At 67.9% G+C, this 56,856-nt stretch carries 52 protein-coding genes (2 of these 52 only partly in view); 30 read left to right on the top strand and 22 right to left on the bottom strand.

Features of this window, described 5'->3' with window-relative positions:
- Positions 1-1,567, bottom strand: partial view of a S8 family serine peptidase gene (locus ACT009_RS08285; RefSeq protein WP_445193860.1) — the 5' portion only. Its footprint begins 812 nt before the window's first position; only the first 1,567 of its 2,379 coding nucleotides appear in the window; the start codon lies at positions 1,565-1,567; its stop codon lies beyond the left edge, outside the window.
- Between the two features lie 141 nt (positions 1,568-1,708).
- On the opposite strand from ACT009_RS08285, the gene ACT009_RS08280 reads away from it, so the two are divergent.
- The 5 genes from ACT009_RS08280 (at position 1,709) to ACT009_RS08260 (ending at position 6,995) form a co-directional block, all read left to right on the top strand.
- On the top strand, positions 1,709-2,374 hold the full coding sequence (locus ACT009_RS08280; RefSeq protein WP_445193859.1) for a pyrimidine 5'-nucleotidase: 666 nt from the start codon (positions 1,709-1,711) through the stop codon (positions 2,372-2,374).
- Positions 2,371-3,189: a 2,3,4,5-tetrahydropyridine-2,6-dicarboxylate N-succinyltransferase gene (gene dapD / locus ACT009_RS08275; RefSeq protein ID WP_445193858.1), complete on the top strand. Its 819-nt coding sequence runs from the start codon at positions 2,371-2,373 to the stop codon at positions 3,187-3,189. Before ACT009_RS08280 ends, dapD begins: the two co-directional genes overlap by 4 nt.
- A gap of 60 nt (positions 3,190-3,249) precedes the next feature.
- Positions 3,250-4,218, top strand: coding sequence for a class II fructose-bisphosphatase (glpX, locus tag ACT009_RS08270; protein ID WP_445193857.1), 969 nt, complete (start codon positions 3,250-3,252; stop codon positions 4,216-4,218).
- On the top strand, positions 4,218-4,979 hold the full coding sequence (locus ACT009_RS08265; RefSeq protein ID WP_445193856.1) for a CPBP family intramembrane glutamic endopeptidase: 762 nt from the start codon (positions 4,218-4,220) through the stop codon (positions 4,977-4,979). The genes glpX and ACT009_RS08265 overlap by 1 nt, the downstream gene beginning before the upstream one ends.
- Before the next feature lie 141 nt (positions 4,980-5,120).
- Positions 5,121-6,995, top strand: coding sequence for a CocE/NonD family hydrolase (locus ACT009_RS08260; RefSeq protein WP_445193855.1), 1,875 nt, complete (start codon positions 5,121-5,123; stop codon positions 6,993-6,995).
- A gap of 142 nt (positions 6,996-7,137) precedes the next feature.
- On the opposite strand, the gene ACT009_RS08255 is transcribed toward ACT009_RS08260, so the two are convergent.
- The 5 genes from ACT009_RS08255 to ACT009_RS08235 form a co-directional block, all read right to left on the bottom strand.
- Entirely contained in the window at positions 7,138-7,899 is a 762-nt protein-coding gene (locus ACT009_RS08255; RefSeq protein ID WP_445193854.1) for an ABC transporter permease, read from the bottom strand.
- Between the two features lie 34 nt (positions 7,900-7,933).
- Positions 7,934-8,860 (bottom strand): ABC transporter ATP-binding protein, encoded by a 927-nt coding sequence (locus ACT009_RS08250; protein WP_445193853.1) that lies wholly within the window; start codon positions 8,858-8,860, stop codon positions 7,934-7,936.
- A 55-nt stretch (positions 8,861-8,915) separates the two neighbouring features.
- Entirely contained in the window at positions 8,916-9,626 is a 711-nt protein-coding gene (locus tag ACT009_RS08245; RefSeq protein ID WP_445193852.1) for a DsbA family protein, read from the bottom strand.
- A complete protein-coding gene (locus ACT009_RS08240; protein ID WP_445193851.1) occupies positions 9,623-10,975 on the bottom strand; it encodes a M48 family metalloprotease in 1,353 nt (450 codons plus the stop codon). The genes ACT009_RS08245 and ACT009_RS08240 overlap by 4 nt, the downstream gene beginning before the upstream one ends.
- A gap of 185 nt (positions 10,976-11,160) precedes the next feature.
- Entirely contained in the window at positions 11,161-13,908 is a 2,748-nt protein-coding gene (locus ACT009_RS08235; RefSeq protein WP_445194046.1) for an Rne/Rng family ribonuclease, read from the bottom strand.
- A 466-nt stretch (positions 13,909-14,374) separates the two neighbouring features.
- Here ACT009_RS08235 and ACT009_RS08230 point away from each other — a divergent pair, with 466 nt between their 5' ends.
- The 4 genes from ACT009_RS08230 to ACT009_RS08215 all read left to right on the top strand — a co-directional run bounded on the left by ACT009_RS08230 (position 14,375) and on the right by ACT009_RS08215 (position 19,820).
- On the top strand, positions 14,375-15,286 hold the full coding sequence (locus ACT009_RS08230; protein ID WP_445193850.1) for an N-acetylmuramoyl-L-alanine amidase family protein: 912 nt from the start codon (positions 14,375-14,377) through the stop codon (positions 15,284-15,286).
- A gap of 85 nt (positions 15,287-15,371) precedes the next feature.
- On the top strand, positions 15,372-17,888 hold the full coding sequence (locus ACT009_RS08225) for a penicillin-binding protein 1A (RefSeq protein WP_445194045.1): 2,517 nt from the start codon (positions 15,372-15,374) through the stop codon (positions 17,886-17,888).
- 46 nt (positions 17,889-17,934) lie between these two features.
- A complete protein-coding gene (prfB, locus tag ACT009_RS08220) occupies positions 17,935-19,062 on the top strand; it encodes a peptide chain release factor 2 (protein WP_445193849.1) in 1,128 nt (375 codons plus the stop codon).
- A 20-nt stretch (positions 19,063-19,082) separates the two neighbouring features.
- Positions 19,083-19,820 carry a class I SAM-dependent methyltransferase gene (locus ACT009_RS08215; protein ID WP_445194044.1) on the top strand — a complete coding sequence of 246 codons (738 nt, stop codon included), beginning with the start codon at positions 19,083-19,085 and terminating at the stop codon, positions 19,818-19,820.
- A 152-nt stretch (positions 19,821-19,972) separates the two neighbouring features.
- On the opposite strand, the gene ACT009_RS08210 is transcribed toward ACT009_RS08215, so the two are convergent.
- Positions 19,973-20,338 carry a JAB domain-containing protein gene (locus ACT009_RS08210; protein ID WP_445193848.1) on the bottom strand — a complete coding sequence of 122 codons (366 nt, stop codon included), beginning with the start codon at positions 20,336-20,338 and terminating at the stop codon, positions 19,973-19,975.
- Between the two features lie 151 nt (positions 20,339-20,489).
- Between ACT009_RS08210 and thyA the strand changes: the two genes are divergently transcribed.
- From thyA to ACT009_RS08180, 6 genes are all read left to right on the top strand, one after another.
- The gene (gene thyA, locus ACT009_RS08205; RefSeq protein ID WP_445193847.1) at positions 20,490-21,428 is read left to right on the top strand and encodes a thymidylate synthase; all 939 of its coding nucleotides are present in this window, start codon (positions 20,490-20,492) and stop codon (positions 21,426-21,428) included.
- A gap of 3 nt (positions 21,429-21,431) precedes the next feature.
- Entirely contained in the window at positions 21,432-21,896 is a 465-nt protein-coding gene (locus ACT009_RS08200) for a dihydrofolate reductase (protein WP_445193846.1), read from the top strand.
- A 212-nt stretch (positions 21,897-22,108) separates the two neighbouring features.
- Positions 22,109-23,044, top strand: a complete 936-nt coding sequence (locus ACT009_RS08195; RefSeq protein WP_445193845.1) for a bifunctional riboflavin kinase/FAD synthetase — start codon at positions 22,109-22,111, stop codon at positions 23,042-23,044.
- Positions 23,041-26,016 carry an isoleucine--tRNA ligase gene (ileS, locus tag ACT009_RS08190; RefSeq protein WP_445193844.1) on the top strand — a complete coding sequence of 992 codons (2,976 nt, stop codon included), beginning with the start codon at positions 23,041-23,043 and terminating at the stop codon, positions 26,014-26,016. Before ACT009_RS08195 ends, ileS begins: the two co-directional genes overlap by 4 nt.
- Complete coding sequence (gene lspA / locus ACT009_RS08185; protein WP_445193843.1) at positions 26,009-26,518, top strand: signal peptidase II; 510 nt, start codon at positions 26,009-26,011, stop codon at positions 26,516-26,518. Before ileS ends, lspA begins: the two co-directional genes overlap by 8 nt.
- The gene (locus ACT009_RS08180; protein ID WP_445193842.1) at positions 26,511-26,927 is read left to right on the top strand and encodes a DUF3035 domain-containing protein; all 417 of its coding nucleotides are present in this window, start codon (positions 26,511-26,513) and stop codon (positions 26,925-26,927) included. The genes lspA and ACT009_RS08180 overlap by 8 nt, the downstream gene beginning before the upstream one ends.
- Positions 26,928-27,042: 115 nt before the next feature.
- Here the strand turns inward: ACT009_RS08180 and metC are convergent, their stop codons facing one another.
- Genes metC through ACT009_RS08165 form a run of 3 tightly spaced genes read right to left on the bottom strand, consistent with a single transcriptional unit; the run spans position 27,043 to position 30,665 of the window.
- Positions 27,043-28,242 (bottom strand): cystathionine beta-lyase, encoded by a 1,200-nt coding sequence (metC, locus tag ACT009_RS08175; protein WP_445193841.1) that lies wholly within the window; start codon positions 28,240-28,242, stop codon positions 27,043-27,045.
- Positions 28,239-29,078, bottom strand: coding sequence for a 3-mercaptopyruvate sulfurtransferase (gene sseA, locus ACT009_RS08170; protein WP_445193840.1), 840 nt, complete (start codon positions 29,076-29,078; stop codon positions 28,239-28,241). The genes metC and sseA overlap by 4 nt, the downstream gene beginning before the upstream one ends.
- Before the next feature lie 24 nt (positions 29,079-29,102).
- Entirely contained in the window at positions 29,103-30,665 is a 1,563-nt protein-coding gene (locus ACT009_RS08165; RefSeq protein WP_445193839.1) for a cryptochrome/photolyase family protein, read from the bottom strand.
- Between the two features lie 19 nt (positions 30,666-30,684).
- Between ACT009_RS08165 and queF the strand changes: the two genes are divergently transcribed.
- The 3 genes from queF to ACT009_RS08150 all read left to right on the top strand — a co-directional run bounded on the left by queF (position 30,685) and on the right by ACT009_RS08150 (position 34,862).
- Positions 30,685-31,131, top strand: coding sequence for a preQ(1) synthase (gene queF / locus ACT009_RS08160; protein ID WP_445193838.1), 447 nt, complete (start codon positions 30,685-30,687; stop codon positions 31,129-31,131).
- A 130-nt stretch (positions 31,132-31,261) separates the two neighbouring features.
- Positions 31,262-33,529 carry a glycosyltransferase gene (locus ACT009_RS08155; RefSeq protein WP_445193837.1) on the top strand — a complete coding sequence of 756 codons (2,268 nt, stop codon included), beginning with the start codon at positions 31,262-31,264 and terminating at the stop codon, positions 33,527-33,529.
- Between the two features lie 52 nt (positions 33,530-33,581).
- The gene (locus ACT009_RS08150; protein WP_445193836.1) at positions 33,582-34,862 is read left to right on the top strand and encodes a glycoside hydrolase family 130 protein; all 1,281 of its coding nucleotides are present in this window, start codon (positions 33,582-33,584) and stop codon (positions 34,860-34,862) included.
- Between the two features lie 184 nt (positions 34,863-35,046).
- Here ACT009_RS08150 and ACT009_RS08145 read toward each other — a convergent pair whose 3' ends face one another.
- Positions 35,047-37,002: an OPT family oligopeptide transporter gene (locus ACT009_RS08145; RefSeq protein WP_445193835.1), complete on the bottom strand. Its 1,956-nt coding sequence runs from the start codon at positions 37,000-37,002 to the stop codon at positions 35,047-35,049.
- 127 nt (positions 37,003-37,129) lie between these two features.
- Between ACT009_RS08145 and ACT009_RS08140 the strand changes: the two genes are divergently transcribed.
- On the top strand, positions 37,130-38,419 hold the full coding sequence (locus tag ACT009_RS08140; protein WP_445193834.1) for a homoserine dehydrogenase: 1,290 nt from the start codon (positions 37,130-37,132) through the stop codon (positions 38,417-38,419).
- Between the two features lie 358 nt (positions 38,420-38,777).
- Here ACT009_RS08140 and ACT009_RS08135 read toward each other — a convergent pair whose 3' ends face one another.
- From ACT009_RS08135 to ACT009_RS08125, 3 genes are all read right to left on the bottom strand, one after another.
- Positions 38,778-39,173 carry a hypothetical protein gene (locus ACT009_RS08135; protein ID WP_445193833.1) on the bottom strand — a complete coding sequence of 132 codons (396 nt, stop codon included), beginning with the start codon at positions 39,171-39,173 and terminating at the stop codon, positions 38,778-38,780.
- 66 nt (positions 39,174-39,239) lie between these two features.
- Entirely contained in the window at positions 39,240-39,680 is a 441-nt protein-coding gene (locus ACT009_RS08130; protein ID WP_445193832.1) for a CoA-binding protein, read from the bottom strand.
- A gap of 3 nt (positions 39,681-39,683) precedes the next feature.
- On the bottom strand, positions 39,684-40,640 hold the full coding sequence (locus ACT009_RS08125; RefSeq protein WP_445193831.1) for an Mrp/NBP35 family ATP-binding protein: 957 nt from the start codon (positions 40,638-40,640) through the stop codon (positions 39,684-39,686).
- Between the two features lie 71 nt (positions 40,641-40,711).
- Between ACT009_RS08125 and hflK the strand changes: the two genes are divergently transcribed.
- The 6 genes from hflK (at position 40,712) to ACT009_RS08095 (ending at position 48,796) form a co-directional block, all read left to right on the top strand.
- Complete coding sequence (gene hflK, locus ACT009_RS08120; protein WP_445193830.1) at positions 40,712-41,812, top strand: FtsH protease activity modulator HflK; 1,101 nt, start codon at positions 40,712-40,714, stop codon at positions 41,810-41,812.
- Positions 41,809-42,675: a protease modulator HflC gene (gene hflC, locus ACT009_RS08115; RefSeq protein WP_445193829.1), complete on the top strand. Its 867-nt coding sequence runs from the start codon at positions 41,809-41,811 to the stop codon at positions 42,673-42,675. The genes hflK and hflC overlap by 4 nt, the downstream gene beginning before the upstream one ends.
- Positions 42,676-42,811: 136 nt before the next feature.
- A complete protein-coding gene (locus tag ACT009_RS08110) occupies positions 42,812-44,374 on the top strand; it encodes a Do family serine endopeptidase (RefSeq protein WP_445193828.1) in 1,563 nt (520 codons plus the stop codon).
- 113 nt (positions 44,375-44,487) lie between these two features.
- A complete protein-coding gene (locus tag ACT009_RS08105; RefSeq protein ID WP_445193827.1) occupies positions 44,488-46,128 on the top strand; it encodes a helicase HerA-like domain-containing protein in 1,641 nt (546 codons plus the stop codon).
- 13 nt (positions 46,129-46,141) lie between these two features.
- On the top strand, positions 46,142-47,374 hold the full coding sequence (locus tag ACT009_RS08100) for a M20 metallopeptidase family protein (protein WP_445193826.1): 1,233 nt from the start codon (positions 46,142-46,144) through the stop codon (positions 47,372-47,374).
- 240 nt (positions 47,375-47,614) lie between these two features.
- Positions 47,615-48,796: a PQQ-dependent sugar dehydrogenase gene (locus ACT009_RS08095; protein WP_445193825.1), complete on the top strand. Its 1,182-nt coding sequence runs from the start codon at positions 47,615-47,617 to the stop codon at positions 48,794-48,796.
- Between the two features lie 7 nt (positions 48,797-48,803).
- Here the strand turns inward: ACT009_RS08095 and ACT009_RS08090 are convergent, their stop codons facing one another.
- A complete protein-coding gene (locus tag ACT009_RS08090; protein WP_445193824.1) occupies positions 48,804-49,766 on the bottom strand; it encodes an isopenicillin N synthase family dioxygenase in 963 nt (320 codons plus the stop codon).
- Positions 49,767-49,921: 155 nt separating this feature from the next.
- On the opposite strand from ACT009_RS08090, the gene ACT009_RS08085 reads away from it, so the two are divergent.
- From ACT009_RS08085 to ACT009_RS08070, 4 genes are all read left to right on the top strand, one after another.
- Positions 49,922-50,257, top strand: coding sequence for a DNA primase (locus ACT009_RS08085; protein ID WP_445193823.1), 336 nt, complete (start codon positions 49,922-49,924; stop codon positions 50,255-50,257).
- A gap of 288 nt (positions 50,258-50,545) precedes the next feature.
- Positions 50,546-50,971 (top strand): ExbD/TolR family protein, encoded by a 426-nt coding sequence (locus ACT009_RS08080; RefSeq protein ID WP_445193822.1) that lies wholly within the window; start codon positions 50,546-50,548, stop codon positions 50,969-50,971.
- Between the two features lie 80 nt (positions 50,972-51,051).
- A complete protein-coding gene (locus ACT009_RS08075; RefSeq protein ID WP_445193821.1) occupies positions 51,052-51,312 on the top strand; it encodes a hypothetical protein in 261 nt (86 codons plus the stop codon).
- A gap of 171 nt (positions 51,313-51,483) precedes the next feature.
- Positions 51,484-52,161, top strand: a complete 678-nt coding sequence (locus ACT009_RS08070) for an outer membrane protein (RefSeq protein ID WP_445193820.1) — start codon at positions 51,484-51,486, stop codon at positions 52,159-52,161.
- Between the two features lie 237 nt (positions 52,162-52,398).
- Here ACT009_RS08070 and ACT009_RS08065 read toward each other — a convergent pair whose 3' ends face one another.
- The 5 genes from ACT009_RS08065 to ACT009_RS08045 form a co-directional block, all read right to left on the bottom strand.
- On the bottom strand, positions 52,399-52,977 hold the full coding sequence (locus tag ACT009_RS08065; RefSeq protein WP_445193819.1) for a hypothetical protein: 579 nt from the start codon (positions 52,975-52,977) through the stop codon (positions 52,399-52,401).
- Between the two features lie 188 nt (positions 52,978-53,165).
- Entirely contained in the window at positions 53,166-53,816 is a 651-nt protein-coding gene (locus ACT009_RS08060) for a DarT1-associated NADAR antitoxin family protein (protein WP_445193818.1), read from the bottom strand.
- A 1-nt stretch (position 53,817) separates the two neighbouring features.
- Positions 53,818-54,336 (bottom strand): DarT ssDNA thymidine ADP-ribosyltransferase family protein, encoded by a 519-nt coding sequence (locus ACT009_RS08055; protein ID WP_445193817.1) that lies wholly within the window; start codon positions 54,334-54,336, stop codon positions 53,818-53,820.
- Positions 54,337-54,433: 97 nt separating this feature from the next.
- Positions 54,434-55,492 (bottom strand): ribonucleotide-diphosphate reductase subunit beta, encoded by a 1,059-nt coding sequence (locus tag ACT009_RS08050; RefSeq protein ID WP_445193816.1) that lies wholly within the window; start codon positions 55,490-55,492, stop codon positions 54,434-54,436.
- 60 nt (positions 55,493-55,552) lie between these two features.
- Entirely contained in the window at positions 55,553-55,753 is a 201-nt protein-coding gene (locus ACT009_RS08045; RefSeq protein ID WP_445193815.1) for a hypothetical protein, read from the bottom strand.
- Between the two features lie 59 nt (positions 55,754-55,812).
- On the opposite strand from ACT009_RS08045, the gene ACT009_RS08040 reads away from it, so the two are divergent.
- Entirely contained in the window at positions 55,813-56,070 is a 258-nt protein-coding gene (locus ACT009_RS08040) for a DUF2171 domain-containing protein (RefSeq protein WP_445193814.1), read from the top strand.
- 70 nt (positions 56,071-56,140) lie between these two features.
- Here the strand turns inward: ACT009_RS08040 and ACT009_RS08035 are convergent, their stop codons facing one another.
- Both ACT009_RS08035 and ACT009_RS08030 read right to left on the bottom strand, forming a co-directional pair.
- A complete protein-coding gene (locus ACT009_RS08035; protein ID WP_445193813.1) occupies positions 56,141-56,563 on the bottom strand; it encodes an endonuclease domain-containing protein in 423 nt (140 codons plus the stop codon).
- A 146-nt stretch (positions 56,564-56,709) separates the two neighbouring features.
- Positions 56,710-56,856: the 3' portion of a ribonucleoside-diphosphate reductase subunit alpha gene (locus ACT009_RS08030; RefSeq protein WP_445193812.1), read on the bottom strand. The gene runs 1,767 nt beyond the window's last position; 147 of the gene's 1,914 nt are visible here — the last part of the coding sequence; its start codon lies beyond the right edge, outside the window; its stop codon occupies positions 56,710-56,712.

Genomic DNA, 56,856 nt, shown 5'->3' with positions numbered 1-56,856 from the left:
TTCCTTGAGAAAAGGCGAAGCCGACGGCGGTGTCGCGGGCGATCCGCTGCATCACCGTGCCCGCGATCGCGCGGCCGGCATCGGCGTCGGCGCGGGCGAGGGTGGAGCGCGACAGGACCACATCGCCGTTGGCGCGCGGGGTGATCGTCATCGACACCGTCATGCCGGCATTGGCGACCGCGACGCTGCGCTGCCGCGACAGCAGCACGCCGCCGAGCGTGCGGCTCTGCACGCCGGGGCGGATGGTGGTGCCGAGATCGACCGCGAAGGCGCGGTTGTAGCTGTCGAGGATCACCATGCCGAGCGTGCCGCGCCCCGAATCGCCCATCGGTGCGGACAGCGTGGCGTTGCTGGTCAGCGACACCGGCATCGTCGATCCGGCGACGCTCGTCGTGCCGACCGGCTGGAATGCGGCGGTGAGATCGAGCACGCCCTGGCCGTAGATCGGGTCTACCCCCGGTGCGCCGGCGTCGCGCGCGGTGCGATAGAGCAGGTCGACGATCTGCGCGCCAGTAAGGTTCGGGAAGGCCTGGGCGAGCAGCGCGACCGCCGCGGTGATCTGCGGTGTCGCGAACGACGTGCCCGACCAGAGATAGGGCGTGTTGGTCTCGTCGGGCGCACGGACGCGCTCGCCGACCGCGGTCAGGAAATGCGCGGCGCTGTCGCCGGCGCGGTCGCTGAAGCTGGAGATCGCGTCGGCGCCGGCGGTGCGGCTGTCGTTGGTGCCGACCGAACCGGCGACGATGACGAGGTTGCGCGCGATCCCCGGCTGGTTGGCGAAGGCGGCGGAGGCGGAAGGATTGGCGGTGCCGTCGTTACCCGCAGCGACGACGATGACCATCCCGGCGGCGGTGGCGCGGTTTACCGCGGCGAGCAGCGCGGACGAGGCGCCGTCGTCGCCGCCCAGCGAGATGTTGACCACCCGAGCGCCGCTAGTGCGGGCGATATCGATCCCCTTGGCGATGTTGTCGTCGTTGAACGAACAGCCGCTGGCGTCGGTGGAGGTCCCTGCCGCGCAGGTGCCGGGGGTGTCGCCGCGCAGCACGATCAGCGTCGAATCATAGGCGACGCCGTGGGTGCCCGATCCGTTGCGGCGGCCGCCGATCGTGAACGCGACCGCAGTGCCGTGGCCACCTTCGTCGTCGATCGAAGCGTTACCGGCGACGCTTTGCGAGGCGGACGAGATGCGGCTGCCGAATTCGGGGCTGTCGACATCGATCCCGGTGTCGATGATGCCGATGCTGATCCCGGCGCCGGTCGCGCCGCGCTGATAGGCGGCGAGCGCGTTCATCGACACCGCGCCGACGGTGGCGCGATATTCCGGCGTGTCGACGGTACCGGTGCTGGGGGTCGGCGCCGGAGTCGGGGCCGGTGCCGGCGTCGGAGTCGGGCTGACCGGCGGGGTCTGGGTCGGGACGGGCGTGGGGACCGGCGTCGGGGTCGGGGTCGTCGCGATCGGCGGCGTGGGGGTGCTGCCGACGCCACCGCCGCCGCCGCCGCACGCAGCGACCAGCGTGACGCCGATCAGGGCGGTCGTGCGCAGCAACCAGAGTCTCGACGTCGTCATGTTCCCGCGGCCTCGATCGGAAGGACGAACCACTTGCGGCATCTTCACTTTACGTGAGGCTAACGCGCCCCACACGTCTCGCAGCCGCAACGCGTCCCCAAGACGTTGCGGGATCGAGGTACGGACCGTAGGACCCGCGCGATGCACCCGCGCCTTGCCCATGTCCGCACCTGGATCTTCGATCTGGATAATACGCTATACCCCGCGAGTGCGAACCTATTCGCGCAGATCGACGTCAAGATGACCGTCTTCATCGGCGATTTCCTCGGCGTCGATGCAGCGGAGGCACACCGCATCCAGAAACAGTATTTCCTCGGCCACGGTACGACGCTGGCCGGGTTGATGGCCGAGCATGACGTCGATCCGCAGCGATTCCTCAATTACGTTCACGACGTCGAGATGGACGTGCTGCAGCAGGACGCGCCGCTGGTCGCCGCGATCGCGCGGCTGCCGGGCCGCAAGCTGGTCTTCACCAACGGCGACACCCCCTATGCGCTGAAGGTGCTCGACCGGATCGGGCTCGGCGGCAGCTTCGAGGCGGTCCACGACATCCACGCGATGGGGCTGGTGCCGAAGCCGCATCCCTCCGCCTATGCGGGGCTGTGCGCAGCATTCGATATCGATCCGGCGACTTCGGTGTTCGTCGAGGACATGGCCCGCAACCTGGCGCCCGCGAAGGCGATCGGGATGACCACGGTGTGGGTCGACAACGGATCCGAACAGGCGAGCGACGCCGACCGCAGCTATATCGATTTCACCGTCCACGCGCTCGCGCCGTGGCTCGAGACCATCTTGGAGGCAGCATGACCCAGCATTTGCAGGCGACGATCGACGCGGCGTGGGAAGATCGCGCGGGCGTTGGGTTCGAAACCGCGGGCGCGACGCGCGACGCGGTCGACCAGGCACTGGCACTGCTCGACGCGGGCGAGGCGCGGGTCGCGGAGCCCGATGGTGCGGGGGGCTGGCGGATCAACCAGTGGCTGAAGAAGGCGGTGCTGCTGTCGTTCCGGCTGAACGACAACCGGCTGATCGACAACGGGCCCGGGGCGGGGCACTGGTTCGACAAGGTGCCGTCCAAATTCTCGGGCTGGTCGGAGGCCGAGTTCCGAGCCGCGGGCTTCCGCGCGGTGCCGGGCAGCGTCGTGCGCCGCGGCGCCTATGTGGCGCCGGGCGCGATCCTGATGCCGAGCTTCGTCAACATCGGTGCGCATGTCGGCGCGGGCACGATGGTCGATACCTGGGCGACGGTCGGCAGTTGCGCGCAGATCGGCAAGAACGTCCATCTGTCGGGCGGCGCGGGGATCGGCGGGGTGCTCGAACCGCTGCAGGCCGATCCGGTGATCATCGGCGACGGCGCCTTCATCGGGGCGCGGTCCGAAGTCGCGGAGGGCGTGCGCGTCGGCGAGGGCGCGGTGCTGTCGATGGGGGTGTATCTCGGCGCGTCGACCAAGATCATCGACCGCGCGACCGGCGAGGTCTTCAAGGGCGAGGTGCCGCCCTATGCGGTGGTGGTGCCGGGATCCAGCGGCGGCAACCTGGGGCTCTATTGCGCGGTGATCGTCAAGCGGGTCGATGCGCAGACGCGCTCCAAGACCAGCATCAACGAGCTGCTGCGCGACTGATCGTCTCGACAGCGTCATCGCCGCTGCCTACCGCCGTACCGACATCAAGAGGGAATGATCATGACCGCCACCGCCAGCCAGGTACTCGACCGCGTTCTCGTGCTGGAGATGGTCCGCGTTACCGAGGCCGCGGCGATCGCGGCGTCGACGCTGGTCGGGCGCGGCGACGAGAAGGCGGCGGACGCGGCGGCGGTGGAGGCGATGCGCGAGGCGCTCAATTCGCTGTACATGGACGGCACCGTGGTGATCGGCGAGGGCGAGCGCGACGAGGCGCCGATGCTGTTCATCGGCGAGAAGGTCGGCTCGGCGATCGGCTCCGGCCCCAAGATCGACATTGCGCTCGATCCGCTGGAGGGCACCACGATCTGCGCGACCGCGGGGCCGAACTCGCTGGCGGTACTGGCGATCGCGGAGGAGGGCGGGCTGCTCCACGCGCCCGACGTTTACATGGACAAGATCGCGGTCGGACCGGGCTATCCGGAGGGGATCATCGATCTCGACAGGACCCCGACCGAGAACGTCACCGCGCTCGCCGCGGCGAAGGGCGTCAGCCCGCGCGACATCATCGCCTGCGTGCTGGATCGGCCGCGGCACGAGGCGCTGATCGCGGAGCTACGCGCGCTCGGCTGCGGAATCATGCTGATCGGCGACGGCGACGTCGCGGGGGTGATCGCGACGACCAATCCCGACACGACGATCGACATCTATATGGGATCGGGCGGCGCGCCGGAGGGCGTGCTGGCCGCCGCGGCGCTGCGCTGCGTCGGCGGCCAGTTCAAGGGCCGGCTGCTGTTCCGCAACGACGACGAGCGCGCGCGGGCCGCGAAATGGGGCGTGACCGATCTCGACAAGCAGTACGATCTGACTGAGCTCGCGCGCGGCGACTGCATCTTCGCCGCGACCGGCGTGACCGACGGATCCCTGCTCCAGGGCGTCAAGCGCAAGGCCAAGATCATGACCACCGAAAGCGTGGTGATGCGCGCATCGTCGGGCACGGTGCGCTGGGTGAAGGGCGAACACCGGCTCTGATGCTCGCGGCGCTGCTGGCGGTCGCCGGGTTCGCCATCGTCGCCTGGTATGTGCGCGGCGGGCGCGGCGGCATGCCCGCGCTGGCGACGCTCGACCGCGACCGGGCACGGCGACGCTATCGGCAAACGATCCGGCGAGGGTTGCTGGCGTTCGGCCTGTCGTCGCTGGCCGGACTGGCGCTGCTCGGCCGGATTGAAGCGCTGTGGCACTTTCCGGCGGAACTCGCGCCGCTGCGCGCGCCGCTGATGGCGGTGGCCGAGCCGGAGAGCTTCGTCGATGCCGCGGCGATCGGCCTGGCGGCGGGCGAGATACTGCTCGTGGCGATGCTGCTGGTCGCGCGTGCGCGCGGGAAGCCGGCGGCGCTGCCGATCGGCGGCGCGGGGCTGATGCCGCGCGACGCCGGAGAGCTGTGCTGGGCGGCGGCGCTGGCACTGGTTTCGAGCGTGGTCGAGGAACTGTTCTTCCGACTGTTCCTGCCGCTGGCAGTCGCGGTGACGACGGGGAGCGCGGTTGCGGGGCTGGTCATTGCGCTGGCAGCCTTCGCGGCGGTGCACCGCTATCAGGGCTGGAGGGGGATGGCAGCGACCGGCGCGGCGGGGGCGGTGCTGGCGGCGGTGTATCTGGGGAGCGGTGAGCTGTGGCTGGCGATTGCGGTGCACGGTGCGATCAATCTCAATGCACTGGTGGTGCGGCCGGTGGTTGGGGGTGTCGTCTCTCGCAACTACCCCGGCGGAGGCCGGGGCCCAGCTGGGAGAACGTAGTAATCGCGCGCATCGCTCCGCTATCTCCACCTGCGTAACTGGGCCCCGGCCTTCGCCGGGGTGGTGTTTGGGGGGTGCGTTTCGTCCCTACTCTTCCGACCCGATTGGCGTTAGCTTGACTTGAAATCGGGGAGTGCGGGCATGCGATCGAAGCGTCTTCATTGGTTGGCCGGGGCGGCGCTGGCGGTGTCCGCACCGACGATCTCGACCGCGCAGACCGCGCCCGCCGCGGAGCAGGAGGAGCAGGAGTCGCCGTTCACCTACCAGGAGGTGATGGTCCCGATGCATGACGGCGCCAAGCTGCAGACGGTGATCATGCGACCGCGCGGCAACGGCGCCAAGCTGCCGATCCTGCTCCAGCGCACGCCGTACGGGGTGCCCGACGAGGCGCTGCCGGCGAGCTTCGCGGCGCGGTACAAGTCGATGCTAGACGACGGCTATATTCTCGTGTTCCAGTCGATGCGGGGGCGGTTCAAGTCGGACGGCGTGTTCACGCTGTCGACCGCGGTACACCCGAAGGATCCGAAGGCAGTCGACGAGGCGACCGATGCCTACGACACCATCGATTGGCTGGTGAAGAACGTCCCCGCCAATACCGGCAAGGTCGGGATGTGGGGTGTGTCCTATCCGGGCTTCGCCGCCGCAGTCGCGCTGGCCAAGCCGCATCCGGCGCTGAAGGCGGTCAGCCCCCAGGCCGCTTGGATCGATTATTGGCAGTCCGACGATCTCCACCGCAACGGCGCGCTGCGGCTGTCCTATGCGACCGACTGGGTATCGTCGCTGCAGCTCGACAAGACGCAGAACAAGGCGTTCGTCTATCCGGGCGTCGACACGTATTCGTTCTTCCTGGAACAGGGAACGGCCGAGTCGATCGACCGCAATTTCTTCAAGGGCGCGGTGCCGATGTTCACCAAGCTGCTCGATCATCCGAACCACGACGATTTCTATACCGGGCAGCGCTGGTCCGACACGCTGGGCAAGACGACGGTGCCGACGCTGAACGTCGCGGGCTTCTGGGATCAGGAGGATCCCTATGGGTCGTGGCAGATCTATGCGCGGCAGAAGCGCAATGACCCCAATGGCCTGGCGCAGATCGTCGCGGGGCCGTGGAACCATGGCGGGTGGCAGGGCAAGGGGGACATGCTCGGACGGATCCCGTTGGGGACCGCGAGCGGCGACCAGTTCAAGGACGAGATCCAGGCGCCGTTCTTCCGCTACTGGCTGCACGGTAAGGGCGCGCGGCCCGATTTCGGCGCGAAGATGTTCCAGTCGGGATCGAACCTGTGGAAGACCTACAAGGCGTGGCCCCCCGCCGGCGCGCGCGCGACCGAACTGTATCTGCATGCCGACGGCACGCTGTCGTTCGCCGCGCCCGCTGCGGGGGAGGCGTGCCGCAGCTATGTGTCCGATCCCGCCAACCCGGTACCGTTCCGTGCGCGGCCGATCTCGCCGACCTATCCCGCGCCCGAATGGCGGCAATGGGAATCGGACGATCAGCGTTTCGTCGATCATCGGCCGGATGTGCTGAGCTATGTCTCGACGCCGCTGACCGAGGACTTGACCGTGACCGGCGCGATCGCGGCGACGCTGATGGCTTCGACGAGCGGCACCGACAGCGATTTCGTGATCAAGCTGATCGACGTGCTGCCCGACGACACCCAGCCTTACGATCCGACCACCGCCAAGCTCGGCGACTATACGACGCAGCTGAACGGCTATCAGCTGCCAATCGCGATGGAGGTGCGTCGCGGCCGCTTCCTGGCGAGCGACACCCGGCCGCAGGCGCTGGTGCCGGGCAAGGTGGTGGCGTGGGACATCCCGTTGCGCGATCACGATCACGTGTTCCGCAAGGGGCACCGGATGATGGTGCAAGTGCAGTCGACCTGGTTCCCGATGATCGACCGCAACCCGCAACGCTTCGTGGCCAACATTGCGCGCGCACAACCGGCGGATTACGTGGCGGCGACGCAGAAGGTTTGTGCGGGATCGCGGGTGACGTTGCCGGTGATGCGGTAGTCGGTTGCTTCCACGCACCACCCCGGCGAAGGCCGGGGCCCAGGCGGGCGAACGGCGGTAATCGTGCGCCGTCCTCCGTAACCTCCACCTGCATAACTGGGCCCCGGCCTTCGCCGGGGTGGTGTTTACGCGCGATGCGCGTTCAATTCTTCAGGCGCCAGCCGGTGCGGAAGATCCAGGCGATGGCGATGAGGCAGAGCGCGAGGAACAGCCCAGTCACCGCAAGGCTGACGCCGACCGCGACGTCGCCGGTGCCGAAGAAGCTCCAGCGGAAGCCGCTGACCAGATAGACCACCGGGTTGAACAGGCTGACCGTCCGCCACGGCTGGGGCAGCATGTCGATCGAGTAGAAGGCGCCGCCCAGGAAGGTGAGCGGGGTGATCAGCAAGGCGGGTACGAAGGAGAGCTGTTCGAAGCCCTTCGCCCATATTCCGATGATGAAGCCGAACAGGCTGAACGCGACCGAGGTGAGGATCAGGAAGGCGATCATCGCCAGCGGGTGTTCGATCCGCAGCGGCACGAAGAACGCCGCGGTGGCGAGAATGATCAAGCCGAGGATCACCGACTTGGTGGTCGCCGCGCCGACATAGCCGATCACCATCTCCATCGCCGATACAGGGGCGGACAGCAGCTCGTAGATCGTGCCGGTGAACTTCGGGAAGTAGATGCCGATCGAGGCGTTGGAGATGCTCTGGGTGAGCAGCGAGAGCATGATCAGCCCGGGGACGATGAAGCTGCCATAGCCGACCCCGCCGACCTCCTGCATGCGGCTGCCGATCGCGCCGCCGAACACGATGAAATAGAGCGAGGTGGTGAGAACGGGGGTGACCAGGCTTTGCCACAGGGTGCGCAGCGCGCGCGCCATCTCGAACCGGTAGATCGCCCAGATGCCGTGATAATTCATGCTCGGGTTCCCAGGCGGATTGTGGCGCAGCGCATCACCGGTGGCCGACCAGGTCGACGAAGATGTCCTCCAGGCTCGACTTGCTTGTCTCCAGATCCTTGAAGGCGATGCCGCGTTCGGCGAGGCGGGTGAGCAGGGTGGGGATGCCGGTGCGTTCCTCGGTGGCGTCGAAGATATAGCGCAGCGTGTTGCCGTCGTTCTCGAGCGTCAGCTGCCAATCGTCGAAATCGCCGGGCAGCGCCGCGAGCGGCTCCGCCAAGGCGAGATCGAGGGTGCGCTTGCCGAGCTTCTTCATCAGCGCGGCCTTTTCCTCGACCAGCAGCAGCTTGCCCTTGTCGATCACCCCGACGCGGTCGGCCATCTCCTCGGCCTCCTCGATATAATGGGTGGTGAGGATGATCGTCGTGCCCTTCGCGCGAAGGCGGTGGACGAGCTTCCACATGTCGCGGCGCAGCGCGACGTCGACGCCTGCGGTAGGTTCGTCGAGGAACAGGATGTCGGGCTCGTGGCTCAGCGCCTTCGCGATCAGGACGCGGCGCTTCATGCCGCCGGACAGTTCCATGATCTTGGCGTGGCGCTTGTCCCAGAGCGACAGGTCGCGCAGCACCTCCTCGATATAGGCGCTGTGGCCCGAGCGGCCGAACAGGCGGCGGCTGAAGGTGACGGTGGCGAGCACCGTTTCGAACATGTCGACCGACAATTCCTGGGGGACGAGGCCGATCAGGCGGCGCGCGGCCTTCGGATCGGTGACGACGTCATGGCCGGCGACGGTGACGCTGCCGGAACTCGGCGTGACGATGCCGCAGATGATGCTGATCAGCGTCGTCTTGCCCGCACCGTTGGGGCCGAGCAGCGCGAAAATCTCGCCTTTGTCGATGGCCAGATCGACCGGCGAGAGCGCGGTGGTGCCACCGGCGTAGGTCTTCGACACGCCGGACACGGTGAGGATGCTTGCGGTCATGGTGCCCCTTTGGCGACCAGATAGGGTCGCGCGCCGGGCAAGAGAAGGGGCGCGGCTATTTGCCGCGTGCCGCTGCCACCGCGCGTTCGAGTTCCTCGACCGGCAGCGCGCCCGACAGCACCCGGTCGCCGATCACCCAGCTGGGGGTGCCGGTCATGCCCAGCTTGGCCGCGGTTTCGAGATTGCGCGCGATCTCGCTGTCGATCGTGGCGGGATCGGCGGCGCCGCTCACCCCGGCCCGCGCGCTGGCGGCGGCGATGGTCTGCGCACTCACCGGGCCGGCTGCATAGAGCGCGTCGTGGAACGCCTGGAACTTCCCCTGCTGCGCAGCGGTAAGGCTGGCGCGCGCGGCGTCGCGGCTGGTCTCGGCGAGGATCGGCATGTCGCGGTAGACCAGGCGGATGCCGCGGTCGCGCGCCAGCAGGTCCGCGATCCTCGGCAGGCTGGCGCGGCAATAGCCGCAATTATAGTCGAAATACTCGACGACGGTGACGTCGCCCTTCGGATTGCCCGACCAGGCGCTGCCGAACGGCGTGGTGATCGCGGCGCGGTTGGCGGCGACGAGCTTGCCCGATTCGCGTTCCTGCAGGCGCTGCATCGCCTGTGGAATGATCTCCGGATTGGCGAGCACGTAATCATGCACCACGCGTTCGATTTGCGCCCGATCGGCGCCGGCGGGCACGGCGGCGCGATCGTAGCTCCAGATCGCGCCGCCGCCGATCGCTGCGCCGAGCAGCGCGACCAGCGGCATCGTCCAGCGCCTCATCGACGCTTATACTTTTTGGGATTGTCTTCCATGTCGTTCTGCGCGGCCATCGCGATGTCCTGTGCGCGGATCCAGTCGGTGGTGTTCGCGGGGATGTTGGCAAGCGCGTAGGAGGCGGACTGGGCGGCAGTGCGGTGATCGCCGTTCATGCTCGCCTGCTCCGCGGTTGCGAGCGCGGCGCGTGCGGTGTCGCCGGTGAGTTCGTAGACGGTGCCGAGCTGATACCAGGCGAACGGGTTCTCGTTGTCGCGATTGACCGCGATCCGCAGAACCTTCACCGCCTCGGCGTAATTGGCCTTGTCCTCGGTCGCGATCAGCGCGTGGCCGAAAGTGGTCGCGATCAGCGGGTTGTTGCCGGTTCCCGCGGTCGCGGCGCGGAGCGGCGCCAGCGCATCGCGCGGGCGGCCGGCCTCGAGCAGGATCTGGCCCTGAATCTCCTGGAAATAGGGGTCGTCGGGCTTGGCCCCGATCAGCGCCGCGGCCTCGGCATCGGCTTTGTCGGGGTAGCCCGCCTTGTGATAGGCATAGGCACGGGCATAATGTGCGTAGACCGAATTGTCGGTGGCCGGATATTCCGCGAGCGTACGTTCGGGCGTCGCGACATAGCCCTGGAGCTTGGCCTTCACCCGCTTGAAGCGTTCCTCCAGCGCGGCGTCGGGCTTGGCGTTCCACGCCGGCGCGGTCTGCAGGTCGTTGGTGAGGTTCGCGATGCGCTCGCCCGACAGCGGATGGCTCTGCATGAACGGATCGATGTTGGCGAGCCCGTAGCCATATTCTTGCTGCTGGAGCTTCTTGAAGAAGCTGATCATGCCCTTGCCGCTGACCCCGGCGGTGTTGAGGTAGCGCGCGCCCGCGGCGTCGGCGCTGGCCTCCTGGGTGCGGGTGAAGGCGAGATACTTGCCGAGCCCCGCCTGCTGCCCCGCGGCCATGATCCCGGCGCCCGCCTCGCCGCTACCGGCGGCGATCGCGGCGACGCCGAGGACCATCGACAGCAGGGTGATTCCCATCGCCGGCTTGGTGCCGGCATCGGCGAGCGCGACATGGCCGTCGGCGATGTGGCCGATCTCGTGCGCGATCACGCCCTGGACCTGGTTGGCGTTGTCCGCGGCCTGGATCAGTCCCGAATGGACGTAGACGGTCTGCCCGCCGACGACGAAGGCGTTGATCGAATCGTCGTTGATCAGCACGACCTGGACGTCGCGGGTCGACAGCCCCGCCGCCTTGATGATCGACGCCGACATGTCCTTGAACATCGCCTCCGTCTCGGCATCGCGCAGGATCGACTGGGCGGCGGCGGGCTGGGCGAAGAGCAGGATCGAGGCGGCGAAGGCGGCGACTATACGCTTCATGGACGCGCTTATCGTCGATTTAGCGCGGCGGGACAATCGCTTGTGGTGCGGAGGCGCCGTCAAGCTCAGCGGTTGCCCGGCCTTCGCCGGGGAAGCTGCAGCTGGCTCCGGGCGGAGCTCGAACAGCGCAATGGGCGGGCAGCATCGCTTGCTGCCCGCCCATCGTCAGTAATCGGCGTTGTGGATCAGGCGCCGAAGGTGCGCTGCCACCAGCCGCGCCGCGGCGGGCCGGATTCGCCGTCGTCGCTGTCGCCGTCGGTGTCGTTGGCAGGCGCCGTGGCGTCGGGGCCGGGCGACACCGGCGAACCGGCGACATCGGCTGCGTCCGCTTCCGGGGTGGAGCCGGGCGCATCGGTGCCCGCGGCGGGACGCTTGCGCGCCGGGCGGCGCTTGGGCTTCTCGGCCGGTTCGGCGGCTATTTCGGGCTCGGGCGCCTCGACCGGTGCGGTATCGGCGGCGGGGGCCGCCTTGCGACGCGAGCGGCGCGGCTTGGGGGCGGCTTCCTCAGACGGTGCCTCGGTCACTGCCTCTTCGGCGGGTGCTTCGGCTACCGGAGCCTCGGCCGCGACCTCGCCGGCCGGTGCCTTGGCACGGGCGCGCGGGCGGCGGCGGGTCTTCGGCGCGTCGGCAGCGGGCGCCGCTTCGACCGGAGCCTGGGGCTGTGCCTCGACCTCGGCGGCGGGCTCGACGTCCGCGACCGGCTCGATCTCGCGCGCCTCGGCGACCGCATCGGCGCCGGTGTCGTTCTGACCACCGCGTCCGCCACGACCACCGCGGCGACCGCGACGCCCGCGACGACGCCGGCCTTCGCCGTCCTCGCCGACCGGCTGTTCGCCGACGAACTCGGGTGCAGCCTCGCCATCGATAGCGGTCTCGCCCTCGGCTTCACCCTCGTACTCGGCATCGCCTTCATACTCGGCGTCGGTGGCGAGCGGCTGGTCGCCGGCCTCGCCATTGCCCTCGCCCTGCTCGTCGCGGCGACCGCGACCACGGCCGCGACGACGACGGCGGCGCTTGCCGCGGCCCTCGCCTTCCTCGCCGCTGCGCTCTTCGCGGGGCGCACGGTCGGTACGGTCGGCGCGGGGCTGCTCGGCCTCGTCCTCGGCGGGTTCCTCGTCCTCCTCGGCGTCGATCTCCTCGACGTAATCGTCCTCTTCCTCCTCGACGAGGAGTTCGAACTTCGGCGCGTGGGCTGGCGGCGGGCCGGCGGCTTCGACCGACATCCGCGCGCCTTCCTCGTCGTTGCCGGCGAGGATCTCGACATGGACGCCGTAGCGATCCTCGATCTCGGCGATGTCCGAGCGCTTCTGGTTGAGCACGTAGAAGGCGGCTTCCTGGCTCGCGCGGAGCGTCAGGATCGATCCGCGGCCGCGCGCGGCCTCGTCCTCGATCAGGCGCAGCGCGCTGAGGCCCGCCGACGATGCGGTGCGGACCAGCCCGGTGCCCTCGCAATGCGGGCAGGCGCGGGTGGAGGCTTCGAGCACGCCGGTGCGCAGGCGCTGGCGGCTCATCTCCATCAGGCCGAACGACGAGATGCGGCCGACCTGGATGCGGGCGCGGTCGTTCTTGAGCGCGTCCTTCATCGCCTTCTCGACCTTGCGGACGTTCGAGCCGTTGTCCATGTCGATGAAGTCGATCACGACGAGGCCGGCCATGTCGCGCAGGCGGAGCTGACGCGCGATTTCCTGCGCGGCCTCCAGATTGGTCGCGGTCGCGGTCTGCTCGATATTATGTTCGCGGGTCGACCGGCCCGAGTTGATGTCGATCGACACCAGCGCCTCGGTCGGGTTGATGACCAGGTAGCCGCCCGACTTCAGCTGCACGACCGGATGGTACATCGCGGCGAGCTGATCCTCGACCCCGGCGCGCTGGTAGAGCGGCACCGCATCGGCATATTGCTTCACGCGGCGAGCGTGGCTCGGCATCAGGAGCTTCATGAACTCCTTGGCCTGGCGATAGCCGTCGTCGCCCTCGACGATCACCTCGTCGATGTCCTTGTTGTAGATGTCGCGGATCGCGCGCTTGATCAGGTCGCTGTCGCCATAGACGAGCGCGGGCGCGGACGAGCCGAGCGTGGTCTCGCGGATCCCGTCCCACAGCCGGGCGAGATAATCGAAGTCGCGCTTGATCTCGACCTTGGTGCGCTGGAGCCCCGCGGTGCGGACGATGCAGCCCATCGACGGCGGCAGCTTCATGTCCGCCATGATCGACTTCAGCCGCTTGCGGTCGCCCGCATTGCTGATCTTGCGGCTGATCCCGCCGCCGTGCGACGTGTTGGGCATCAGCACGCAGTAACGGCCGGCGAGCGACAAATAGGTGGTCAGCGCCGCGCCCTTGTTGCCGCGCTCTTCCTTCACGACCTGGACGAGCAGCACCTGGCGGCGATGGATCACGTCCTGGATCTTGTAGCGGCGGCGCAGGTTCATCCGGCGTTGGCGAAGCGCCTCGACCTGATCCTCGTTGGCGCTGCGGCCACGCTTGGGCGCGCGGGGTGCGGCGCCCTCGGCCTCGCCGTCGATCTCGTCGTCATGGTCGTCGTCGTCGTGATCGTCGCCCGACGAGGTGCCCTCGTCGTCGCCGCGCTCGACCTCCTCGATGCCGTCGTCGAGATCGTCGTCGTCGTCATGCTCGGCGCGCAGCGCAGCCTCTTCGGCGGCGTGCTCGGCCTCTTCGCGCAGCAGCGCGTCGCGATCCTCCTTGGGGATCTGGTAGTAATCGGGATGGATCTCGCTGAACGCGAGAAAGCCGTGGCGATTGCCGCCGTAATCGATGAACGCCGCCTGCAGCGACGGTTCGACCCGCGTCACCTTGGCGAGGTAGATGTTTCCCTTGAGCTGCTTGCGCTCGGCGGATTCGAAGTCAAATTCCTCGATCCGGTTTCCCTTGACCACGGCCACGCGGGTTTCTTCCCGGTGGCGTGCGTCGATCAGCATGCGCGTCGTCATTGAATGGTCTCCACGCGCGCCCCGTGACTACGGTCGGCGCGCGACGATGTGCGCGCCGATGCGGCGCGCGGATGGAAGGCGAAGATGCGTCTGTTCGCAAGTCAGGCCGGGGGGCACGCCGAACGGCAGGGCCCTGCGCCGCCGGCACGCTCGCGCATCCGCCGGCGAAGGCCGGGCGGGTACGGGCATGGGGCAAATGCATCATTGCGAACGTCAACCTGTTGAAGCCGTCCCCAGGAAGGGGCGGGGACCGGTGCGTCGCGTTTCGAAATGGCACGATGCACGGGTACGTAACGAGTGGTAGCATCGCCTCGTTCGCACCGCAACTGGCGCACTTTTGCCGCACTGCCCGCGCGTAACGCGCTGCGCGGAAAGGATGTAAACGACTCGTTAACTACAATCTGCTACGGTCGACGCAGCGGCGACACGAGACGATCGGCGAAGAGGGACTTTCATGGCCAATCACTGGACCCGGGCCTTCGCGGGATGGGCCATTGCCGGCCTGGCGATCGCCGCCGCACCGGCGCGCGCGGCGGAGAGCGTCGCCGATCGGGTGAAAGTCACCGAGGATCGGATCTCGGGCGCCCTGTCGGGACGGCCCAAATACAAGGTATCGCGGCTGGTGCCGCCGCGCGCACGATCCGCCGGTCTCCCCAAGGTATCGGGCGACGAGGATCGCCCGCTGGTGGTGATCGACGCCGGGCATGGCGGGGTCGATCCCGGTGCGATCAACAGCCTGACCGGCCTTCGTGAAAAGGACGTCACGCTGCGGATCGCGCGGGCGATGCGCGACGAACTGCTCGCCAGCGGGCGGGTACGGGTGGCGCTGACCCGCGACAAGGACCGCTACCTGATCCTGCGCGAACGCTACGGGGTGGCGCGGCGATTGAAGGCCGATCTGTTCATCTCCGTGCATTGCGACAGCGTCGGCAACGGTGATGCGACCGGGGCGTCGGTCTATACCTTGTCGGAGGTCGCGTCGGACAAGGAAGCCGCACGGCTCGCGGCGCGCGAGAACAAGGCGGATGTGATCGCTGGCGTGAACCTGGGCGATGCCAGCGCGGACGTGTCGTCGATCCTGATCGACCTGGCGCAGCGCGAGACGATGAACGCGTCGGCGGGCTTCGCGCGGCTGCTCGCCCGCGAGGCCAAGCCGCTGATCCCTACCAAGGCCAAGTTCCACCGGATGGCGTCGCTGATGGTGCTGAAGGCCCCTGACATGCCGTCGATCCTGTTCGAGACGGGGTATATCTCGAACCCGGTCGACGCGGCGTTTATCGACAGCCCGGAGGGTCGCCAACGAATTTCGGAGAGCGTCCGCCGCGCGGTCGAGGTGTATTTCGCGAAGCGAATGGTGGCGCGCTAAACCACATCGGGGTTGCGCCGACCTCACCCGAAAACGATGCGCTGGCGTGCGGTGGCCGATCTGCTAAACGGTGGCCGACAAGTATATGGCGTCCGATCCACCCAGCTCCACCCGCTTCAGGCTGACCCGCGATGCGGGGGGCGTGCGTGCCGTCGCCGCGCGGGCATGGACGCGGTGGTGGGTGAAGCTGATCGCGCTGCTGACGCTGGTCGGCGTGATCGCGCTGGCATTGTTGTGGCTGCTGATCGTCCGCGACCTGCCGTCGGTCGACAAGCTGCGCGCATACGAGCCGCCGCTGCCGACCAACGTCCGCGGGATCGACGGCACCCCGATCCAGTCCTACGCCCGCGAACGCCGGGTCGAGCTGTCCTACGCCGAATATCCGCCGCTGCTGGTGAAGGCGTTCCTGGCGGCGGAGGACAAGACCTTCTTCGAGCATCACGGCGTCGACTATCCCGGCCTGGCGGGCGCGGTGATCGACTATGCGGCGAAGATCGGCAGCGGCCGTCGCGCCAAGGGCGGATCGACGATCACCCAGCAGGTCGCCAAGAACCTGCTGATCGGCAGCGAGTATTCGCCGACGCGCAAACTGAAGGAGGCGATCCTCGCCTACCGGATCGAAGACACGCTGACCAAGCCGCAGATCCTGGAGCTATATCTCAACCAGATCGCGCTCGGCCGCAACGCGTTCGGCGTCGAGGCGGCGAGCCACGCCTATTTCGACAAGGAACTGACCGAACTGACGCTGGAGCAGCTCGCCTACCTCGCGATCCTGCCGAAGGGACCGTCGAACTACGATCCCGTCCGGCACCCCGAGCGGGCGCTGCAGCGGCGCAACTATGTGCTGTCGGAAATGCTGCGCAACGGTTTCATCACCCCGGCGCAGCGCAGTGCCGCGGTTGCCGAGCCGCTCGGCACGGTGCTGCGGCGGACGCCCAAGTTCGAATCGGTCGGCGGCTATTTCGTCGAGGAGGTCCGCCGCCAGCTGATCCGCAAGTTCGGCGAAACCGCGCGCGACGGCAGCTCGAGCGTCTACGAGGGCGGGCTGTGGGTGCGCACCTCGCTCGACCGGCGGCTGCAGGATCTGGCGGCGCTGGCGCTGCGCAACGGGCTGCTGCGCTACGATCGCGGTCGGGGCTGGTCGGGGCCGATGCGGCATGTCGAGATCGACGGCGACAATTGGCTGCAGCCGCTGCTCAACACCAACATCGCGCTCGATTATGCCGATTGGCGTGCGGCGATCGCGATCGCGCGCGACGGCGGGGCCTGGACGATCGGCTTCGCCAACGGGCAGACCGCGACGCTGCCGCGCGACGCCGCGCAGATGCCGGTGCGCGGCAAGGGCGGCACCGCCTTCGCCGCGATCCAGCCGGGCGACATCATCGCGGTGGCGCCGTCGGGCGGCAGCTTCGCGCTCCGCGCAGTGCCACGGATCTCGGGCGGGTTCGTGGTCGAGGAGCCGGCGACCGGGCGCGTGCTGGCGATGCAAGGCGGCTTCGACAGCCGCATCGCCTCGTTCAACCGCGCCACCCAGGCGGAGCGCCAGCCGGGATCGACGATCAAGCCGATCGTCTATTCGGCGGCGCTGGAAAACGGGATGACCCCGGCGTCGATCATCGTCGACGGGCCGTTCTGCGTCTATCAGGGCGCGCGGCTCGGGCAGAAATGCTTCCGCAACTTCGCCAACATGCGCGCGGCGGGGCCGCACACGATGCGCTGGGGGATCGAGCAATCGCGCAACCTGATGACGGTGCGCGCCGCAGCGCAGACCGGCATGCCGCGGGTCGTCGACACGATGAAGCGGATGGGGGTCGGCACCTATCCGCCCTATCTCGCTTTCGCGCTCGGTGCCGGCGAGACCACGGTCAGCAAGATGGTCAACGCCTATGCGACGCTCGCCAACCAGGGGCGCGCGCACGAGCCGTCGCTGATCGATTTCGTCCAAGACCGACACGGCAAGGTGATCTGGCCCGAGAACTGGCGCGGCTGCGACGGCTGCAACGCGCGTGACTGGACCGGCCAGGCGATGCCGCGCCCGCCGGTGCGCGGCAAGCAGGTGATCGACGCGCAGACCGCGTTCCAGATGGTCCACATCACCGAAGGCGTGATCCAGCGCGGCACCGCGACGGTGCTGCGCGATCTCGACCGGCCGATGTTCGGCAAGACCGGCACGACCTCGGGACCGACCGACGTGTGGTTCATCGGCGGGACGCCGCAGTTCATCGGCGGGCTTTATGTCGGCTATGATTCGCCGACCAATCTCGGCGGCTATGCGCAAGGCGGCACCTTCGCGGCGCCGATCTTCAAGGAATTCGCGGTGAAGGCGTATGAGGGGCTGGAGAAGATGCCCTTCCGCGCGCCGCCCGGCATTCGCATGGTCCGGATCGATCGCGGCAGCGGCCGTCCGGTGTACGGCGCCTGGCCGACCGGGGGCGATCCCAAGGCCGGGGTGATCTGGGAAGCGTTCAAGCCGGAGAGCGAGCCGCGTCGCCGCTCGCGCCATTCTGACCCGGCGCCGACCGCCTCCCCGACCGCCGCCGCGCGCAAGGCCGAGGCACCGCGCGACAGCGAGTTCTTGCAACAACAAGGCGGAATCTACTAGCCGCCTTCCTATATCGCCGGCTTCTATCCGGTTCTGGAGAAACATCATGCGCGCCGAAGCGCAGGCTCATGTCGACACGATCAACGAGGCGCTGGCGCTGCTGCGTCGCTTCCTCGACTGGGATCGTGCGCTTCGCCGACTCGACGAACTCAACGCGCGGGTCGAGGACCAGGCGCTGTGGAACGATCCCAAGGCCGCACAGGAGGTGATGCGCGAGCGCCGCCGGCTGGACGAGGCGATCGGCGCGACCCGCGCGATCCAGTCCGAACTCGACGACACCGTCGAGCTGATCGAAATGGCCGAAGCCGAGGGCGACACGCAGATGGAGGCGGACGGGGTGGAGAGCCTCGCCGCGCTCGCCAAGCGCGCCGATCACGACAAGGTGCAGGCGCTGCTGGCGGGCGAGGCCGACGGCAACGACACCTATGTCGAGGTCAATGCGGGCGCCGGCGGCACCGAGAGCCAGGACTGGGCGGGCATGCTCCAGCGCATGTACACCCGCTGGGCCGAGCGCCGCGGCATGAAGGTCGAGCTGATCGACCAGCATTCGGGCGAGCAGGCCGGGATCAAATCGGCGACGCTGCTGCTGAAGGGCGAGAACGCGTACGGCTTCGCCAAGACCGAGAGCGGGGTGCACCGGCTGGTGCGGATCAGCCCGTACGACAGCGCGGCACGGCGCCACACCTCGTTTGCCAGCGTGTGGGTCTATCCGGTCGTCGACGACAATATCGACGTCCAGTATAACGAGAGCGATCTGCGGATCGACACCTACCGGGCGTCGGGCGCGGGCGGGCAGCACATCAACACCACCGATTCGGCGGTTCGGATCACGCATATCCCGACCGGTATCGTGGTGCAGTGCCAGAACCAGCGATCGCAGCACAAGAACAAGGCGGAGGCGTACAACCAGCTCCGCGCGCGGCTGTACGAACGCGAGCTGCAGATCCGCGAGCAGGCCGCGAACGCGGAGAATGCGGCCAAGACCGACATCGGCTGGGGCCACCAGATCCGCAGCTACGTGCTGCAACCGTACCAGATGGTGAAGGACCTGCGCACCGGCGTGACCTCGACCGCGCCGAGCGACGTGCTCGATGGCGATCTCGACCCGTTCATGGCGGCGGCGCTGTCGCAGCGGGTGACCGGCGAGGCGGTCGAGGTGGAGGACGTGGATTGATCGCGACGCCGGTCCGGACGCTGTTGCGCGCGGGTGCGCGCGGGCTGCTGATCGCCAGCGTGCTGCTAGCGGTGGCGTGCGACGGTTCCAAGCCGCTGATCAAGCGCGAGCCGGAGCGGCCCGGGCCGTTCCCCGCGCCCGACCGCCCGGTCGCGCACATCGTGTCGTCGCGCTGGTCGAACGAGGAGGCGCGCGATCGCCTCAACGAAGCCGACGAGGTGATGGACAAGGCCGGGATCAAGCGCGGCATGACCGTTGCCGATATCGGCGCGGGCGAAGGCTATTACACGATCCGCATGGCGGCGCGGGTCGGCAAGGACGGGCGGGTGCTCGCCGAGGACATCGTCGCGCAGGTCCGCGATACGCTGGCGGACCGCGTCGCGCGCGAGCGGCTGGAGAATGTCAGCGTGCGGCTGGGCATGCCCGCCGACCCGCGGCTGCCGCCGGCGAGCTTCGACCGGGTGCTCATGGTGCACATGTACCATGAGATCGAGCAGCCCTATGAATTTCTGTGGCGGATGCGGCCGTCGCTGAAGCCCGACGGGCTAGTGGTGGTGGTCGACGCCAACCGCATGACCCGCAACCACGGAACGCCGCCGGCGCTGCTGAAGTGCGAGTTCGCGGCGGTCGGATATCGGCAGGAATCGATGAGCGACATGCCGTCGGCGGGCGGGTATCTCGCAACGTTCAGGGCGGTCGGCCCGCGGCCGGAGCCGGGGGCGATCAAGGCCTGCCGGGTGGGTGTGGCGGTGCGGTAGGACTCGCCGTGTTCCCGCGCAGGCGGGGACCCAGGGATACGTAGTGCTACGGCTCGCGGTTCTGCTGGGCCCTGGGCTCCCGCCTGCGCGGGAGCACAATGGAGGTCGGGAGCACAGGGGGGCGGGTGGCATTGGAGCGGCGGGGTGCCTCCTCACAACATCCCCCGCTGGCGCAGACTGACGGTCGCCTCGCTGCCGAGGATCAGGTGGTCGACCAGCGCCACGTCGATCGCGCGTAGGGTCGTCGCGAGGCGGCGGGTGTAGGCGAGGTCGGCGCGGCTGGGCGCCGGGTGTCCGCCCGGATGACTATGCACCAGCACCGCGAAGACCGCGTCGAACGCCAGCGCGTCGCGCACGATATCGCGGATCGACGGCACGACCGATCGTGCACCGCCGGTGAACCGGCGCTCGCCGAGAAGCCTCCATTTCGGATCGAGAAACGCGACGACCGCGATCTCGACCGCGCTGGCGGCGATCGCGGCGAAGTGCCGTGCCACCGCATCGGCATCACGCAGCATGATCGGATGAGGCCGCGGGCACATGGTATCGTTTGCAACGCGGCGGCGCTTCGTGCCGCACAAGTTCGATCCGATGCGGCGATAGTCCAAGCGGCGTTGTCTTTGCCGCTGCGCCGCGCCAGAGGGACGGCTTCGCCACGGGGAGTCGCGGATGGCCGCCGAGCCGCATTACGAGCAGCAATATCTGGATCTGCTGCGCGACGTTTGGGATCGGGGCGACGAGCGGGTCGACCGAACCGGGGTCGGCACGCGTTCGCTGTTCGGGCCGACGCTGCGCTTTTCGCTCGCCGACGACGCGATCCCGCTGCTGACAACCAAGCGGGTGGCGTGGAAAACCGCGGCGCGCGAGATGCTGTGGTTCCTGACCGGCGACACCAACATCCGCGCGCTGGTCGAGCAGAAGGTGCATATCTGGACTGATTGGCCGCTCGCCCGCTATCGCGCCGAGACCGGCGAGGCGATCGATCGCGACGGCTTCGAACGGCGGGTGATCGAGGACGACGCGTTCGCCGCGCGCTGGGGCGATCTGGGCCCGGTCTATGGCAAGCAATGGGTCGATTGGCCGCGCTACGAGCCGATCGAGGGCAGCGACGGGCTATACCGCAAGGCCGAACGCGGGATCGACCAGATCAGCGCGCTGGTGCACGGGCTGCGCACCAATCCGGGATCGCGGCGGCATCTGTTCACCGGGTGGAACGTCGCCGAGCTCGACGGCATGGCGCTGCCGCCGTGCCACATGACTTATCAGTTCCATGTCGCGGGCGGACGACTGTCGGGCATGCTGTGGCAGCGGTCGTGCGATCTGGGGCTGGGCTTCGCGTTCAACGCATTCTCGGCGGCGCTGCTGGTGCGGATGCTGGCGCAGCAATGCGATCTGGAGCCGGGCGAGCTGGTGTGGAGCGGGGGCGACGCGCACATCTACTTGAACCACGCGCATCTGGTGGCCGAGCAACTGACGCGTACCCCGCGCGGCGCGCCCAAGCTGCGGATCGGGCGGCGGCCGGCATCCATCTTCGACTATGGAATCGAGGATTTCACGGTCGAGGAGTACGATCCGCATCCCGCGATCGCGGCACCGGTGGCGGTGTAGGCGATGATCGTGTTCCATCTCGCACGGGCGGAGAACGGCGTGATCGGGCGCGACGGCAAGCTGCCCTGGCACCTGCCGGCCGACCTGAAGCGTTTCAAGGCGCTGACGATGGGCATCCCGATGGTGATGGGGCGCAAGACCTTCGAGAGCTTTCCCAGCCTGTTACCGGGGCGGCGCCACATCGTGCTGACGCGCGATGCCGACTGGTCGGCGGCGGGAGCGGAGGTGGTGCATTCGCCCGAGGCGGCGCTGGCGCGGGCGGGGGAAGACGTCGCGGTGATCGGCGGGGCGGAGGTGTTCGCGCTGCTGATCGACCGCGCGGACCGGATCGAGCTGACCGAGGTGCATGCGTCGCCCGTGGGTGACGCGGTGGTGCCGCCCTTCGCAGGTTGGCGCGAGGTAGCGCGGGAGGATCACGCGGCGCAGGGCGAGCGGCCGGGGTATAGTTTCGTGACGTTGGAGCGGTAGACGGAGCCACGTTCATTCCTCCCTCGCGAAGCGGGGGAGGTGGCAGGCGCAGCCTGACGGAGGGGGCCACTCCACGAGGTCTGCCGCTTGGGGAGAGGCCCCCTCCACCATTCGCCTGCGACGAACGGTCCCCTCCCCCGCTGAAGCGAGGGAGGGATAGGGGGTGCGTCCCCGCTGGCGCGGCGGCGGGTGCGTCCGTATAGGCGCTGCGCATGGAGCGGCTAGACGGCAGCTCGGCGGTGCCGTCGCGGCTGGCGGGCGGGATCGTCGCGCTCGGCAATTTCGATGGATTTCACCTCGGGCATCAGGCGGTGGTCGGGCGGGCGGTGGCGCGCGCCAGGGCGGAAGGGCGTCCGGCGCTGGTCGCTACCTTCGATCCACATCCGGTGCGGCTGTTCCGGCCCGAGACGCCGCCGTTCCGACTGACAACGCTCGACCAGCGCGCGCGGCTGTTCGCGGAGGCGGGGGCGGATGCGATGGTGGTGTTCGGCTTCGACGCGGCGCTCGCGGCGCTGGACGCCGAGCAGTTCGTCGCGGCGCGGCTGGTGGGCGCCTTGCAGGTCGGCGGGGTCGTCACGGGAGAGGACTTCACCTTCGGCAAGGGCAAGGGCGGCAACGCCGCGGTGCTCGCGGCCGAGGGGCAAACGCGTGGCTTCTCCGCGGAGACGGTCGGGCCGGTGGCGCTCGACGGCGAGCAGGTGTCGTCGAGCCGGATCCGCGAGGCGCTGCGGCAGGGCGATCTCGCCACCGCGACGCGGCTGCTGACGCGGCCGTTCGCGATCGAAGGCGTGGTCCAGCATGGCGACAAGGTGGGGCGGACGATCGGCTATCCGACCGCGAACCTCGACATGGGCAATTACCTGCGCCCGGCCTACGGCATCTATGCGGTCACCGGGCGGCTCGACGACGGCACGCTGCTGCGCGGCGCCGCGAACCTCGGCATCCGGCCGAGCTTCGACCCACCGAAGGAACTGCTCGAACCGTATTTCTTCGATTTCTCGGGGGACCTGTACGGGCGTGGTCTCGAGGTCGCGCTGATCGACTATCTGCGGCCGGAAGCGAAGTTCGATTCGCTCGACGCGCTGATCCGGCAGATGGACATCGATTGCGCGAAGGCCAAGGCGGTTCTAAGCGCGCGGAACGCATGACCGACGCACCAGATTATCGCGACACCGTCTTCCTGCCGAAGACAGAGTTTCCCATGAAGGCCGGGCTCGCCGCCAAGGAGCCCGCGATCCTGGAGCGCTGGGCGCGGATCGGCGTCTACGATCGCCTGCGCGACCAGCGCGTGGGGCGCGAGCGCTTCATCCTCCACGACGGCCCGCCCTATGCCAATGGCGACATCCATATGGGCCATGCGATGAACAAGGTGCTGAAGGACATCATCGTCCGCAGCCAATCGCTGATGGGCAAGGACGCGCCCTACGTGCCCGGCTGGGATTGCCACGGCCTGCCGATCGAGTGGAAGGTCGAAGAAGCGTACCGCGCCAAGAAGCTCAACAAGGACGAGGTGCCGGTCCAGCAGTTTCGCGCCGAATGCCGCGCCTATGCCGAGAAATGGGTCGCGGTGCAGCGCGCGCAGTTCGAGCGGCTGGGGGTGATGGGCGACTGGGCCGACCCGTATCTGACGATGAACTACGATGCCGAAGCGACGATCGTCGGCGAGCTGCTGAAGTTCGCGGAAACCGGGCAGCTGTATCGCGGCGCCAAGCCGGTGATGTGGTCCCCGGTCGAGAAGACCGCGCTCGCCGAGGCCGAGGTCGAGTATGAGGACATCGTCTCGACTCAGATCGACGTGGCGTTCGAGATCTTGGACGCGCCACACGCGCCCGAACTGCGCGGGGCGTACGCGGTAATCTGGACGACGACGCCGTGGACGATCCCGGTGAACCAGGCCTTGGCGTACGGGCCGGAGATCGATTATGTGCTCACACAAGTGAGCGGGATAGCTGGCTATCCGCATCCTGCGTTTGCGGGCAAGTCCGTGCTTGTCGCTGCTAATCTCGTTTCCGCTTTGGAAAAGCGATGGGGATGTTCGCTTCAACCGCTGATAGGGCACGTATCGAAGCCGATTCGAGGTGCTGACCTCCGCGGCGCCACCGCTCGCCATCCGATCTACAACTTCCTCCGTCACCCCGGCGAAAGCCGGGGCCCCGCTTCTTCTTCCGAGGGGACGCGAGGTAGCGGGACCCCGGATCAAGTCCGGGGTGACGAGGGGGCGTTGGCGTTCTTCGCCAAGCCTCGGCCGTTTCTGGCAGGCGACTTCGTTACGACCGATGCGGGCACCGGGCTGGTGCACATGGCGCCGGATCATGGTGAGGACGACTTCATCCTGTGCAAGGCAAACGGGATCGAGCCGGTGTTCGCGGTCGACGCGGCGGGGATGTACCGGGCCGACTGGGCGTGGCTCGGCGGGCAGGGCAGCGTCATCAACAAGAAGTTCGTGAGCGCGGACGGGCCGATCTGTTCGGACCTCCGCGCGGCCGGGGCGTTGCTCGCGGCGTCGGACGATTTCGCGCACAGCTATCCGCACAGCTGGCGGTCGAAGGCCAAGGTGATCTTCCGCGCCACGCCGCAATGGTTCATCCCGATGGACGAGCCCGATCGCACCCCGATCGGCTCCGCCGTCCCGGGTACCGGGACGACGTTGTTCGGCAACGACCAGATCCCGACGCTGGAACTCGGCAACGGACCGACGCTGCGCGAGACCGCGCTCGACGCGATCGAGCGGACCAGATGGATCCCGGCACGGTCGCAGAACCGGATCCGGTCAATGGTCGAGGGACGCCCCGACTGGGTGATCAGCCGGCAGCGCGCGTGGGGCGTGCCGATCGCGCTCTATGTCGATCGCAAGACCGGGCAGTATCTGAACGACGGATCGGTCAACGACCGCATCGTCGCGGCGTTTCGCGCGGGCGGGGCGGATGCGTGGTTCGGCGCGGACCACCAGGCGCTGCTCGGCGATCGCTACCGTGCCGAGGATTACGAGGTGGTGCAGGACATCCTCGACGTATGGTTCGATTCGGGGTGCACGCATGTGTTCACGGTCGAGGCGCGGTACGGCGACGGGGTCCGCGCGAACCTGTATCTCGAGGGATCCGACCAGCATCGCGGCTGGTTCCAGTCGTCGCTGCTCGAGGCGAGCGGGACGCGGGGGCGGGCGCCGTACGATGCGGTGCTGACCCACGGCTTCGCGCTCGATGGGCAGGGGCGCAAGATGTCCAAGAGCCTCGGCAACGTCGTCGATCCGCTGAAGATCATCCAGGAATCGGGCGCCGACATCCTGCGCATGTGGGTGGCGTCGACCGATTATTTCGACGACGTGAAGATCGGCAAGGAGGTGCTCGGCACCGCGTCCGACGCCTATCGCAAGCTGCGCAACACCTTTCGCTACCTGCTCGGCGCGCTCGACGGGTTCGACGAGAGCGAACGGGTCGCGGTGGCGGAGATGCCCGAGCTGGAGCGCTATGTGCTCCACCTGCTCGGGACGCTCGACGTCGATCTGCGCGACGCGGCGGATGGGTATGAGTTCAATCGCTACCTGCGACTGCTCACCGATTTCGCGAACGAGGACCTGTCGGCGTTCTTCTTCGACATCCGCAAGGACTGCCTTTATTGCGACGCGCCCGGCGACCTCAAGCGGCGCGCGTATCGCACGGTGCTCGACCTGCTGTTCCACGCGCTGGTGCGCTACGCGGCGCCGATCCTGTGCTTCACCGCCGAAGAGGTCTGGCAGGCGCGGTTCCCGAGCGAGGACGGGTCGGTGCACTTCCTGGAATGGCCCAAGCTGCCGGCGCAGCCCGGCGACGCGGCGGTCGGCAGCAATTGGGCGGACGTCCGGCGGCTACGCGAGCAGGTGACCGAGGCGATCGAGCCGCTGCGGCGCGAGAAGACGGTACGATCGAGCCTGGAGGCCGAGGTCACTGTGCCGACGATGCCGCTCGATGCGGCGGCGCTGGCCGAGACCTTCATCGTCGCGCGCGTCGCCGAGGGATCGGACGCGGTCGCAGTGACGCGTACGGCGTATCTGAAGTGCGGACGGTGTTGGCGGCACCTGCCCGAGGTCATCAGCGACGGCACGCTGTGCGATCGCTGCACGGAGGTGGTGGCGCATGCGTAGGCTTCCCCGCAGCGGCGTGATCGCCGCGGCGACGGTGTTCGTCGTCGACCAGCTCAGCAAATATGCGGTGACCGACGTGCTCGGGCTCAACGAGTTCAGCGCGGAGCGGGTAATTGCGCCGATCTTCGCACTGCGCTTCGTGGCCAACCGCGGTGTGTCGCTGGGGCTGCTCCATGCCGACACCGACACGATGCGGTGGGGACTGGTGGTGATGACCGCGGTGATCGCGACGCTGGTCGCGGTGTGGATGACCCGCGAGCGCAACCGGCAGGACCGGATCGCGCTCGGCCTGATCCTGGGCGGGGCGATCGGCAACATCCTCGACCGGGTACGCTATGGCTATGTCGTCGACTTCGCGGATCTGCACTTCGGCGAATGGCGGCCGTTCCTGGTGTTCAACGTCGCCGACGCGGCGATTACGATCGGTGTGCTGGTGCTGCTTGTCCGCGCGCTGCTGATGCGCGACAAGCGCGATGATGTTTCGGAGAATTCCCATGCGTAACTATGTTCCGATCGCTGCGGGGCTCGCCTGTGCGGTGCTGCTCGCGGGCTGCGGCAAGAGCGGCTACGACCGCGCTCGCCCCGATGAATTCGCGGTCGCGCGGCAGGCACCGCTGGTGATCCCGCCCGATTTCTCGCTGGTCCCGCCGCAGCCGGGCGCCGCGCGTCCGCAGGACAACGCGACCCAGCAGCAGACGCTCGACGCGCTGTTCGGCGGCCCGGCCCCGCGCAGCGCCGCCGAATCGGCCGCGCTGACCCAGGCGGGCGGCAGCTCGGTCGATCCGGGGATCCGATCGTCGGTCGCCGATCCGCAGACCAATGTCGTCGACAAGGGCTCGACGACCCGCGACATCGTCGCCGCGCCCGAAGGCGACGGGCAGGACGCGCGGGCGAGTTCGACCGCGCCTTGAGTTGACTTAGCCCCTCCCCTTGAGGGGAGCGGTTGGGGTGGGGGCTCTCCTCCAACGCCGCGCTCGTGGAGAGGCCCCACCCCCAGCCCCTCCCCTGAAGGGGAGGGGAGAGAAGCTATCCCCGCACCTCGCGGAATGCCGCGAGGCCCCGCTCCAGGTCCTCGATCAAATCGCCCGCGTCCTCCAGCCCGATCTGCAGCCTCACCATGGGGCCGGCGTCGTCGCGGGTGGTGACGCTGCGGTAGCGGGCGGCGTCGATGGGGATGGCGAGGCTTTCGAAGCCGCCCCAGCTATAGCCGATCCCGAACAGCTCGAGCGTGTCGATGAAGGCGGCGCGGGCGGCGTCGTCGCCGCCGGCGAACACGAAACCGAACAGGCCGGTCGCGCCCTTGAAATCGCGCACGAAATATTCGTGGCCGGGGCAGGACGGCAGCGCCGGGTGCAGGACGGTGGCAATCTCCGGCCGGTCGGTGAGCCAGCGGGCGATCGCGAGCGCGCTGTCGCGGTGCTGCGCGAGGCGGACCGCCATGGTACGCAGCCCGCGACTGCCGAGCCACGCGTCGTCGGGGCTGGTCACCTGGCCGAGTTGGAAGCTGGTGTCGCGGAGCCGCGCGAAATGGCCGGGCGCCGCGGTGACCGATCCGAGCATCACGTCGGAATGGCCGACGATGTATTTGGTGCAGGCGAGGATCGACAGATCGACGCCGTGCGCGATCGCGGGAAAGCAGAGCGGGGTCGCCCAGGTGTTGTCGAGCAGGGTGACGACGCCCCGCGCCTTGGCGGCGGCAACGATCGCGGGGACGTCCTGCACCTCGAAGGTGAGGCTGCCCGGGCTTTCCATGAAGATCGCGCGGGTCTTGTCGCCGATCAGGTCGGCGATCCCGGCGCCGATCATCGGATCGTAATAGCGCGTCGCGATGCCGAGCCGGGCGAGCAGGCCGGTCGCCATCGATCGGGTCGGGTCGTAGGCGCTGTCGACCAGCAGCAGCTCGTCGCCGGGCGAGAGCACCGACAGCAGCGCCGCGGCGATCGCGGCGACGCCCGAGGGGTAGAGGAAGGTGCCCTCGGCGCCCGGCTCCAGGCTGGTGAGCGCGTCGGCGAGCGACCACTGGGTCGGGGTGCCCTTGCGCCCGTAGAACAGCCGGTGGTGGGGATCGCGCTTCGCGCCGGCGCGCAGATCGGCGACGCTGTCGTAGAGGATCGTCGAGGCACGCCACACCGGCGCGCTGACGATCCCCTGGGTCCATTCCTTTCGGCGACCGGCCGTGACGACGCGGGTCGCGTCCGCCATCGGCCGGTCGGTCGGTTCGCTCATGCGGCGCCCATCGCCTTGGGGGTCGAACGATCGGCGCCCCATTCGGACCAGCTGCCGTCGTACAGCGCGGCATCCTTGCCGAGCAGATGCAGGCCGAAGGCCAGCGTCGAGGCGGTAATGCCCGATCCGCAGGTCAGCGCGATCGGCTTGTCGATGTCGATCCCTGCACCCTCGAACGCGGCGCGCAGCGCGTCGCCCTGCTTCCAGGTGCCGTCGTCGTTGACGATGCGATCATAGGGCAGGTTGCGCGAGCCGGGGATGTGGCCGGCATGGGTGGCGGGGCGCGGATCGGGTTCCTCGCCGGTGAAGCGCGCTTCGGAGCGGGCGTCGAGGACCTGTTCGGCACCGCTGTCGACGTTCGCCTTCATCTGATCGAGCGTGCGGACGTTCTTGTCGTCGGCCCAGACCGTGAAATGGCGATGGCGGAGCTGTTCCTTGCCGCTCGCGGTTTCGCGGCCCTCGGCCTGCCACTTGGCCAGGCCGCCGTCGAGGATCGCGACGTCGTGGGCGCCGAAGGTGCGGAGCATCCACCAGGCGCGTGCCGCAGTGTGCCAGGGCGAGCTGTCGTAGAGGACGATGCGGCTGCCGTCGCCGAGGCCGAGCGACTGCATGCGGCTAGCGAACTTTTCCGCCGACGGCAGCATCATCGGCAGATCGGTGTCGGTGTCGCGCAGCTCGGCGAGGTTCATGAACACCGCGCCCGGGATGTGCGCGGCTTCGTACTCGGCGGCGGCATCGCGGCCTGCGTCCGCGGCGAGGTAGGTGGCGTCGACGATCCTGAGATCGGTCGCCCCCAATTCGCTGGCCAGCCATTCGGTCGTCACGAGCGCATCCATGTTCTTCTCCTTCGGCGTTGCCGATCAGTAACCAGCGTCGCCGCTGGCGTCGAGGGAGGCGAGGAAGGTTGCGGCCTGGTCGCGGATCCGCTCGCGCTCCGCGGGGTCGGTCTTGGCCCAGGTGCGGTAGGGCATCGCCATGCGCGGATTGCGCGCCAGCTTGTCCTCGTGCCGGGCGAGGAAGTCCCAGTAGAGCGAATTGAACGGGCATGCGTCGGGGCCGGTGCGCTGCTTGACGTCGTAGCGGCACGATCCGCAGTAATCGGACATCCGGTTGATGTAGGCGCCCGACGAGACATAGGGCTTGGACCCGAGCAGCCCGCCGTCCGCGAACTGGCTCATCCCCAGGGTGTTCGGCAATTCGACCCATTCATAGGCGTCGGTATAGACCTCCAGATACCAGAGATGGACCTGGCGCGGGTCGGCGCCGATCAGCAGCGCGAAATTGCCGGTGATCATCAGCCGCTGGATATGGTGCGCATAGGCGTGGCGCAGGGTGCCGCCGATGGTGTCGGCCAGGCAGTGCAGGTCGGTCTCGCCGGTCCAGTACCAGCCGGGCAGGTTGCGGTGGTGATCGAGGAAGTTGCGGTCGACATAGTCGGGACCCTCGCGCCAGTAGATCCCGCGCATATATTCGCGCCAGCCGATGATCTGGCGGATATAGCCCTCGGCACAGTTGAGCGGCACCTGGCCGGCCTCGTAGCGCGCCGCGACCTCGTGACAGAGCGCGATCGGATCGAGCAGCCCGCAATTGATGTAGGGCGACAGGATCGAGTGCCACAGCCACGGCTCGCCGGTGACCATCGCGTCCTGATAGTCGCCGAAGCGGGGGAGGGCGTGCTCGAGGAAATGCTTCTGCTGGCGCAGCGCGTCGTCGCGAGTGACCGCGAAGTCGAACGGCTCGAGCGAGCCGGGATGGTCGGCGAAGCGATCGGCGACCAGCGCGAGCACATCGCGCACGATGGCATCGGGCGCGAACGAGAGCGGGCGCGGCATCAGCAGGTCGGCCTTGGCCGGCTTGCGATTGTCCTGGTCGTAGTTCCACTGGCCGCCGACCGGCTTGCCCTGCGAATCCATCAGCAGCCCGGTGCGCTGCCGCATCGCGCGGTAGAAATACTCCATCGTCAGCTGCTTGCGGGTGGAGGCCCACGCCTCGAAATCGGCATGGCTGGCGAGGAAGCGATCGTCACGCAGGATGTCCACGGGTATGCCGAACAGCGTTTCCCAGCTGTCGAGCATCGCGCGGACGCGCCACTCGCCGGCTTCGGTGACGATGATGCGGTCGGGCGCGTGGCGCGACACCGCGCGCGCGATCTCGCCGGTGAAGCTGCCGCTATTCTCGGCATCGTCGAACGCGACATAGTCGACCGTCCAGCCGAGATCGCGCAGCGCGATCGCATGATGCCGCATCGCGGCGAACAGGAACGCGATCTTCTTCTTGTGATGGCGGACATAGGTGGTCTCGTCGGCCACCTCCATCATCAGCACGATCGTGGTTGCGGGATCGGCGGCGGCGAGCGAGGCGAGACCGATCGTCAGCTGGTCGCCGAGCACGGGAACGAGAACGCGCGTTTTATTCCTGGTCATCGCATCCTACATGCGCGCCATGACCCCGACACATCTAGGCCAGTCCAGCACGCTTCCCGCTTCTCCAGAAGCGGCGATCCTCGATTATGTTCCGAACCCGCGTGCCGGGCGGACCTATCTGGTGCGCTTCGCCGTACCCGAATTCACCTCGCTGTGCCCGGTGACGGGCCAGCCCGACTTCGCGCATCTGGTGATCGATTTCGTCCCCGGCGACACGATCGTCGAATCGAAGTCGCTGAAACTTTTCCTCGGCTCGTTCCGCAACCATGCCGCGTTCCACGAGGATTGCACCGTCGGCATCGGCGAGCGGCTGGTCGCGGAGATGCGGCCGCAATGGTTGCGGATCGGCGGCTATTGGTATCCACGCGGCGGTATCCCGATCGACGTGTTCTGGCAGACCGGCACGCCGCCAACGGATCTCTGGCTGCCCGACCAGGGAGTTGCGAACTATCGGGGTAGGGGCTGAGCTACTAACGTACGAAATGGATGCACGACGTGTTGCAGTGCGGCGAAACAGCAACCATTTGGCTTCAGGATAGTTGGATCCGGAGCAGAGTGGCGGTTGGTTTCGCATTTGCATCAGCAGAGGACACGGCATGGGTAAGGCGTCGTCGGGGGATACCCTCACGAAACTGGCACTGATCGGCAATTTCCTGCCCAGGCAGTGTGGTCTCGCGACCTTCACCACCGACGTCTACGATGCGTTGCGCGATCGCTTTCCGGAACTGCAGGTCGACGTCTATGCAATGGACGACCATCCCGGGCGCTACGATTATCCCGAGGCGGTGACCGCGGCGATCCCGCAGGACGATCTGTCTGCCTATATCGACACTGCGCGCAAGATCGATGCGAACGGTGCGCAGGCGATCTGGGTCCAGCACGAATATGGCATCTTTGGCGGCTCGGCGGGGGAACATCTGCTAGCGCTGCTGGATCGCACCACGCTGCCGGTCATCGTGACGCTGCACACCATCCTTGAAAAGCCAAGCGCGGACGAGCGCCGGGTGCTGGAGGGGCTGCTGCGTCGCTCGGCACGGATCATCGTGATGGCCGAGCGCGGCCGCGACATCCTTCAGCGCGTGTACGGCGCCAGCCCGCGCCAGATCGTGATGATCCCGCACGGCGTGCCCGATCGCGCTCTGATCGAACCCGACGTGCTGAAGCCGCGCTTCGGCTGGCAGGACCGCGAGGTCGTGCTGACCTTCGGCCTGCTCGCGCCCAACAAGGGCATCGAGACAATCATCGAGGCGATGCCCGCGGTAATCGCGAACCATCCGCGTGCGCTGTACGTGGTGCTCGGCGCGACGCATCCCAATCTCGTCGCACAGCAGGGCGAGCGATATCGCGACAGCTTGAAGGCGCTGGCGGTCGAGCACGGCGTCGCGGACAATGTCGCGTTCATCGACGGGTTCGTCGAGCACGACGAGCTGATCGAGTATCTGCAGGCGGCGGACATCTACGCGACGCCATACCTCAATCCCGCGCAGATCACCTCGGGGACGCTGTCCTACGCGATCGGCGTCGGCAAGGCGGTGGTGTCGACGCCCTATGTCCACGCAACCGAGATCCTCGCCGACGGCCACGGCGTGCTGGTCGACTTCCGCGACAGTGCGGCGTTCGCGCGCGAGATCAACCGGCTGCTGTCGAACGAACGCGATCGCACCTCGCTGTCGGCGCGCGCCTATGCCCGCGGGCGGACGATGATCTGGTCGCGGCTCGCCGAGGCGACGGTAGCCGAGGCGCAGGTCGCGCTGCGGGCCAAGCCGCGGCGGCTCGCCAAGGCACGCGCGGTCAAGCCGCTCGCGCCCGATCTCGCCGCGGTCGAGCGAATGAGCGACGCGACGGGGATGCTGCAGCATTCGATCTTCTCGATCCCCGATCGGCGCCACGGCTATTGCATCGACGACAATGCCCGCGCGCTGATGCTGATGAGCGCGATGCCCGAACTCGATCCGGTCCAGCGCGACAAGTGGACGACGATCTACGCGTCGTTCATCCAATATGCGTGGAACCCTGACACGCGGCGGTTCCGCAACTTCATGAACTTCGATCGAACCTGGTGCGAGGATGCCGGGTCCGAGGATTCGAACGGCCGCACGCTCTGGGCGCTCGGGATCACCGCGCGCGACGCGGCGGACCAGAAGCACCGCGACTGGGCGGTGGCGCTGTTCGACAGCACCGCGAGCATGGCGCTGGAACTGGGATCGCTCCGCGCGCAGGCGTTCGCGATGCTGGGGGCGGCGGCGATGCTAGAGGTGAAACCGGGCCACGAACTGGCGCGATCGATCCTGCAACGCTTCCCCGACGGTCACCTAGCGCTGCTGGCGTCGGCGCGCCGGCCCGAGTGGCAGTGGTTCGAGATCGTGCTGGCCTATGACAATGCCCGTTTGCCGGAGGCGCTGCTGCGCGCGGGGCAGGCGCTCGGGCGCGCCGATCTGATCGCGTGCGGGATCGAGACGCTGAGCTGGATCGTGGACAAGCAGACGTCGCCCGAAGGCCGCTTCCGCGCGGTCGGTACCGAAAGCTTCCACAAGCCCTATGCCGAACCACTCCAGTTCGACCAGCAGCCGCTGGAAGCCCAGGCGACCGTCGAAGCGTGCATCGCGGCGTTCGATGCGACCGGCGACCAGCGCTGGGTGGGCGAAGCCGAGCGGGCCTATGGCTGGTATCTCGGTGCCAACGATCTCGATCTGCCGCTCGCCACCGCGGCGGACGGGGGCTGTTTCGACGGGCTGATGCCGAACGGCCTCAACCGCAACCAGGGTGCTGAGTCGATTTTGGCGCTGCAACTGGCGACATGTGCGATTTCGGGGCTATCAAAGTCGGCACGAGCCGTGGCAGGAACGGATCGCGTCGTCGCCTAGGGTCGTGTCCCGGGGCGTCGTGATCTGACGACCTGGACGAGGCTGTTTCGCGATGGAACTGTTCACCCACCGCCTGCGGCTTCATGCCGATCCCTCCCGCGTGGTCGTGAGGCCGTTCCATATCGCCTGGGCAGGCAATGGCGGTGGCCCCAGCCGTACCGAGCGCCTCGTCGCCGAGGTGCTTGAGATGGGTCAGGAGGACGCGCGCAACGAGCTGGAGGAGGTCCTGAAGGACTTCGAGGCGCGGCACTGGCAGACCCGGCGGGTGTTCATGACCCGCTACGACGAGATCGAGGGACTGCTCGACCTCGACGGCGCCGACATCGGCGACGTCAAGCGCCAGCTGATCGGCGCCTATTTCTGCCACGAATACAGCTATGCCGCGGCGGCGCTGATGAACCCCAGCGCGGTGCCGCATTTCGATCAGTCGGGCATGCCCGAGGGATCGATGCGGATCCTGATGTCGCTGCGCGCGGTGGGCGAGGGGCACATTTCGTCGGTGGCGTTCCGCGAAGGGATCATCACCGATCGCCAGCAGCTGAAGCTCGCGCCCGAGCCGCCGTTCGCGACCGCCACCGATGCGGTCGGGCGCGGCGAAATGGAGATGCCCGCCGGGCCGGTCACGGTCTATCGCCACCGCGACAGCACGTTGTCGGGCACCGTCATCTTCCCGATCACCGAGGCGCAGTCGAAGGGGCTGGAGGATCTGCGGATCGTCCATTTCCGCCACGACGACGGCAGCGAGGAGTGGATCGGCACCTACACCGCCTATAACGGCTCGCAGATCCAGTCCGAGCTGCTGCGCACCAAGGATTTCCGCGCGTTCGATCTGGTGCCGATGACCGGGCCGGCAGCGCGCAACAAGGGCATGGCGCTGTTCCCGCGCAAGGTCGGCGGACAGTATATGATGATCGGGCGTTCGGATGGCGAGAACCTGTTCCTGCTGAAGTCCGACCAGCTCGGGCACTGGGAGGACGGCGAGAAGATCCTGACCCCGACCTATCCGTGGGAGCTGGTGCAGATCGGCAATTGCGGCCCGCCGATCGAGCTCGACGAGGGCTGGCTGCTGCTGACCCATGGGGTGGGCGCGATGCGCAAATATTCGATCGGCGCGGTGCTGCTCGACAAGGACGATCCGTCGAAGGTGATCGGCCGGACCCGCGAGCCGCTGCTGTCGGCCAAGGACCAAGACCGTGAGGGCTATGTGCCGAACGTGGTCTATTCGTGCGGCGCGATAAGGCATGGCGATACGCTGTTCCTGCCCTACGGGATCGCGGATAGTTCGGTGGGGTTCGCCTTCGTGCCGATCAGCGAGCTGCTGGCGGCGATGTGAGGCGGGGCGCAGGCGCGGCACGCGCCGGTGCGCCAAGGGCGCAGCGCCCCGCCCGGCCGACGGGTCGGCTTGGCCTAACCCGGTCGACGGCGGCTTTGCCGTCGGCGGGGCGATATGGGATCCGTCAGGCTATTCTATCTATGCGCGGCGCCAAAAGGTGGGGATGGTGTCAGCTCCGCCAGCATCAAACCGCCATTCGCCGCGTATACCGGTACAGCGCCCAAATCAGCGCCAAGAACGCCGCGGTGCCGCCGACCAGCGCCTGAATGGCGAAGCCGTCGCCGACCAGCGCCAGCGGGGCGTCGCTGTTGGTGGCGTAGACGATGATCGCGAAGGCGACGCCCCACAGGCTTTCGCCGACGATCATGCCGGTGGCAGTGAGGACGCCCATCCGGCGGGCGTATTCGGGGTCCGGACGGCGATCCGCCCAGCGGTCGTAGAGCGCGCCGATCACCGCGCCGATCACCACCGGCAGAGTCACCGCCATCGGCAGGTAGACGCCGAGGCCGATGCCGAGCGGGGGCAGGCGCAGCTTGCCGAGGCGGCCGAGAGTCTCGTCGATGAAGATCACGCCGACGCCGATCAGCGCGCCGACGCCGATCATCGCCCAGTTGAGATCGCCGCCGAGCACGCCCTTCGCCAGCGCCGAGATCAGCGCGGCCTGCGGTGCCGCGAGGGCGTTGGGGCCGGCGCCGGGCGCGCCCTGGAAGCCGAGCGTGGTCGACAGCAGCTGGAGAACGGGGGGGACCACCAGCGAGCCGAAGATCACGCCGAAGATGAGCGCGACCTGCTGCTTCCACGGGGTCGCGCCGACCAACTGCCCGGTCTTCAGGTCCTGGAGATTGTCGTTGGAGATGGTGGCCACGCCGAACACGATGCCGGTGACGATCAGCGCATAGGCGACCAGCGCCTGGGTCGTGGCGGGTTCGGTGCCGCGGCCGAACAGCCCGACCAGCATCAGCGAGGAGGCGAGGACCGCGAGGATGCCGATCCCCGACACCGGGCTGTTCGACGCGCCGATCAGCCCGGCCATGTAGCCGCACACCGCGGCGATGACGAGGCCGAGGACGAGGATGAAGAGCAGCGCGCCCGCGATCAGCGGCAGCGCCTCGGCCTGCAGTGGGCCGCCCGCGATCACCGACCAGAGCAGCGCCGCGATCGGCACCAGCATCGTCAGGCTGACCCCGACGACCGCGCCGAACGGCAGGTCGCGTTCGCCGATCGCGACCATTGTGCCGCCGCGCTTGGCGGCGCTAGCGGCCATCGACGATCGGATGCCGCCGATCACCGGCCCGATGATCTTGACCAGCGTCCAGATCGCGGCGACCCCGATCACGCCGGCGCCGAGGAAGCGGACATCGGTGCGGAACACTCCGCCCGCCCACGCCTCGACGCTGGTGCCCGCCGCGGCGGGGGCGAGCGCGGTTAGGATCGGCAGAGCGATCCACCAGCCGATGATCACGCCGACGAACATCGCCAGCCCGACCGACAGCCCGACGAGGTGGCCCGCGCCGATCAGCGCGAAGGAGAGCCCGCCGGTGATCCCGGTGGCGCCGGCGCCGGCGCGGAAGAACAAGGCGGCCTCGGCAACCGCGAGCTTGGTCTGCGTGACGATCGCGAAGCCGGCGGAGACCAGCGCGTTGACGACGATCAGGCGCAGCCCGCGGCCGCTTTCCGCCTCGCCCGCCCTGCTGCCGGCGCCGACCTTCAGCACCTCGGCGGCGGCGCGGCCCTCGGGGAAGGGCAGATCGGTATCGACGACGAGCGCGCGGCGGAGCGGGACCGAGAACATCACCCCGAGGATGCCGCCGGTCATCGTGATCCCGGCGGTGAGCAGATAAGGGAAGCCCTGCCACCAGCCGATCATCACGAGGCCGGGCAGGACGAAGATGATTGCGGCGAGCGTGCCCGCGGCCGATGCGACGGTCTGGACGATGTTATTTTCCAGGATCGTCGCGCCGGGCAGGTAGCGCAGGATCGCCATCGAGATCACCGCGGCGGGGATCGATGTCGCGAAGGTCAGCCCGACCTTCAGCCCCAGATAGACGTTTGCGGCGGTGAACAGCAGGGTGATCAGGCCACCGAGCAGGATGCCGCGGACGGTGAGTTCGGCGATCGGGCGACGGTCTGCTTCGGTCACGCAAGGTCTTTCGGTGGTGGCCGCGCCGGTGTAGCCGATCCCGCCCGCCCGGCAAGATGGCGCGGCGCGGGCTGGAACGCGCCGCGTCGGCATGCTCTACGCGGCGGCTGGACGAAGGGGATCTGAGATGAGCGAGCCGTTGCGGGTGGCGTTGGCGGGACTGGGCACCGTCGGCGGTGGCGTGATCAAGCTGCTGGAGGCGAACCGTGCGCTGATCGAGCGCCGGGCGGGACGCGGGATTGAGGTGGTCGCGGTGTCCGCGCGCGACCGCACCAAGGACCGCGGCGTCGACCTGTCGCGCTTCGCCTGGGTCGACGACACCACCGCGCTCGCCACGCAGGAGGGCGTCGACGTGGTCGTCGAGCTGGTCGGCGGATCGGACGGGCCGGCGCTGACGCTGGCGCGGGCGACGCTCGGCAACCGCCGCGGGTTCGTGACCGCGAACAAGGCGATGCTCGCGCATCACGGGCTGGAACTGGCGAGCGCGGCGGAGGCGGCGGGCGTGCCGTTGAAGTTCGAAGCGGCGGTCGCCGGCGGGGTGCCGGTGATCAAGGGGCTGCGCGAGGGTGCGGCGGCGAACGAGATCGCGCGGGTCTACGGGATCCTCAACGGCACCTGCAATTTCATCCTGTCGACGATGGAAAGCGAGGGCCGCGACTTCGCGGAGGTGCTCGCCGAGGCGCAGGCGCTGGGCTTTGCGGAGAGCGATCCGACCTTCGACATCGACGGCATCGATGCCGCGCATAAGCTGTCGATCCTGGCGAGCGTCGCGTTCGGCACGCGTCCGGCGTTCGCCGACGTCGCCGCGCTCGGCATCCGCCAGGTGATCGCCGCCGATATCGCCGAGGCCGCGGCGCTCGGCTACAAGGTGCGGCTGGTCGGGGTGGCGGAGGCGGGCCCCTACGGCCTGTTCCAGCGGGTGCATCCGCACCTGGTGCCGATCGATCATCCGCTGGCGCACGTCACCGGATCGCTGAACGCGGTAGTGGCGGAGGGCAATTTCGTCGGACGCTTGTTCTTCCAGGGGCCGGGCGCGGGCGAAGGGCCGACTGCGAGCGCGGTGGTGGCGGACCTGATCGACATCGCGCGCGGCGAATACGGCCCGGCCTATGCGATGCCGGTGGCGGCGCTGATCGACGGCGCCAGGGCGGACAGCGGCGAGCGGCGCGGGCGCGCGTATCTGCGCTTCACCGTCGAGGACAAGGTCGGCGTGCTGGCCGAGATCGCGGCGGCGATGCGCGACGCAGGCGTGTCGATCGAAAGCCTGATCCAGCGCGGCGCGGTGAGCGGCGGCGGCGTGCTGGTCGCGATCGTAACGCACGAGGGCCCGGAGCGGAGCGTGGCACAGGCGCTGGAGAAATTGCGCGGATCGCCGAGCCTGGTGGGCGCGCCGTTGTGGATGCACATCCTGGAGTAGCCGGGCGGGCATCAAGAGTCACAAGAGTCGCACCTATACGCGTGCGCGGAGTTGTGATCGGTCATGTCAAAGAGCGGGCCGGGCGCGGTGCCGGGTGGTAGCGGTGGCGGGGAGTGTAGGACAGGGCGCATGCTCCCCGTTCCCTTGTGTCCCCGCGAAGGCGGGGACCCAGTACTGGGCTCCCGCCTTCGCGGGAGCACATGGGGGCGGTGAGCTACCTGTCTTCACCAACCCGGCGGAGGCCGGGGCCCAGGTGGGAGACGCCCCTGGGTTGGCGCTGTCCTTCGTTATATCCACCTTCCCGACTGGGCCCCGGCCTCCGCCGGGGTGGTAGCAAAGGGTGGGTCTCCCTCGCCCCTCAATCGAGGGGAATAGCCACGCGGCCGCGCTTGTCCGGTTTGGCGGCTAGCGCCGACTTCAGCGCGGAGACCGCGCCCTTGATGATCGGGACGATCGGCGGGCCGAAGCCGACCAGGCAGCCGCGCTGGGTGGCGGCGCAGGGGGTGCCCTCCGCGGCGAGCGCGCCGGCGCCGGTGAGGTTCGGGTTGACCCCGCGCGGCGTGGCACCGGGTGCTTCCTCGAAGTGCGGGCGCTGGCCCGCGCCGGGCCGGTCGCACACGACGATGTCGCCGTTTTCGGTGGTCCGCTTCTCGCAGATCTCGTCGGTGGGTGCGAGGATCGACCAGCTCTCGGCCTTCGGGGCCGACGTGCCCGGGGCTGCCTGGAGCAGGACGAGGAGCAGCGGCGCGAGCATGAGCGGTGGTCCTCGGAATGGCAGGCTGGTCCGCTGCGCTTACCCCAATAATCGCGCGAGGGGGAGCTAGTCCGTCGCGGCGTCGATCTTGGCGACGCCCAGCCGCGGGATCTCGATCGCGGGGCAGCGGTTTATCACCACCTTCAGGCCGGCGGCTTCGGCGCGGGCGGCGGCGGCGTCGTCGGTGACACCCAGCTGCATCCACACCGCCTTGGCCCCGATCGCGATCGCATCGTCGACCGCCTGGCCGGCATCGGAGGAGCGGCGGAAGATGTCGACGATGTCGATCGGGTCGCCGAGCTGGGCTAGATCGCGGAAGACGAATTCGCCGTGAATGTGTTCGCCGGTGATCTGCGGATTGACCGGGATGACGCGGTAGCCGTGCGCCTGCAGCTTCGCCATCACGCCGTAGGAGGGGCGATCGGGGCGGTCGGACGCGCCGACCAGCGCGATCGTGCGGGCGCCGTCGAGCAGCGCCTTGATGTCCTCGTCAGCGGTCAGCGGCATCGGCTAGCGTCCTTTCAGCCAGGCATCGACATGTCCTGCGATCGAAATGAACGCCGCGGCATCGGCGCCGTTCCCCGCAGCGGGCGGCTCGCCCGCGTCGGAGGCGGTGCGGATCGCGATCGTCAGCGGGATGCGGCCGAGGAAGGCGATGCCGAGCCGCGCCGCCGCCGCCTCCGCGCCGCCATTGCCGAACGGGTCCGACGCCTCGCCGCAATGCGGGCAGACATAACCCGCCATGTTCTCGACCAGGCCGATGATCGGCACGCCCGCCTTTTCGAACAGGTCGATCGCGCGGGTGGCGTCGATCAGCGCGAGATCCTGCGGCGTCGACACGATCACCGCGCCCGCGGGACGGTATTTCTGGACCATCGTCAGCTGGACGTCGCCGGTGCCGGGGGGCAGATCGAGCACCAGCGTGTCGACCGCGCCCCAATCCGCCTCGACCAGCTGGCCGAGCGCGCCCGCCGCCATCGGCCCGCGCCAGGCGAGCGCGCGACCGGGATCGACCAGCTGGCCCATCGACAGCAGCGGCACGCCGTACGGGGTCGGGACCGGATCGAGCACCTTGTCCTTCGCGGTGGGCCGGGTGCCCTCGACCTTCATCAGCCGCGGCTGGGAGGGGCCGTAGATATCGGCGTCGACCAGCCCGACGCGGCGCCCGGCACGCGACAGCGCGATCGCGAGATTGGCGGCGAGCGTGGATTTGCCGACCCCGCCCTTGCCGCTGGCGACCGCGACCAGCTGGCGCGCGATGCGTTCGGCGGTGACGACGACGCGGACCTCGGCGACGCCGGGCAGCGCGGCGGCGGCGCGGACCGCCGCCTCCAGCGCGTCGCGATCGGCGGACGAAAGCCCGGTGGCGTCGATCACCACGCCGGCGCGCGCGCCCTCCATCCGGACGGTCGCCCGCTCGCCTGCGACGGCGCGGACCGCCCTTGTTACCGCATCGGAATCGATCATGCCCGCGCAGATAGGCCCGCAGCGGTGCCTTGCCACTGTTTTTTAAGCAGGGGCGCACCTATACAGGTGGTATGATGACCCTGCCGGGCTGGATGAAGCGCCCTCCCATTCTCGCATCCGAAACGCCTAAAGGCCCCTGGGGCTCTGGCGACGACACGCCCGGTTCGGGCGGTCCCCGCAATCCATGGGCGCTGCCGCCGGGCGGTCGCAAGACCGCGGCCAAGCCGTCGGCGCTCGACGAGTTTCTGAAAAAGGCGCGCGGCACGGGTGGCGGCGGCGGTGGCGGCGGCGGCTTCTCGGGCATGCCGACCGGCCCCAATGCGCGGGTGCTGTGGGCGATCGGCGCCGGGATCATCCTGGCCGTGTGGATCCTCTACACCTCGATCCACCCGATCGGCCCGCAGCAGCGCGGCGTGGTGACCTATTTCGGCCGCTACACCGGCACGCTGGAGCCGGGCATTGGGCTGACGCTGCCGGCCCCGATCGCGGCGGTGCAGAAGGTCGACGTCCAGCAGATCCGGGAGGAGAACTTCCCCGAATCGAGCGGCGAGAACCTGGTGCTGACCCGCGACCAGAACATCATCGACCTGGCCTATTCGGTGCGCTGGAACATCGCGAGCCCGGAGGACTATGTCTTCCAGATCGCGCAGCCCAAGGAAACCGTGCGCGCGATCGCCGAAAGCGCGATGCGCGAGGCGGTGGCGAACCGGACGCTGGACGAGGCGCTGGGGCCGGGCCGTACCGCGATCGAGCAGAACGTGCAGGACCGGATGCAGGCGATCCTCGACGAATATAATTCGGGGGTCCGCATCCAGGGCGTCGCGATCAAGCAGGCGGATCCGCCGGCGCGGGTCAACGACGCGTTCAAGGACGTCACCGCGGCGCAGCAGGATGCGGTCGCCGCGCGCAACCAGGCGCGCTCCTATGTCCAGCAGGTGCTGGCGCGCGCGCAGGGCGAGGCGGCGCAGTTCGACAAGGTGTACGAGCAGTATCGGCTCGCGCCCGAAGTGACGCGGCGACGGATGTATTACGAGACGATGGAAGCGGTGCTGGCGAAATCCGACAAGACGATCGTGGAGACGCCCGGTGGCGTGGTTCCCTATCTGCCGCTCGGCGGCGGACGGCGGGTGCCCGACGCGACCCCCGCGCCGGCACGGGGAGAGGCGCAATGACCGCCAATCTGTGGCGTCACCCGGTCGCGCTCGGCATCGCGGCGCTGGTGCTCGCGATCATCGGCGCATCGACCTTCGCGATCGTACCCGAGACCCAGCAGGTCGTCGTTCTGCGCTTCGAGAACCCGGTGCGCACCGTCAATGCGTGGAAGCCGAACGAGGTGTTCGGGCGATCGGGCGCGGGCCTGATCGCGCGGATTCCGTTTGTCGACCGGCTGGTGTGGGTCAACAAGCGCGTGCTCGACGTCGATTACGACAACCAGCAGGTGCTGTCGTCGGATCAGCTGCGGCTCGAGGTCGACGCCTTCGCGCGGTTCCGGATCATCGATCCGCTGCGGATGGTGACGCGGGCGGGCAGCGAACTGCGTGTCGCCGAGGCGCTGCGGCCGCTGCTCGGCTCGGCGATCCGCAGCGAACTCGGCAAGCGGCGCTTCGCGGTGCTGCTGACCGCCGAGCGCGACGAGGTGATGGACGCGATCCAGACCCGGCTGCAGCGCAACGCCAGCCAGTACGGCGTGCAGATCGTCGACGTGCGGATCAAGCATGCCGACCTGCCCGAGGGCAGCCCGCTCGACAGCGCGCTGAAATCGATGCAGTCGGCGCGCCAGCAGCAGGCGGTGACGATCCGTGCACAGGGGCAGAAGGAGGCGCAGATCATCCGCGCCCAGGCCGATGCCGATGCCGCGCGGGTCTATGCCGAGAGCTTCACCAAGGATGCCGACTTCTACGATTTCTATCGCGCGATGCAGTCGTACCGGCACACCTTCGGCGCGGACGGTGGCGAGACGCCGACCGGCACCACCTCGATCATCCTGTCGCCGAACAACAGCTATCTCCGCGAATTCGAAGGCCGCGGTCGGTGATCGCGCGCGGTTGCGCCGGGCCTGCGTGCCCTGCGCAACCGCGGCGTGACGCGGGCGTTCATATTCAACGGTCGTTCATTCGGGGTTTGCGAAGGCGTTCCCGATCTCGATCGTCTCTAGAGAGGACATCATCCTAGTGCGCTACGCCTACGCCATTCCCAGTGCGCTTCTTCTCGGCGCGGCCACCGCCACGCTCGCCCTCCAGCCCGGCAATGCACAGGTCGCGCAGAACGAGCCCGGCGCGATCCAGGCCGCGGCGCCCAAGGCGGGCGCGCCGATGAGCTTCGCCGACATGGTCGCCAAGCTTCAGCCCGCGGTCGTCAACATCTCGACCAAGCAGACCATCGTCCAGCAGCAGCAGGCCAACCCGTTCGCGGGCACGCCGTTCGGCGACCTGTTCGGCGGCGGCGGCGCGGGGCAGAACGGCGCACCGGTAAAGCGCGAGGGCGCGTCGCTCGGCTCGGGCTTCCTGATCTCGCCGGACGGCTATGTCGTCACCAACGCGCACGTGATCCGTCCCGGCGCGCGCGGCGCCACGGTCAATTCGATCACGGTGACGCTGACCGACAAGAAGGAATATATCGCCAAGGTGATCGGGCAGGACCAGGCGTCCGACCTGGCGCTGCTCAAGATCGACGCGACCAACCTGCCGTTCGTCCGCTTCGGCGATTCGTCGCGGGCGCGGGTCGGCGACTGGGTGGTCGCGATCGGTGAGCCGTTCGGCCTCGGCGGCACGGTGACCGCGGGGATCATCTCGGCGATCAACCGCGTTACCGGGCAGGGCGGCGCCTATGACCGCTTCATCCAGACCGATGCATCGATCAACCAGGGCAATTCGGGCGGGCCGATGTTCGACCTGAACGGGAACGTGATCGGCATCAATTCGCAGATCTTCAGCCAGTCGGGCGGCAACATCGGCATCGGCTTCGCGATCCCCGCGGAGCAGGCCAAGCCGATCATCGACACCTTCATGAAGGGCGGGAAGATCGCGCGCGGCTATATCGGCGTCGGGATCGGCGGGCCGGTCGACGACGATGCGGCGGCGGCGCTCGGCATCCCCAAGAACCAGGGCGAGCTGATCTCGCGGATCGAGCCTACCGGCCCGGCCGCGAAGGCGGGTCTGCGCGCGGGCGACGTGGTGACCAAGGTCAACGGCCAGGCCGTGACACCGGACCAGACACTGTCCTATCTGGTGTCGAACGTGAAGCCCGGCTCGACCGCGCGTCTCGACGTGTTCCGCAACGGCCAGTCGCAGGTGATCACCATCACCGTGGCGACGCGGCCGTCGGAAGAGCAGCTCGCGGCGACTGCCAATGGCGGTGACGATAGCGGCGGCTTCGGCAGCGACGACGACGATGCGACGCCCGGCGACAACAGCGACGGGTCCGCGGTACCGACCAGCGGCAACCCGCTTGGCCTCGGCGTCCAGCCGCTGACGCCGGGGATCGCGCGCGCGATCGGCGTCGATGCGGCGGTGCAGGGCGTGGTCATCGCCACGGTCGATCCGTCGAGCGACGCCAACGGCAAGCTGAAGCGCGGCGACGTGATCCAAGCGATCAACGGCACGCCGGTGCGGACCTCAGCGGACGTCGTGCGGATCGTGGCGCAAGCCAAGAGCGCCGGGCGGCCGCAGGTGCTGCTGCTGGTCCAGCGCGGACGCAATGCGCCGGGCTTCCTGGCGGTCAAGCTGAAGAGCTGAGCCGGGCGTCCGAGCCTTCCGAGAAGGGCCGTGTTCCGCGAGGGGCGCGGCCCTTTCCTTTTGGCACGGCGGGGCGGTACACTGGCGATCTATCCACTGGAGGCGATGGCGGCATGGGCGACGGGATCTTCATCGGTACGGGCGGCGGCAAGCCGCAGGTCCTCGAACTCAAGCGCGCCAACCGCCACGGGCTGATCGCTGGGGCGACCGGCACCGGCAAGACGGTCACGCTCCAGGGCATCGTCGAGGGCTTCTCCAAGGCCGGGGTGCCGTGCTTCGTCGCCGACGTGAAGGGCGACCTGTCGGGGCTGGCGATGGCGGGGTCGGCGCAGTCCAAGCTGCACGATACCTTCGCCGCGCGCGCGGCCGAGATCGGGATGACGGACTGGGCCTATGCCGACAATCCGGTGCAATTCTGGGACCTGTTCGGCGAGCAGGGCCATCCGATCCGCACCACCGCGAGCGAGATGGGGCCGCTGTTGCTGGCGCGGCTGATGGACCTCAACGAGGTGCAGGAAGGCGTGCTGACGATCGCGTTCCACGTCGCCGACAAGGAAAGCATGCTGCTGCTCGACCTCGACGATCTGCAGGCGATGCTGACCGAGTGCGCCGAACGCGCGGACGAGCTGACGACCACCTATGGCAATGTGTCGAAACAGTCGATTGGCGCGATCCAGCGCGCGCTGCTCCAGCTGCGCAGCCAGGGCGGCGAGCATTTCTTCGGCGAGCCCGCGCTGGAGATCGAGGACCTGATCGCCACCGACGATCGCGGACGTGGGGTGGTCAACATCCTGGCGGCGGACAAGCTGATGGCGTCGCCCAAGCTCTATTCGACGTTCCTGCTGTGGTTGATGAGCGAGCTGTTCGAACAGCTGCCCGAGATCGGCGACCCCGACAAACCCAAATTGTGCTTCTTCTTCGACGAGGCGCATCTGCTGTTCGAGGCGGCGCCCAAGGCGTTGCTCGAAAAAATCGAACAGGTCGTGCGGCTGATCCGGTCGAAAGGCGTAGGGGTGTATTTCATCACCCAGAACCCGATCGACATCCCCGACGCGGTGGCGGGGCAGCTCGGCAACCGGGTCCAGCATGCGTTGCGTGCGTTCACCCCGCGAGACCAGGCCGCGGTGCGATCCGCGGCGGAGACGTTCCGCGCCAACCCCGGGGTCGATGTCGCCACCGCGATCACCGAACTGAAGGTCGGCGAGGCGCTGGTGTCGCTGTTGCAGGCGGACGGATCGCCGACCCCGGTCGAGCGCACGCTGATCAAGCCGCCATCGTCGCGGGTTGGCCCGGTGACCCCGGTCGAGCGCGGGGTTCTGATCCAAACCGATGCGGTCGGCGCCAAGTACGACGTCGCGATCGATCGGGTCTCCGCGGAGGAACTGCTCGGCGCGAAGGCGCAGGAGGCGCAGGCCGCGGCGGCGGCGGCGAAGGCATCGACCGACACCGCCAAGGCAGCGGCGGCGCAGGCCAAGGTCGACGCGCAGGCGGCGAAGGCGGCGGCGGTGCAGCAGCGCGAGGCGGACCGGGCGGCGGCGCAGCAGCAGCGCGAGTCGGACCGCGAGGCGGCGAACTCGCCCTGGTCGAAGATGGCGACGTCGGCGACGCGCGCGGCGAGCTCGTCGATCGGGCGGCAGGTGGCCAACGAGATCGGCAAGCAGGTGTTCGGCGGTGGTCGTGGCAAGGCGGCCGGGGGCGGACTGGTGGGCGGATTGGTGCGCGGTGTGCTAGGCGGTCTGTTCCGCGGACGGTGATAGGAGTGGCGCGATGAGCCTCGATTTCGTGAACGACACCGATTGGGGCGCAATCGGCGAAGACGCGCTCGACGAGGTGGTGACGCTGCGCCGCTCGATCCATGCCGATCCCGAGATCGGGCTGCACTGCCCGCGCACCACCGACAAGCTGAAGGCCGCGCTCGCCGGCCTGCAGCTGGAGATCCGCGAGGGTGGATCGACCACCGGCTTCATCGCGATCCTGCGCGGGGGCCGCACCGGCAGCGGCCGCGGCAACGGCCGCACCGTGCTGCTGCGCGGCGACATGGACGCGCTGCCGATGCAGGAGGAGACCGGGCTGGCGTTCGCGTCGCGGGTCGAGGGGCGGATGCACGCCTGCGGCCACGATGCGCACAGCGCGATGCTGGTCGGCGCGGCGAAGGCGCTCTGCGCGCGCAAGGACGAGCTGCCGGGGACGGTGGTGTTCATGTTCCAGCCCGGTGAGGAGGGGCATCACGGCGCCCGGTTCATGATCGAGGACGGGCTGCTCGACGATCCCGCGCCCGATGCCGCGTTCGCGCTGCACATCTCGCCGAACATTCCGGCGGGCATGGTGGTGAGCCGCGGGGGCACGCTGATGGCATCGACCGACACCGTGTCGGCGACGATCATCGGCCGCGGCGGCCATGCGGCGATGCCGCACGACTGCATCGATCCGATCCCGATCGCGTGCGAGATCGTCACCGCACTCCAGACCCATGTCGCGCGCCGCGTGCCGGTGACCGATCCCGCCGTCCTGACGATCACCAAGTTCAATGCCGGCACCGCGCACAACATCGTGCCTGGCCAGGTCGAGCTGCTCGGCACGATGCGCACGCTGTCGGAGCGCACTCGCGAGGACCTCCGCGCCGCCTTCGTGCGGATCGTCGATGGCATCGCGGCGGCGCACGGCGCGACCGCGGTGGCGACGATCGAGCCGGGCTACCCGGTCACGGTCAACGATCCGCGCGCGACCGATCTGATGCGATCGGTGGCGGTCGAGCTCGGCGGCGAGCAGGCGTGGCAGGTGATGCCGCCGATGATGGGCGCGGAGGATTTCTCCTACGTCCTGCAGAAGCTGCCGGGCGCGATGGCCTTCATCGGCGTCGCCCCGCCGGGCACCGACCCACGGACCAATCCGCCGCTGCACAATACCAGGATGACGATCGACGAGAGCGTGATGGCGCGCGGCGTCGCGATGCACTGCGCGGTGGCGGCGCGGTATCTCGATGCCGGGTTTTCGGGGTAGGGGACTGGTCGTATCCTTGCGGCATCTTGTTCGGAGGAACATCCATCCCTCTTGTGTCCCCGCGAAGGCGGGGACCCAGTACTGGGCTCCCGCCTTCGCGGGAGCACATGCTGTAGTGGACCGAAGCCTCCGAAATCGGGCGACAAAAGAGTCGGGCGGGCGCCGATCGCATCGTCGTGCGTTGAGCTTCCAATCGGAGGCCGCATGACCAGTGACATCGGACGTTCTCGGCGCAGGGCGATGAGGGCAGGATTGGCCGGCGTCGCGCTGGCCTCCCTTGCGGCATGCGGCGGCGATGGCGGCGGCGGATCGGGCAGCACGCCGGTAGTTACCGCTCCGGCGCCGACCCCGACGCCGTCACCAACGCCTACCGCCTCGCCGACGCCGACGCCGGCGACCACCGCGGTCAGCCAGCGCACGATCGCCACTTTCGACAACCCCTGGGCGATGACGTTCCTGCCCGACGGCACGCTGCTGGTGACCGAGAGGCCCGGGCGGATTTATCTCGTCGCCGCGAACGGCACCAAGACCGCAGTCACCGGGGTGCCGGCGGTGGTGTCGTCGGGGCAGATCGGGCTGCACGATATCGTGCTCGATCCCGGCTTCGCGACCAACAAGCGGGTCTGGCTGAGCTATGCCGAGGCCGCCACCGGCGGGCAGCGGCTGACGGTGGCGCGGGCGACGCTGACGGCAGGCGCCACGCCGCGGCTCGACGACGTGACCGTGATCTGGCGGGCGACGCCCGCGACGACCGGTGGGCAGCTCGGCGCGCGGCTGGCGTTCGCGGCGGACGGGCAGTCGCTGTTCGTCAGCAGCGGCGAGCGCCAACAGGGAACGCCGGCGCAGGACCCGATGGCGACGCTCGGCAAGATCGTACGGATCGCGCTCGACGGCAGTCCCGCGCCGGGCAACCCGTTCATCGGATCGGCGACGACGCGGCCCGAGATCTGGACGCTCGGCCACCGCAATCCCTACGGCCTGGTGGTGGCGAGCGACGGGCGACTGTTCGAAACCGAGATGGGGCCGGCGGGTGGCGACGAGTTCAACCTGATCGTCGCGGGCAGCAACTATGGCTGGCCGTCGGTGTCGGAGGGCGACAATTACGACGGCAGCAAGATCCCGCGGCATTCGACCAACCCCGCATTCGCCGCGCCGCTGGCCAGCTGGAATCCGGTGATCGCGCCGGGCGGGATGATCCAGTATCGCGGCAGCCGCTTCGTCGGGTGGACCGGCGACTTCATCCTCGCCGGGCTGGTCCAGCAGGGTATCGTCCGGGTGCGGGTGACCGGCAGCACCGCGACCGAGGCGGCGCGGATCGGGCTGGGGGCGCGGATCCGCGAGGTCGAGGAAGCCCCGGACGGTTCGATCTGGGTGCTGCAGGACGGCGGCGGGGCCAAGCTGATCGAGCTGACGCCCGCCTGAGCGCCGTCTACTTCTTTACCAGCCCGATCTCGACCAGGCGTTCGTGCAGATAGTCATGTGCGGTGATCGGGGTCGGATAGCGGTCCGGATTGTCGGCAGTGATCGTCGCGGGCAGCGTCTCGATCAGGAAATCGGGCGCGGGGTGGAGGAAGAAGGGCATCGAATAGCGCGAATGGCCGCGGCGCTCGGGTGGCGGATTGACGACCCGGTGGGTGGTCGAGGGCAGGACGTGGTTGGTCAGCCGCTGGAGCATGTCGCCGACGTTGACGACCATCGCGCCCTCGGGCGGCTTGATCGACAGCCAGCGCCCGGTGTCGCGATCGAGCAGCTCGAGCCCGGCTTCCTCGGCGCCGAGCAGCAGCGTGATCAGGTTGATGTCCTCGTGCGCGCCGGCACGGACGCCCTCCGCATCCACCGGGATCGGCGGATAGTGGAGCAGGCGGAGGACCGAATTGCCGTCCTTCACTGCGGGATCGAACCAGTCGGGCGCGAGCTTCAGGTGGCGTGCGATCGCGGAGAGCAGCTTGTCACCGGCTCGGTCGAAGGCGGCGAACAGTTCGACGAAGGTGTCGCTAAACCCCGCGGGGCGATCGGGCCAGATGTTGGCGGACATCTGTTCCGCGAAGCGGTGCCCGGCGGGAAGCTCGCGGCCGACGTGCCAAAATTCCTTCAGGTCGACCGCGCTGGCACCCTTGGCGATCTCGGTCTTGAACGGCGTGTAGCCGCGCGCGCCGCCGCCGCCCGCGACGTGATAGCGGCGCTTCTCCTCCTCGGGCAGCGCGAACAGCGACGCGGTCTCCGCCCAGGCGCGCTCGATCAGGTCGTGCGGCACGCCGTGATCGGCGACGATCGCGAAGCCGTAGCGTTCGAACGACGCCCCGAAGGCGGCGGCGAACGCGTCGGGATCGCGCGCCTGATCGGCCAGGCTGAGCGTCGGGACCTGGGCGGCGGTGGCGGGGGTATCGAGCATGATCGGCAAGTCCGGTTGTTGAGCGCATGATATAGGTCGTCACGACGCAGGCGTCACCTCGCGCTTCGTCGCACGCCCGCCCCGGCGCGGGGCGGCGGGCGGAACCGGCGCCGCTGCCCGCCCGTTGCCCGGGAGTAACTTTTCAGGAGGCCAGCATGGGCGGACATCAGGTTCCAGGACACGGTTCGGGCGACGACGGATATGACGAGGAAGGCTATGACGAGAGCCAGCGCGCCGAGATTCTCGAAGCCACGCGGTCCGGCCCGAGCGATGGCCTCGTGCTGACCGATCTCGAGCCCGACATCGGCGACGACGAGGACGACGACGAGGATGCGCTGACGATGGATTCGGAAGAGGTCGGCGAGAGCGACTCCGCGGTGGCGATGACCGACGAGGACATCGACGAAGACGACGCGCAGGACGATTTCGACGCGGGCACGACCGACGAAGACGAGATCGACGACGCCGACGATGCGGCGTTCAAGCCGTAGATTCTGCGGGGTCGCTAACCTCCGATTGTATTGCTCCGTCACCCCGGACCTGATCCGGGGTCCCGCTAGTCCGCGCGAGCCCAAGCCATGGATTTCACGAGAAGCGGGACCCCGGATCAAGTCCGGGGTGACGAAGGTTGGAGGAGGAATGATGGCGGAACTCTCCCCTGACGAGCCGCTAAATTGCTTACGCGATAATCCGGCCCCGGCAGTACAGGGGTAACACAGCTTGCGCATAGCGAAGGACCCTCCTAGCATGTTACGTTGTAACATCATCAGGAGGTCGCCATGTCGAGAAGCTTTCGCTCCACCGCCGCCGTGTTCGAGGATCCCGCGCCGACGTTGAACGTCACGCCGCTGATCGACGTGCTGCTGGTGTTGATCGTCATGCTGATCCTGACGATCCCGATCATGACCCACAAGATTCCGATCGACCTGCCCGCGCCGGGGCCGCGGCTCGATCCGCCGAATGCGGTCCACCGCATCGCGATCGCGCCGTCGGGCGCGCTCAGCTGGGACGGCGCGGCGATCCGCGCGGACCAGTTGCCGGCACGGCTGGCGACGGTCGCGGCCGATCCCGACGCCGCGTTGGAGATCGCCGCAGACGGCACTGCGCGGTACGACGTGTTCGCCCACACGCTGGCGACGATCAAGTCGGCGGGGATCACCCGGCTGGGCTTCGTCGGCAACGAACGAATGGTTGCGGCCCTGTAACGAGTTTGATCCAGATCAAGGAACATCGATCGACGAGCGATCGTTGGGGCCGTCCGGAGAACAACTGACGGATTGATCGTATGCGCGCGACGAGCCTTTTCGTCCTCCTGCTGGTGCCGGCCTGTTCCGACGAGGGCGGCACCGGCAACAGCGTCGACGTCTCCGCAGCGGCGACCCGCGCCGAAACCGACATCGCCAACTATGCCGCCGAACGCCGCGGCATCCAACGCCCGCGCCCCACCCCGACTGCGATGACGATCGTCGGGGACGCGAAGCCGCTGCCCGGGAGCGGCGGTCCGGTCAGGGCGGAACCAAGGCAGGTCGCCCCCGCAAAGCCATAGTTGGTTCATCCGCAAGCAAGAAACCGTTGCCGCAAAACCACGGTTTCGGTGCGCTTGATATCTTTTCACGCCGCAGTGCAACAAAGCGCCTCCTGTCCGGTTCAACCGGCCTGGGACAAGCCAGCGCGCTTACAACGCTGCTCCCCGGGTTGTGAAAAAGGATCAAAAACAATGCGTAAGCTTAATCTGGTCGTCGCGGTTGCAGCCGTGGCCTTCGCCGCTCCCGCCTTCGCGCAGGACACCAGCGCCCCGAGCGATGCGTCGATGCAGACCACCAGCGCACCTGCGGAAACCGGCCCGACCGCGCCCGACGGCAGCAAGGCGTTCGGCATCGAGCCGTATTTCGGCGTCATGGGCGGCTGGGAAAAGTTCGACAACGAGCGCAACGCCGGCATCCCGCAGGCGCTGAACGCCGACGGCAGCATCCGCCGCGGCTACAAGCCTGAGGGTTCGCTGGTCCAGGGCGTGCTCGGCGTGAACGTGCCGCTCGGCCCGGTGTTCGTCGGCGCCGAGGGTAACGTCGCCAAGGGCATCGATGGCAACATCGATTGGGAATATGGCGCCGCGGGCCGCTTCGGCTTCCGCGCCGGCGACAGCGGCCTGTTCTACGGCAAGGTCGGCTACCAGTGGGTCAATTTCGACCATTTCTCGGCACGCTCCACCAATGGCGGCGACACCGGCCGTGACTATCACGCCATGACCTATGGCATCGGCGCCGAAGTCGGCCCGAAGGACATCGGTCTCGACGGGATCACCGGCAATGCGGGCTTCCGCCTGCGCGCCGAGGTCAACACCTTCGGCGATGCGCACAGCTTCCGCCCGATGCTGGGTGTGATCACGCACTTCTAAGTCCCTCGCGGATTTGGAGCGACAAGGGGGCGAGACCGCAGGGTCTCGCCCCTTTTTCGTGCGTCGCGCCGTGCTCCTGCGCCTACCGTGCTCCTGCGTACGCAGGAGCCCAGGGCTGCAAGCGCCGTCCCCCGTGGCCCTGGGTTCCTGCGCCCGCAGGAACACGGGAGGCGTGCGAAGCGGCGAACCGTCGCCGCCAAAAGTCACAAGAGTCACACCTACACGCACGCGCGCGAGTCAGGCCGGGTCCAGCTTCGGCCGTTCGGGATCATGGTCGCTCGCACCGAGCAGTTCGCACGGCGCATCGATATCGGCCAGGTTGCGGAGATGGATCGGCAGGTTGTGGACCGCGATGCCGACCGGGTTGCGGAGCGCGCGCGCGGTGGGCGATGCCGGCCCGAACCGCGACGGCAGCAGATTCGTGAGCAGGAACATCATCAGCTTGTCCGAAGGCTGTCGCGTCGACGAGATCAGTTTGTCGTCACGCCACACGTCGCGCGGAATGCCTTGCGTCGCGCGTTCGAAGGCGAGCGTCAGCAGCCGGCCGGTGGACGAGAGCAGGGCGGCGTCCCAGGCTTCCGAGAAGGTCTTGCCCGCCGGATGCGCGCGCAGCCGGTACGCCGATCGGGGTGCGATCCCGGTGTCGTCGGCCGCGAGCGAGACCGACCCGGTCTCCGCAAGGATGGTGAGGAACCGCCGCTGCCGATCCGCGGTCCAGCCATTCGCCCGGTGCGCGAGGATGGCGGGGACGTAATCGGCGAGCGGATCGATCGCGGGTGCGGAATCGGTGGCGGGGGTGCGCTTCGGGGTGGGCATGGCCGGGCTCCTCGGTTGGTTGGAGCCGGGGTAGGTAACTACGGTTTTGTATGTAGGACAGCGGGAGGATGTACCTAGGTCGGGTGAGGCGAATGTTCCGGCATCCGCGGCGTAGATTCTTAGATCGGAAGGAAGTGCCGGCAGCTGCGGCTCTGCCTCACACGGACGCTTGCCGCCCCTTTATCCAACTAGATCTGAGAGGTCGATAACAGGGTCGAGAAATATGGGAACGACTCGGTCGCTTCCGCAAGATTTCCCCTGTGCTGCAACGCCAGGAACGTCGCGCAAGACCTAGCCTGACAATTAATGGATCGGCTGGGATTGAACTCGATGTCCGTAAATCCGGCGCATTTACTGAGACGACGTAGCCAGTCCCGGTGGGGATAAAGCGCTCTGATATAGAGCCAGTCGTAAAATGCCGTCGACGGGACCAATGGGAAATGTTGCCCTTCGAATTCGAACCTGATCAGATTTCCGGATTCGCGGAGACGGGGATCACGTTTCGCGTCGCGGCTATCGGCCCAATAAAGGTCGGTATAGGGCCCTCCCTGTTCGAAGACCTTGCTGCCCTGAAAGGCGCACTCCAAGGTGGTCTCCTGCCCCTCAATCTCTACTTTGAGGTGAAAGGCGCTCAGTTTTCGGCCGACCTCACGCTCCGACTTGCTCGATATCTCGAGCAGGGGCGCCAGGCCCTTGGCCGCAGCCATATCGTGGAGTGCGACGACATTCTTCTTCTTCTGACTGGCAGCCATACCGGAATGCCACGGGAATTGGACAGGCACTTCATCTACAAGTGCACCGTTTGACAGCAAGGGGACGAAAACCGGACGCTGTGCCATACTAGCTGATATAGGTCGTAGGTAGGTGATCGGGAATAAGCAGCTCATATCGTTCAGCAGCCTTCAGGCGCGCTTGAATTTCGGGGTCTTTCCATTTCGTGTGGGTGTAGAGCACCTCGGAGTCGATGCGATCGATCGCCTCCAGCAACGGTATGGCCGGCGTATCGTTTTTGACGGCGTTGTCGAGTGTGACGAGCACGCCGGGGATCGACAGGACCTCTGGCGCGATCTTCAGCCACTTTAGGTTTGCCAGCCTGCCTTCCTGTTGGGCCTGATGGGCCATTCCATGTTGCTTGCGAAAGCAGAGGTGCACGTAAGCATCCATGCCATGGTGACGGTCCAAGTCATGGCTCAGCTGATTACCGCCCGCGGTATGATCAATGCCCCTGCGGCGAAGTTCTTTCATGCTGAGCAAGCCATGCTGTCGGATAGAACTCATATTTTCCGTGGCAGTGAAATGGAAGAAGGTATTCTGCTGTCTGCTGCGTTTAACCAGGTTCAAGAAATCATTCACCACCATCGGACACCCTCTCGACGATCTTCGTTGCGCGAGAGGTAGATATCACATCTTAACGACATCGGAACGGGACGAAGTGGGAGAGATAATTTCTTCGGGCCTACTCCGCCGCCACACCCGCCGCGCTAAACATATCCCCGCTCGCCCCGGCATCCTCGTTCGCCGCAGGGCGCCCGACCTTCGCCTTCTGGCGCTTGTCGAAGCTGTCCCAGACGTCGTTCCACTGGCCCTTGGTCGCGGCTTTCGAATATTCGGTCGCGCGCTGTTCGAAGAAGTTGGCGTGCTCGACGCCGTTCAACATCGGCGCGAGCCAGGGCAGGGGGTGTTCGTCGATCATGTAGATCGGCTTCAGCCCGAGCTGGTTGAGCCGCCAGTCGGCGATGAAGCGGATATACTTCTTGATCTCCTTGGGGGTCATGCCGTTGACCGGGCCCATTTCGAACGCGAGATCGATGAAATTGTCCTCGAGCCGGATCGTCGTCTGGCACACGTCGGCGATGTCGTCCTTCACCGCCTTGGTCAGGCACTGGCGCTCCTGGCAGAAGGTGTGGAACATCTTGATGATGCCCTCGCAATGCAGGGATTCGTCGCGGATCGACCAGGTGACGATCTGGCCCATGCCCTTCATCTTGTTGAAGCGCGGGAAGTTCATCAGCATCGCGAAGCTGGCGAACAGCTGGACGCCTTCGGTGAAGCCGCCGAACATCGCCAGCGTGCGCGCGATATCCTCGTCGTTGTCGACGCCGAAGTTCTGCATGTAATCATGCTTCTCCTTCATCTCGGCATATTCGAGGAAGGCGCCATATTCGCTCTCGGGCATGCCGATGGTGTCGAGCAGATGGCTGTAGGCGGCGATGTGCACCGTCTCCATGTTGCTGAACGCGGTCAGCATCATCTTGATCTCGGTCGGCTTGAACACGCGGCCGTATTTCTCGTGGTAGCAATCCTGCACCTCGACATCGGCCTGGGTGAAGAAGCGGAAGATCTGCGTCAGCAGGTTGCGCTCGTGATCGCTGAGCTTCTGCGCCCAGTCACGGCAATCCTCGCCGAGCGGCACTTCCTCGGGCAGCCAGTGAAGCTGCTGCTGACGCTTCCAGAATTCGAACGCCCAGGGGTATTCGAACGGCTTGTACTGCTTGGAGGCTTGGAGGAGGGACATGGTGGGTACTCCGGGCTTAAATCGAGAAGAGCGTGACGGGGGCGTGAAGGGGAACGGCGCTCACGGCTGAACGCTCCAGTTCCACATCGCGGTGGCGGACACGGCGAGGACGATGCCGAGCGACACCGCCATGATCCCGACCATGCGGAAGACATAGACCATCGCCGGGCCCGCGGGGCGGACCAGGCGGAGGAGGAGGCCGGTGCCGAGCAGCGCGAACACCGCGGCGACCGCGTACATGATCTGGACCTGGAGGGTCATGCGACCTTCTCCCGATCCGTGCGTTTGCTCACCGCATCCCACCACCGAGGAGAAATACCATGGCCGATACCAGCGCGATCCAGGAGCATATGGAAGTGATCGGCGCCGACGGCGTCCATGTCGGCACCGTCGACCGCGTCGAGGGCGACCGCATCAAGCTGACCAAGGCCGACAGCGGCGCCCAGGTCTCGGAAGGATCGGGGAGCCACGAGGGCCATCACCACTTCATCTCCACCGGGCTCGTTGCCGAGGTCGAGGGCGACAAGGTCCGCCTGTCCGCGAACGCCGACGTCGCGGTGAGCTTCGAGGAAGAGTGAGCATAATCCCCCTCTCCCATCGGGAGAGGGAGGGAGCCGCGTAGCGGCGGAAGGGTGAGGGCGACGGCGATCATGGAGCGGCGTTCCTGCTGGATCGGTCGCCCTCACCCTTCCCACTGCTGACGCGGCGGGCCCCTTCCCTCTCTCCGAGGGAAGGGGAGATGGTCGCGATGACGCCGTCGACATTCTGCATGACGTCGGTGTTGGCGACGCGGATCACGCAATATCCCTGCTGGCGGAGAAATCGTGTGCGGACCGCGTCGGCGGTGGCCGTCGTTGCATGGGTATCGCCGTCGACCTCGATCACCAGTCTCTCCGAAAAACACAACAGGTCCGCAAAATAAGGACCGATCGGCACCTGGTGGCGCCATTTCAGCAACGGAAAGGCCTCGCGTAGGGCACGTAGCAGGCGGCGTTCGGGTTCGGGTGCGTCGCGGCGGAGTTGCCGGGCGCGGTGTACGGTGCCCGACGGGCGGTCGTCATAGAGCTGCATGTCAACCTCACCCTCCCACCCGGCTGCGCCGGGCGGGCCCCTCCCTCTCCCGATGGGAGAGGGGCATGTCGCAAAAACCCTCTCCCATCGGGAGAGGGAGGGAGCCGCGTAGCGGCGGAAGGGTGAGGGTGACCCGGCCCATCACGTCATTGACAGGCCAGGCACTCGTCATAGTCCGTGCTTTCCAGCTCGAACTTCTGCAGCGAGATGGTGTTGTCCGCCTCGACCCCGCCGGCGAAGCCCGCGCGCTGCACCGATTTCGAGCGCAGATAGTAGAGCGACTTGATGCCCAG

The sequence above is a fragment of the Sphingomonas sp. Tas61C01 genome (assembly GCF_052567495.1).
Note: the sequence above shows the minus strand (reverse complement) of the source record. Positions and strands in the feature narration are given on the sequence as shown.

Coding starts and splice junctions, on each gene's coding strand:
- lspA (WP_445193843.1), top strand. CDS start 26,009: ATGCGTAGGCTTCCCCGCAGCGGCGTGATCGCCGCGGCGACGGTGTTC.
- ACT009_RS08265 (WP_445193856.1), top strand. CDS start 4,218: ATGCTCGCGGCGCTGCTGGCGGTCGCCGGGTTCGCCATCGTCGCCTGG.
- ileS (WP_445193844.1), top strand. CDS start 23,041: ATGACCGACGCACCAGATTATCGCGACACCGTCTTCCTGCCGAAGACA.
- thyA (WP_445193847.1), top strand. CDS start 20,490: ATGGCCGCCGAGCCGCATTACGAGCAGCAATATCTGGATCTGCTGCGC.
- hflK (WP_445193830.1), top strand. CDS start 40,712: ATGATGACCCTGCCGGGCTGGATGAAGCGCCCTCCCATTCTCGCATCC.
- ACT009_RS08255 (WP_445193854.1), bottom strand. CDS start 7,899: ATGAATTATCACGGCATCTGGGCGATCTACCGGTTCGAGATGGCGCGC.
- ACT009_RS08165 (WP_445193839.1), bottom strand. CDS start 30,665: ATGACCAGGAATAAAACGCGCGTTCTCGTTCCCGTGCTCGGCGACCAG.
- ACT009_RS08225 (WP_445194045.1), top strand. CDS start 15,372: ATGGCGTCCGATCCACCCAGCTCCACCCGCTTCAGGCTGACCCGCGAT.
- hflC (WP_445193829.1), top strand. CDS start 41,809: ATGACCGCCAATCTGTGGCGTCACCCGGTCGCGCTCGGCATCGCGGCG.
- ACT009_RS08105 (WP_445193827.1), top strand. CDS start 44,488: ATGGGCGACGGGATCTTCATCGGTACGGGCGGCGGCAAGCCGCAGGTC.
- ACT009_RS08140 (WP_445193834.1), top strand. CDS start 37,130: ATGAGCGAGCCGTTGCGGGTGGCGTTGGCGGGACTGGGCACCGTCGGC.
- ACT009_RS08075 (WP_445193821.1), top strand. CDS start 51,052: ATGCGCGCGACGAGCCTTTTCGTCCTCCTGCTGGTGCCGGCCTGTTCC.
- ACT009_RS08210 (WP_445193848.1), bottom strand. CDS start 20,338: ATGCTGCGTGATGCCGATGCGGTGGCACGGCACTTCGCCGCGATCGCC.
- ACT009_RS08125 (WP_445193831.1), bottom strand. CDS start 40,640: ATGATCGATTCCGATGCGGTAACAAGGGCGGTCCGCGCCGTCGCAGGC.
- ACT009_RS08040 (WP_445193814.1), top strand. CDS start 55,813: ATGGCCGATACCAGCGCGATCCAGGAGCATATGGAAGTGATCGGCGCC.
- ACT009_RS08195 (WP_445193845.1), top strand. CDS start 22,109: ATGGAGCGGCTAGACGGCAGCTCGGCGGTGCCGTCGCGGCTGGCGGGC.
- ACT009_RS08240 (WP_445193851.1), bottom strand. CDS start 10,975: ATGAAGCGTATAGTCGCCGCCTTCGCCGCCTCGATCCTGCTCTTCGCC.
- prfB (WP_445193849.1), top strand. CDS start 17,935: ATGCGCGCCGAAGCGCAGGCTCATGTCGACACGATCAACGAGGCGCTG.
- dapD (WP_445193858.1), top strand. CDS start 2,371: ATGACCCAGCATTTGCAGGCGACGATCGACGCGGCGTGGGAAGATCGC.
- ACT009_RS08280 (WP_445193859.1), top strand. CDS start 1,709: ATGCACCCGCGCCTTGCCCATGTCCGCACCTGGATCTTCGATCTGGAT.
- ACT009_RS08260 (WP_445193855.1), top strand. CDS start 5,121: ATGCGATCGAAGCGTCTTCATTGGTTGGCCGGGGCGGCGCTGGCGGTG.
- ACT009_RS08085 (WP_445193823.1), top strand. CDS start 49,922: ATGGGCGGACATCAGGTTCCAGGACACGGTTCGGGCGACGACGGATAT.
- ACT009_RS08250 (WP_445193853.1), bottom strand. CDS start 8,860: ATGACCGCAAGCATCCTCACCGTGTCCGGCGTGTCGAAGACCTACGCC.
- ACT009_RS08055 (WP_445193817.1), bottom strand. CDS start 54,336: ATGGTGGTGAATGATTTCTTGAACCTGGTTAAACGCAGCAGACAGCAG.
- ACT009_RS08080 (WP_445193822.1), top strand. CDS start 50,546: ATGTCGAGAAGCTTTCGCTCCACCGCCGCCGTGTTCGAGGATCCCGCG.
- queF (WP_445193838.1), top strand. CDS start 30,685: ATGACCCCGACACATCTAGGCCAGTCCAGCACGCTTCCCGCTTCTCCA.
- ACT009_RS08230 (WP_445193850.1), top strand. CDS start 14,375: ATGGCCAATCACTGGACCCGGGCCTTCGCGGGATGGGCCATTGCCGGC.
- ACT009_RS08235 (WP_445194046.1), bottom strand. CDS start 13,908: ATGCTGATCGACGCACGCCACCGGGAAGAAACCCGCGTGGCCGTGGTC.
- ACT009_RS08130 (WP_445193832.1), bottom strand. CDS start 39,680: ATGCCGCTGACCGCTGACGAGGACATCAAGGCGCTGCTCGACGGCGCC.
- ACT009_RS08155 (WP_445193837.1), top strand. CDS start 31,262: ATGGGTAAGGCGTCGTCGGGGGATACCCTCACGAAACTGGCACTGATC.
- ACT009_RS08100 (WP_445193826.1), top strand. CDS start 46,142: ATGAGCCTCGATTTCGTGAACGACACCGATTGGGGCGCAATCGGCGAA.
- ACT009_RS08090 (WP_445193824.1), bottom strand. CDS start 49,766: ATGCTCGATACCCCCGCCACCGCCGCCCAGGTCCCGACGCTCAGCCTG.
- ACT009_RS08180 (WP_445193842.1), top strand. CDS start 26,511: ATGCGTAACTATGTTCCGATCGCTGCGGGGCTCGCCTGTGCGGTGCTG.
- ACT009_RS08070 (WP_445193820.1), top strand. CDS start 51,484: ATGCGTAAGCTTAATCTGGTCGTCGCGGTTGCAGCCGTGGCCTTCGCC.
- ACT009_RS08150 (WP_445193836.1), top strand. CDS start 33,582: ATGGAACTGTTCACCCACCGCCTGCGGCTTCATGCCGATCCCTCCCGC.
- glpX (WP_445193857.1), top strand. CDS start 3,250: ATGACCGCCACCGCCAGCCAGGTACTCGACCGCGTTCTCGTGCTGGAG.
- ACT009_RS08035 (WP_445193813.1), bottom strand. CDS start 56,563: ATGCAGCTCTATGACGACCGCCCGTCGGGCACCGTACACCGCGCCCGG.
- ACT009_RS08060 (WP_445193818.1), bottom strand. CDS start 53,816: ATGGCACAGCGTCCGGTTTTCGTCCCCTTGCTGTCAAACGGTGCACTT.
- metC (WP_445193841.1), bottom strand. CDS start 28,242: ATGAGCGAACCGACCGACCGGCCGATGGCGGACGCGACCCGCGTCGTC.
- ACT009_RS08135 (WP_445193833.1), bottom strand. CDS start 39,173: ATGCTCGCGCCGCTGCTCCTCGTCCTGCTCCAGGCAGCCCCGGGCACG.
- ACT009_RS08045 (WP_445193815.1), bottom strand. CDS start 55,753: ATGACCCTCCAGGTCCAGATCATGTACGCGGTCGCCGCGGTGTTCGCG.
- ACT009_RS08065 (WP_445193819.1), bottom strand. CDS start 52,977: ATGCCCACCCCGAAGCGCACCCCCGCCACCGATTCCGCACCCGCGATC.
- ACT009_RS08050 (WP_445193816.1), bottom strand. CDS start 55,492: ATGTCCCTCCTCCAAGCCTCCAAGCAGTACAAGCCGTTCGAATACCCC.
- ACT009_RS08095 (WP_445193825.1), top strand. CDS start 47,615: ATGAGGGCAGGATTGGCCGGCGTCGCGCTGGCCTCCCTTGCGGCATGC.
- ACT009_RS08200 (WP_445193846.1), top strand. CDS start 21,432: ATGATCGTGTTCCATCTCGCACGGGCGGAGAACGGCGTGATCGGGCGC.
- sseA (WP_445193840.1), bottom strand. CDS start 29,078: ATGGATGCGCTCGTGACGACCGAATGGCTGGCCAGCGAATTGGGGGCG.
- ACT009_RS08245 (WP_445193852.1), bottom strand. CDS start 9,626: ATGAGGCGCTGGACGATGCCGCTGGTCGCGCTGCTCGGCGCAGCGATC.